45 protein-coding genes (1 of these 45 running past the window's edge) are annotated in these 57,671 nt (G+C 66.2%); 17 read left to right on the plus strand and 28 right to left on the minus strand.

The window, feature by feature from the left end; genetic code table 11:
- Positions 1-224: 224 nt before the first annotated feature.
- The 17 genes from ACNJ7E_RS26245 to ACNJ7E_RS26325 all read right to left on the minus strand — a co-directional run bounded on the left by ACNJ7E_RS26245 (position 225) and on the right by ACNJ7E_RS26325 (position 18,313).
- Positions 225-806 carry a DUF6262 family protein gene (locus tag ACNJ7E_RS26245; RefSeq protein WP_418340445.1) on the minus strand — a complete coding sequence of 194 codons (582 nt, stop codon included), beginning with the start codon at positions 804-806 and terminating at the stop codon, positions 225-227.
- A complete protein-coding gene (locus ACNJ7E_RS26250) occupies positions 803-3,409 on the minus strand; it encodes a site-specific integrase (RefSeq protein WP_241962424.1) in 2,607 nt (868 codons plus the stop codon). Before ACNJ7E_RS26250 ends, ACNJ7E_RS26245 begins: the two co-directional genes overlap by 4 nt.
- The gene (locus ACNJ7E_RS26255) at positions 3,406-3,993 is read right to left on the minus strand and encodes a tyrosine-type recombinase/integrase (RefSeq protein WP_418340444.1); all 588 of its coding nucleotides are present in this window, start codon (positions 3,991-3,993) and stop codon (positions 3,406-3,408) included. The genes ACNJ7E_RS26250 and ACNJ7E_RS26255 overlap by 4 nt, the downstream gene beginning before the upstream one ends.
- A complete protein-coding gene (locus ACNJ7E_RS26260; RefSeq protein ID WP_418341294.1) occupies positions 3,956-10,825 on the minus strand; it encodes a DUF3072 domain-containing protein in 6,870 nt (2,289 codons plus the stop codon). Before ACNJ7E_RS26260 ends, ACNJ7E_RS26255 begins: the two co-directional genes overlap by 38 nt.
- Before the next feature lie 119 nt (positions 10,826-10,944).
- Entirely contained in the window at positions 10,945-11,571 is a 627-nt protein-coding gene (locus ACNJ7E_RS26265; protein WP_418341295.1) for a hypothetical protein, read from the minus strand.
- A 197-nt stretch (positions 11,572-11,768) separates the two neighbouring features.
- Positions 11,769-12,131 (minus strand): type II toxin-antitoxin system HicB family antitoxin, encoded by a 363-nt coding sequence (locus ACNJ7E_RS26270; RefSeq protein ID WP_012691867.1) that lies wholly within the window; start codon positions 12,129-12,131, stop codon positions 11,769-11,771.
- A 2-nt stretch (positions 12,132-12,133) separates the two neighbouring features.
- Positions 12,134-12,382 (minus strand): toxin HicA, encoded by a 249-nt coding sequence (locus tag ACNJ7E_RS26275; protein ID WP_418341296.1) that lies wholly within the window; start codon positions 12,380-12,382, stop codon positions 12,134-12,136.
- Between the two features lie 113 nt (positions 12,383-12,495).
- A complete protein-coding gene (locus tag ACNJ7E_RS26280) occupies positions 12,496-12,942 on the minus strand; it encodes an HNH endonuclease (RefSeq protein WP_418341297.1) in 447 nt (148 codons plus the stop codon).
- 22 nt (positions 12,943-12,964) lie between these two features.
- Positions 12,965-13,285, minus strand: coding sequence for a hypothetical protein (locus tag ACNJ7E_RS26285; RefSeq protein ID WP_304710759.1), 321 nt, complete (start codon positions 13,283-13,285; stop codon positions 12,965-12,967).
- A gap of 235 nt (positions 13,286-13,520) precedes the next feature.
- Positions 13,521-13,850 (minus strand): hypothetical protein, encoded by a 330-nt coding sequence (locus ACNJ7E_RS26290; protein ID WP_418341298.1) that lies wholly within the window; start codon positions 13,848-13,850, stop codon positions 13,521-13,523.
- A gap of 71 nt (positions 13,851-13,921) precedes the next feature.
- Positions 13,922-14,113, minus strand: a complete 192-nt coding sequence (locus tag ACNJ7E_RS26295) for a hypothetical protein (RefSeq protein WP_185730297.1) — start codon at positions 14,111-14,113, stop codon at positions 13,922-13,924.
- Positions 14,110-14,664, minus strand: coding sequence for a DnaB-like helicase N-terminal domain-containing protein (locus ACNJ7E_RS26300; RefSeq protein ID WP_418341299.1), 555 nt, complete (start codon positions 14,662-14,664; stop codon positions 14,110-14,112). Before ACNJ7E_RS26300 ends, ACNJ7E_RS26295 begins: the two co-directional genes overlap by 4 nt.
- 51 nt (positions 14,665-14,715) lie before the next feature.
- Entirely contained in the window at positions 14,716-14,943 is a 228-nt protein-coding gene (gene nrdH, locus ACNJ7E_RS26305) for a glutaredoxin-like protein NrdH (RefSeq protein WP_418341300.1), read from the minus strand.
- An 898-nt stretch (positions 14,944-15,841) separates the two neighbouring features.
- Entirely contained in the window at positions 15,842-16,273 is a 432-nt protein-coding gene (locus tag ACNJ7E_RS26310; protein ID WP_418341301.1) for a hypothetical protein, read from the minus strand.
- A gap of 45 nt (positions 16,274-16,318) precedes the next feature.
- Positions 16,319-16,795, minus strand: coding sequence for a hypothetical protein (locus ACNJ7E_RS26315; RefSeq protein WP_418341302.1), 477 nt, complete (start codon positions 16,793-16,795; stop codon positions 16,319-16,321).
- Positions 16,796-17,183: 388 nt separating this feature from the next.
- Positions 17,184-17,516 (minus strand): hypothetical protein, encoded by a 333-nt coding sequence (locus ACNJ7E_RS26320; protein WP_418341303.1) that lies wholly within the window; start codon positions 17,514-17,516, stop codon positions 17,184-17,186.
- A complete protein-coding gene (locus ACNJ7E_RS26325) occupies positions 17,516-18,313 on the minus strand; it encodes a hypothetical protein (protein WP_418341304.1) in 798 nt (265 codons plus the stop codon). Before ACNJ7E_RS26325 ends, ACNJ7E_RS26320 begins: the two co-directional genes overlap by 1 nt.
- 1,653 nt (positions 18,314-19,966) lie before the next feature.
- Between ACNJ7E_RS26325 and ACNJ7E_RS26330 the strand changes: the two genes are divergently transcribed.
- Complete coding sequence (locus ACNJ7E_RS26330; RefSeq protein ID WP_418341305.1) at positions 19,967-20,938, plus strand: ATP-dependent DNA ligase; 972 nt, start codon at positions 19,967-19,969, stop codon at positions 20,936-20,938.
- Between the two features lie 269 nt (positions 20,939-21,207).
- On the opposite strand, the gene ACNJ7E_RS26335 is transcribed toward ACNJ7E_RS26330, so the two are convergent.
- The gene (locus ACNJ7E_RS26335) at positions 21,208-21,960 is read right to left on the minus strand and encodes an SOS response-associated peptidase (RefSeq protein WP_418341306.1); all 753 of its coding nucleotides are present in this window, start codon (positions 21,958-21,960) and stop codon (positions 21,208-21,210) included.
- Positions 21,961-22,162: 202 nt separating this feature from the next.
- Positions 22,163-22,510, minus strand: coding sequence for a histone-like nucleoid-structuring protein Lsr2 (locus ACNJ7E_RS26340; RefSeq protein ID WP_418341307.1), 348 nt, complete (start codon positions 22,508-22,510; stop codon positions 22,163-22,165).
- Positions 22,511-23,117: 607 nt separating this feature from the next.
- Here ACNJ7E_RS26340 and ACNJ7E_RS26345 point away from each other — a divergent pair.
- On the plus strand, positions 23,118-24,365 hold the full coding sequence (locus ACNJ7E_RS26345) for a zinc-ribbon domain-containing protein (protein WP_418341308.1): 1,248 nt from the start codon (positions 23,118-23,120) through the stop codon (positions 24,363-24,365).
- Positions 24,366-24,655: 290 nt separating this feature from the next.
- Here ACNJ7E_RS26345 and ACNJ7E_RS26350 read toward each other — a convergent pair whose 3' ends face one another.
- Entirely contained in the window at positions 24,656-24,844 is a 189-nt protein-coding gene (locus ACNJ7E_RS26350) for a hypothetical protein (RefSeq protein ID WP_418341309.1), read from the minus strand.
- 240 nt (positions 24,845-25,084) lie between these two features.
- On the opposite strand from ACNJ7E_RS26350, the gene ACNJ7E_RS26355 reads away from it, so the two are divergent.
- Positions 25,085-25,264: a YegP family protein gene (locus ACNJ7E_RS26355; protein ID WP_064079937.1), complete on the plus strand. Its 180-nt coding sequence runs from the start codon at positions 25,085-25,087 to the stop codon at positions 25,262-25,264.
- Positions 25,265-25,315: 51 nt separating this feature from the next.
- Positions 25,316-25,486 carry a hypothetical protein gene (locus ACNJ7E_RS26360; protein WP_418341310.1) on the plus strand — a complete coding sequence of 57 codons (171 nt, stop codon included), beginning with the start codon at positions 25,316-25,318 and terminating at the stop codon, positions 25,484-25,486.
- 11 nt (positions 25,487-25,497) lie between these two features.
- Here ACNJ7E_RS26360 and ACNJ7E_RS26365 read toward each other — a convergent pair whose 3' ends face one another.
- Positions 25,498-25,956, minus strand: a complete 459-nt coding sequence (locus ACNJ7E_RS26365) for a DUF4190 domain-containing protein (RefSeq protein WP_418341311.1) — start codon at positions 25,954-25,956, stop codon at positions 25,498-25,500.
- 918 nt (positions 25,957-26,874) lie between these two features.
- Between ACNJ7E_RS26365 and ACNJ7E_RS26370 the strand changes: the two genes are divergently transcribed.
- From ACNJ7E_RS26370 to ACNJ7E_RS26405, 8 genes are all read left to right on the plus strand, one after another.
- Complete coding sequence (locus ACNJ7E_RS26370) at positions 26,875-27,192, plus strand: hypothetical protein (RefSeq protein WP_418341312.1); 318 nt, start codon at positions 26,875-26,877, stop codon at positions 27,190-27,192.
- A 756-nt stretch (positions 27,193-27,948) separates the two neighbouring features.
- Positions 27,949-32,205: a BREX system serine/threonine kinase PglW gene (pglW, locus tag ACNJ7E_RS26375; RefSeq protein ID WP_418341313.1), complete on the plus strand. Its 4,257-nt coding sequence runs from the start codon at positions 27,949-27,951 to the stop codon at positions 32,203-32,205.
- Positions 32,205-35,765, plus strand: coding sequence for a BREX-2 system adenine-specific DNA-methyltransferase PglX (gene pglX, locus ACNJ7E_RS26380; RefSeq protein WP_418341314.1), 3,561 nt, complete (start codon positions 32,205-32,207; stop codon positions 35,763-35,765). Before pglW ends, pglX begins: the two co-directional genes overlap by 1 nt.
- Positions 35,762-37,633, plus strand: a complete 1,872-nt coding sequence (locus ACNJ7E_RS26385; protein ID WP_418341315.1) for a GmrSD restriction endonuclease domain-containing protein — start codon at positions 35,762-35,764, stop codon at positions 37,631-37,633. Before pglX ends, ACNJ7E_RS26385 begins: the two co-directional genes overlap by 4 nt.
- Positions 37,630-41,343: a DUF6079 family protein gene (locus ACNJ7E_RS26390; protein ID WP_418341316.1), complete on the plus strand. Its 3,714-nt coding sequence runs from the start codon at positions 37,630-37,632 to the stop codon at positions 41,341-41,343. Before ACNJ7E_RS26385 ends, ACNJ7E_RS26390 begins: the two co-directional genes overlap by 4 nt.
- Entirely contained in the window at positions 41,340-44,063 is a 2,724-nt protein-coding gene (gene pglZ / locus ACNJ7E_RS26395) for a BREX-2 system phosphatase PglZ (RefSeq protein ID WP_418341317.1), read from the plus strand. Before ACNJ7E_RS26390 ends, pglZ begins: the two co-directional genes overlap by 4 nt.
- Positions 44,060-45,337, plus strand: coding sequence for a BREX system ATP-binding protein BrxD (brxD, locus tag ACNJ7E_RS26400; RefSeq protein WP_418341318.1), 1,278 nt, complete (start codon positions 44,060-44,062; stop codon positions 45,335-45,337). The genes pglZ and brxD overlap by 4 nt, the downstream gene beginning before the upstream one ends.
- Positions 45,337-47,439 carry a DEAD/DEAH box helicase gene (locus ACNJ7E_RS26405; protein ID WP_418341319.1) on the plus strand — a complete coding sequence of 701 codons (2,103 nt, stop codon included), beginning with the start codon at positions 45,337-45,339 and terminating at the stop codon, positions 47,437-47,439. Before brxD ends, ACNJ7E_RS26405 begins: the two co-directional genes overlap by 1 nt.
- 543 nt (positions 47,440-47,982) lie before the next feature.
- Here the strand turns inward: ACNJ7E_RS26405 and ACNJ7E_RS26410 are convergent.
- The gene (locus tag ACNJ7E_RS26410) at positions 47,983-49,281 is read right to left on the minus strand and encodes a hypothetical protein (protein ID WP_418341320.1); all 1,299 of its coding nucleotides are present in this window, start codon (positions 49,279-49,281) and stop codon (positions 47,983-47,985) included.
- 231 nt (positions 49,282-49,512) lie between these two features.
- Between ACNJ7E_RS26410 and ACNJ7E_RS26415 the strand changes: the two genes are divergently transcribed.
- Together ACNJ7E_RS26415 and ACNJ7E_RS26420 are read left to right on the plus strand one after the other, a co-directional pair.
- Positions 49,513-50,142 (plus strand): HNH endonuclease, encoded by a 630-nt coding sequence (locus ACNJ7E_RS26415; protein ID WP_418341321.1) that lies wholly within the window; start codon positions 49,513-49,515, stop codon positions 50,140-50,142.
- Positions 50,143-50,219: 77 nt separating this feature from the next.
- Positions 50,220-50,996 (plus strand): LEM-3-like GIY-YIG domain-containing protein, encoded by a 777-nt coding sequence (locus ACNJ7E_RS26420; RefSeq protein ID WP_418341322.1) that lies wholly within the window; start codon positions 50,220-50,222, stop codon positions 50,994-50,996.
- Positions 50,997-51,023: 27 nt separating this feature from the next.
- On the opposite strand, the gene ACNJ7E_RS26425 is transcribed toward ACNJ7E_RS26420, so the two are convergent.
- Complete coding sequence (locus tag ACNJ7E_RS26425; protein WP_418341323.1) at positions 51,024-52,028, minus strand: DUF2510 domain-containing protein; 1,005 nt, start codon at positions 52,026-52,028, stop codon at positions 51,024-51,026.
- A gap of 209 nt (positions 52,029-52,237) precedes the next feature.
- On the opposite strand from ACNJ7E_RS26425, the gene ACNJ7E_RS26430 reads away from it, so the two are divergent.
- The gene (locus tag ACNJ7E_RS26430) at positions 52,238-52,486 is read left to right on the plus strand and encodes a hypothetical protein (RefSeq protein WP_418341324.1); all 249 of its coding nucleotides are present in this window, start codon (positions 52,238-52,240) and stop codon (positions 52,484-52,486) included.
- A 74-nt stretch (positions 52,487-52,560) separates the two neighbouring features.
- Here ACNJ7E_RS26430 and ACNJ7E_RS26435 read toward each other — a convergent pair whose 3' ends face one another.
- Both ACNJ7E_RS26435 and ACNJ7E_RS26440 read right to left on the minus strand, forming a co-directional pair.
- A complete protein-coding gene (locus ACNJ7E_RS26435; RefSeq protein WP_418341325.1) occupies positions 52,561-52,836 on the minus strand; it encodes a response regulator transcription factor in 276 nt (91 codons plus the stop codon).
- A 519-nt stretch (positions 52,837-53,355) separates the two neighbouring features.
- A complete protein-coding gene (locus tag ACNJ7E_RS26440; RefSeq protein WP_418341326.1) occupies positions 53,356-53,553 on the minus strand; it encodes a hypothetical protein in 198 nt (65 codons plus the stop codon).
- 72 nt (positions 53,554-53,625) lie between these two features.
- Here ACNJ7E_RS26440 and ACNJ7E_RS26445 point away from each other — a divergent pair, with 72 nt between their 5' ends.
- Positions 53,626-54,084: a hypothetical protein gene (locus ACNJ7E_RS26445; RefSeq protein ID WP_418341327.1), complete on the plus strand. Its 459-nt coding sequence runs from the start codon at positions 53,626-53,628 to the stop codon at positions 54,082-54,084.
- A gap of 51 nt (positions 54,085-54,135) precedes the next feature.
- Here ACNJ7E_RS26445 and ACNJ7E_RS26450 read toward each other — a convergent pair whose 3' ends face one another.
- The 3 genes from ACNJ7E_RS26450 to ACNJ7E_RS26460 all read right to left on the minus strand — a co-directional run bounded on the left by ACNJ7E_RS26450 (position 54,136) and on the right by ACNJ7E_RS26460 (position 56,630).
- The gene (locus tag ACNJ7E_RS26450) at positions 54,136-54,381 is read right to left on the minus strand and encodes a hypothetical protein (protein ID WP_418341328.1); all 246 of its coding nucleotides are present in this window, start codon (positions 54,379-54,381) and stop codon (positions 54,136-54,138) included.
- 78 nt (positions 54,382-54,459) lie between these two features.
- Positions 54,460-55,398: a hypothetical protein gene (locus tag ACNJ7E_RS26455; RefSeq protein ID WP_418341329.1), complete on the minus strand. Its 939-nt coding sequence runs from the start codon at positions 55,396-55,398 to the stop codon at positions 54,460-54,462.
- 65 nt (positions 55,399-55,463) lie between these two features.
- Positions 55,464-56,630 carry a site-specific integrase gene (locus ACNJ7E_RS26460; protein WP_418341330.1) on the minus strand — a complete coding sequence of 389 codons (1,167 nt, stop codon included), beginning with the start codon at positions 56,628-56,630 and terminating at the stop codon, positions 55,464-55,466.
- Between the two features lie 230 nt (positions 56,631-56,860).
- Between ACNJ7E_RS26460 and ACNJ7E_RS26465 the strand changes: the two genes are divergently transcribed.
- Positions 56,861-57,671 carry the 5' portion of a hypothetical protein gene (locus ACNJ7E_RS26465; protein ID WP_418341331.1) on the plus strand. Its footprint extends 194 nt past the window's final position, so 811 of the gene's 1,005 nt are visible here — the first part of the coding sequence; the start codon lies at positions 56,861-56,863; its stop codon lies beyond the right edge, outside the window.

Genomic DNA, 57,671 nt, shown 5'->3' on the forward strand with positions numbered 1-57,671 from the left:
TTTACCGACCGCGGACGCCCGGATACGCCTTTGACCTGCGAGTATGCGTAGTTTACATGTTCGCGATGATGGCTTGGGTTTGGCGGCGCGGCGTGTCGGATCGAGTTTTGCGCGTAGGGGGCCGGGTTGGTCGAATCCCGAATTCGTCCCGCGAAGATGGTTCGGGATTGCGGGGAGTTCGACGGTCTGGCAGGTGGGCGGATCAGAGCGTGCCGGAGTGGTGATCATGGGCGAGTCCGTGCATCGGCCAGTTGTGCTTCGAGGTCGGCGATTCGCCTGTCTTGGAACCGCAGGTTGGAACGCGCGGCTGTCAATCGCTCGTCGAGGCCGCGGTTGTCGCCGGCGAGTTGGTGGACGCGTTGTTTGAGCGTGGTGTTCTCGGTGGTGACGCGCTGGATGGATTCCTCGGTCCATTCGGCTTCCAGGTCACGGATGCGGCCGAGGAGTTCGCCGATGCGGGTGCGTTGAGTCAGGATTTCGGTGTTGGCGGACTTGAGTCCGTGCTCGGCGTTGAGGGCCCGCTCGCGCCAGGTCGCCTCCTGCCGATCGTCGGGTTCGTCGCGAGGTTGGTGATGTTGTTCGCCTGCTGCGGCTTTCGCTGCGTCGATCGCGGTTCTGGCCTCGGCGTTGGTGTAGAGAAACGTTCGAGAAACTCGTGCGTGGCGGGCGACGGCGGCCGTGCTGACGGGGGTTCGTTCGCGGCGGAGCCGGGCGATGGCGTCGTGGACGCGGTCCACGGCGGCTTGGGTGGCGCGTCGGCGGGAGGCCAGCGCCGCGGCGGTGCGTGGCTGAGCCGGGGTGCTCATGCGTCGGTTTCTCCTTCGCTGTGGTCGTTCTCGGCGTGCGCGGCATCGGTGAGGTCGGCGGCGCGGAAGGCGACCGTCCAGACGCGGTGGAAGTAGTCCTGGGGTTTGCGCAGGTCGACCGCGAGTGCCTGGTCGAGGAGGCCGAGCCCTGCCAGGGCTTTCTCGAGTCCGTCGATGGCGCGGGCGGTGGGTTCGAAATGTTGGTGCAGGTAGTCGGCGGTGGCGTCGTCGGGTGCACCCTCGGCGAGTTGCCGCCATTGCTCGCGTTTGCGCCGCCAATACAGCAGGTCCGCGCCGGACAGGACGAACTTGTCGCAGTTGTGGCAGTCCAGGTTCCAGGGGCAGCTGCCGCCGTCGACGACGGGCTGGAAGGTGCAGAACCCGCCCTCGGCGGGGGTGCTGCGCCGCGACAGGTCGACCGCCAACGCCTGCGCCTGCTCACGGGTCATGGGTGTAGCGTCTCCGGCGAGGAATTCGCCGGGGCTGACCGCGCCGGGACCGGCGACCCAGACGTGCGCCAGCACCTCCTCGAGGTCTGAATTCGACAGGTGCACATAGTGTTCGGCCATTCGGTCGCTGACCTGACCCAGGTAGGTGCGGATGTGGGTGAGGGACGCGCCGGCGCGCAGCAGATTGGTCGCCAGGGAGTGTCTCGCCTGGTGGGGAACGGCAGGGCCGATGTCGAGGGAGTCGACCCATTCTTTGAACCGGCGGTGGAACCATTGCCTGCTGATCGACATGCTGCCGTCGGGGTTGAGGCGGGTGGCCGGGAACAATGCCATGCGTGCGCTTTCGGTGTCGGTGGGCCGGCGGCCGTGTTCGGCGATGAACCGGTCCATGGTCTTGCGTTTCCGCTCGGCGAGCAGGTCGTGGAGTCGTTGGGGGATGCGGATGGCGGCGTCGTAGTTGCCGACCTTGGTCTGGTCGTGCCAGAACATCGGCAGTCCGCCGTAGCGGCCCAGGCAGTCCCATCGGACGCCGACCACCTCGCCGATGCGGCGGCCGGTGATGACGGTGGTCTCCCAGATGTCGCGTAGTCCGCGGTCGAGCGGATCATGGATGTCGGCGAGGCGACGCAGGTTGTCGGGGTCGGCCAGGGCCCGGGCGACCTCGTCGGGGAACGGGCGGCGTGGGGTTCGCCCGGTGGTCGCTCCGGCGGTGGGGACGGCGACGATGAATTCGCGGCGCAGCCCGATCCGGTCGGCGCTGCCGTCGTCGAGGGCTTCCCGCAGTATCTTGCGGACGGCGTTGAACACCAGTGACCGTGTCGTGGTGGTCACGGTGCTGGCCGACCCGTCGGGGCGTTTCACTGCCAGCGACGCCAGGCCGTCGCGTTCGCGGCGGCGTTGGTCGGCGACGAACCGGCGCATGTGCTCGGTGCCGAGCACTCGTGGGTCGTGGCCGCCGTCCGGGGCGTCGATCTCGAGAAACGCTCCCAGTTCCACTGCTGCCCTGCGGGTTGCGTCGAACACGCCGCCGGTGCGGGGGCAGCGCGCAGAGGCCAGCAGGCCGGCCAGGTGGTCCCAGGTGAGGTCGCGCAGCCAGCGTTGGCCGATGTCGGTCAGATCGAAGTGGCTGCCCCGATGCGGGAACCGGACCCCAAAGTGATCGGTTTCGAGGAACCCGGCGTCCTTGGTGTCGGCCGGGGTGAAGTAGACCAGCCGCAGCTCGCGTTGCACTTCCTTGATGATCGCCGCGGCCGGTACCGGGGCCTCACCCGCGCTGCGGTCGAAGTCGGTCAGGGTGTCCAGTTCCAGGGCGCGGCAGGTGGTTACCAGCGAGCGGATCCATCCGAGATCCCAGCGTTGGGGCCGGGCGCGCCGGGCGTGGATGAAAAGGCCCCACTTGAGCTCCGCGCGCACCAACGGCCGCAACCCGAGCAGGTTGATCTGCCCGCGGAACGGCGGCGCTGCCGCGGCGGCGCACCACCGTCGGAATTCCTGCTCGTCGTCGTAGCCGACCGGGACCCGCCGGCCGTTGTTCTCGTAGCGGTGCCACCAGCTGCGCGGCAGTGCCGCGCCGCCGGGCTTGCCGTCTCGGGTGTAGCGGGCGCCGTGGCGAGAACACAGTCCCAACGGTGAGTCCGCCCGGTTGCCACACACCACCACCTGGCATGGCCCGTATCCGGGCAGCGCCTGCTGCCCGGTCAGCCACGTCTCGAAGTCGCAGCCTGCGCCTTCCGCCTTGCGGTCGCGGAGCCAGCGCATCGAGTGCGCTCGGCACAATTGTTGATCGGTCTGGGCGACCGGGCGGTCCGGACAGAGCCGACACGCGGCGTCGGCGACCCGGACGTGACGTGCCAATCCCGTCGCCGCGCTCAGGAACGCGGCCTTCCCGACACCATGTGCCCGCTCACGCGCCCACTGCTCACGATGCTGACCACACAGATCCAGGCCAGCGCTGGCGGGCCGCTCACAGTCGGCGACAAGACATTCCCACCGATAAACCGGATGACCCGGCGGAACCTCGATCACGTCGGGACGGAAGATCGGGTCGAACGACGGGCCGTTGATCAGCGCGGTCAGGATCTCCAGTCGGTCACGGCCCTCCCGGTCGTCTGGCTGTGTGAGGGCGGCCGGCAACAGTCCGATCGGGGCGTTCACCGCTGCCCTCCCCAGACCTGCCGCAGCGCTGCGTCGAATGCCGGGTCGTGCACGTCGATATGCCCGTAGACCTCGCCGACCATCGCCGCCGATGCCCAGCCGCCCGCGTCGCGGGCGATCAACAGGTTGCCCTTCGAGGCGTCGAGCACGGCACTGGTGAAGGAGTGCCGGAATTGGTGTGGTCGCACCTTTCCCAGTCCCGCGCGGTCTCCGGCCCGCGCCAGCATCCGGCGAGCGGCCACCGGCGCCCACGGCCGCCCCGCCGCGGCGCCGTGCAATTGCACCAGCAGCATTCCGTGATCTGTTCCACCACAAGGGTATTCGCCGGTGATGTAGTCGAAGTAGGTGTGGATCATCGCCGGGCTGACCCGCTTGACCAGGCCGCCGGTGATCACGCCGTCGTCGACGCGCCACGGATGCTTCGTCTTGGCCTCGGCCCGGTTCGGATTGTCCGGCCGGTGACACACGTGCAGGTGCGGTGCCCGGCACTGCCCGCAGTCCGCATCCTCGCGCAGATGCAGGTCGACCAGATGCAGCCCGCACAACTCACCGATCCGCAAGCCGGCATCTCCAAGCCAGGTCACCACCATGGCGTCCCGCGCCGAATTCATCACCGGCAGAAGAGCGTCCCGCGCCCCGTCCGGCAGCATCTTCGGATGTCGCCGCCGCGGCCCGGTCGGCGCCAGCGGATTCGCCGGCAGCGATGTCGCAACATGCCCCAGAAACGAGCGCCGCCGGTCCGCCCGGGTCGGCAGTCGGCGTTTGTCCAGGCCCGCGCCCAACTCCGGATTCATCCCCAGCGCGGCCTGATGCAGGTAGAACCCCTTCACGCACGCCGCCGCGGTCGTCAGTGCGGCATGCCCGTACGGGCGTTTGCCGACCCGCCACGGCTCGCCCAACGGCATCGCCACCTCGGCGCCGACGATGCCCATGTACCGCTCCAGATCCCGCAGCACCACCTTGTCCAACGTCAGGCACTCGCGTTCCAGCCAGCGCAGATGATCCACCAACAAGTAGGCATACGTCCGCTGCGTGCCCGACCCGTCGAAACAGCGCAGGAACCGGTCCGCCTCCCGATGCTCGCGCCCGTCCGGCCAGACGATCGTCCACGATCGCCGCCCGCCGGCGCGGTCGATCCGCTGAACCCGGAGGTCCCCGACCACCATTCGCAACACCACACGCCCTCCAAATCTCGACCCGAACATGACGGACATCCCGATCCGTGGTCGGTAAACAACCACGGGATGTCGGTGAAGTCACGCAGGACGAACGGCGTGTACGGATATATCTGCGGTCGGTAATGTCGAGAAACAGGTAGTCACAGCCGGTTTGCTCGAACGAGAACCCGACGTCCTTGGAGTCGGCGTTGATCTTCTTCTCGAGCTTGTCCTGCCACCGCTTCTTGGCCTTCTCGATCTCCTTGATCGTGTTCTGTCCGGTAGCGGCCTCGCGGGCTTCCTCGAGCTTGGTGATCTCGTCGGCGATGTAGGCGGCCTGGGTGTCGACCGAGCACTGCATCTTGGTGAAGGCCGGCTCGGGGACGATCACCAGATCCCAGTCCTGGGAGGCCGATTGCGCCATGAACAGTTGCCGGTCGGCGCGAGATTTGAAGTCGTCGCCGACCAGCACCCGGGCACCGGGATAGGCGTCGGCGACCTCGCGGCCCCACTGGTCGATGAGGTGGTTCGGGACCACCACCCAGGGCTGTTTGATCTGCCCGAGGCGGCGCATCTCCATCGCGCACATCGTGATCGACCAGGTCTTGCCGGTGCCGACGGTGTGGTCGAGGAGCACCGACGGTTCGTTGATCTGCCGCACCGCGACGGCGGCCTGGTGCGGATGCGGTGCGATCCGCAGGCCGGGGAAGGTGCGGCCCTGCCCGTTGTAGGCGGGGTCGACGAAGGAGTTGAACCGGTCGTTGAACACTCGGGTCAACTCGGCGGTGCGGGCCGGGTCGTTGAACAGCCAGTCCCCGAACGCCGTTTCGAGCATCTCGGCCCGCTGTTGCAGTTCCTCGGTGAGCTCTTCGTGGAACCGCGGCTTGGGGGAGTGCTCGAGTTCGGCCTCGGTCTTCAGCACCCGGATGGGCTGGTTGTTGGCGATCTTCTCCAGCAACGACAACCCGTCGACGCCGCGCCGGTCCCCGGCGGTTTCGTACGGCAGCCCGTACGGGTCGGTGTACTGGTCGCCGGCGATCGTGAAGTCCCAGGAGGCGGTGATGGGGGAGTACTCGACCGCGATGCGGGTGTCCGGGTGCACCGAGAACGCTTCCCGGATGAACTGCGCGTACATCGGGGTCGGCACCCAGTTCGCGCCGGGGCGGACGGTGATGTTGGTCGGATCCAGATCCGCCGGGATCACCTGCCGCAGTGCGTCGACCGCGCCGGTGTAGAGCTGCGGGTCCTGTCTGGCGGCGGCTTCGGTGGCCGCCAACTTCTCCCGCACGTTTCCGGACAGGAACCTCGGGGCCGGGATCAGCTCGGTCGGGTCTTCCGGGTTGGGGAAGACCAGCCCGGCGAGTTGGTCACGGGCGGCGTCGATGTCGATGCCCACCAGCCCGGAGATCCGGTCCAGGTCGACCTGCCCGGTCTCGTCCAAGCTGACTGCCAGCGCTTCGGCGACGTCCTGGGCGGTTTCCGCTCGCTGCGGCGGGGTGATGACGTCCTCGGTGAAGATCTTCGACTTCCGCGCCTGCTGGGTGTCCTCGTCGAAGATTTCGATGCTGCGGACCAGCTGGATCGCCGGGTCGTAGCGGATGGCGCCCTCGAGGTGCCGCATCTTCTTCCACGGCGGGTTCGGCTCGGATGCCTCCGCTAGCAGCCGGGCGGCGACGTCCTCGGGCAGTGCCCCGGTGACCGGGCCGGTCTCGTCGCCGTTGTTGGTCCGCCACTTCTTCTCCAGGTCGGCGAAGCGTTTGTCGATGACCTTCTGCGTCGCCGGGCCCGGAGTGACCCAGGTGAACCGGTTGAGCGCTCCGTACTTGCGCGCATACCCGTCGTACTGGCGGTTCAGCTGCGCCCGCAGCCGGTTCTTGGTGTCCTCGTCGCCGCCGGTGCGCTGGGCGTCGACGAGGTCGGTGACCGTGCCGGCCATGGCGAGCGTGGACTTCCACTGGGCGGTGCGGGCCTTGTCGATCTTCGACGGCACCGGCATCCACCGGCCGCCGAGGGAGAGCTGCTCGAACATCAGGGTCTCGTCGTTGAACCGCACCGATCCCGGAACCTCGGTGATCGCGGCTTCTTCCGCAGTGACCAGCCCGGCCTGATCGAGCATCGGGTCGGCGGCCGGCTGTTCGGCGTCCTGCCCGAGCCCCGCCCTCTTCGCGGTGTCGACGATGGAGCTCAGCCGGTCACGGACCTGGGTGGCCAACGGGCGGGACGGGTCGGCGGTCACCTTCAAGGTGGCCGCCGAGTACATGCCCGACCCGACCCCGAGTTCGCCGAGCACGTTCTCCGGGTGGGCCAGGAAGTAGTCGTTGACCTGGATCTCACCGCCTGGCAGTTCAGCCTTCGAGGTGGTGATCCACTGCTCGGTCGCCGTTGCCGGTGCGCGGCCGGCCTCGCGGCGGCGGAAGATCAGCAGGTCGGTGACCACATCGGTACCGGCCTGCCGGTCGAATGCCTTGGTCGGCAACCGCAGTGCGCCGACCAGGTCACCGAGTTCGGCGATTTCCTCGCGGGCCTTGGTCCGCTGGGCGTCGGAGGTGAAAGCGCTGGTGATGACCGCGACGTAACCACCGGTTTCGGTCAGTGCCAGGGACTTGCGGAGGAAGTGGTTGTGAATGGTCAGCCCGGACGGGTTGTGCAGCGGGTCGCCGACCGCGAAGTTGCCGAACGGGACGTTGCCGATCACCGCGGTGAAGGCGCCCTCGTCGGGGGAGAACTTCTCGAATCCGTGGCCCCGGATCTGGTGCCCCGGATACAGGTGGTGTGCGATCCGGGCGGTCATCGGGTCCAGCTCCACCCCGACCATCCGGGTGCCCTTCGGGGCGTGACCGATGAAGTTGCCGGCCCCACAGCCCGGTTCGAGGACCCGGCCGCCGGTGAACCCGGCTCTGCCCAGCGCAGACCACATCTCGGCCGCGATCGCCGGATCGGTGTAGTGGGCGTTGAGGGTGGAGGCGCGGGCGGCGTCGATCTCCGGCGGGGTCAGCACGGCGGAGAGGTCGGTGCGGAGCTCGTCCCACTCCGGCTTGCGCTTGTCGAAGATGTCCGGGACCGCACCCCACCCGGACCAGGCGGCAAGGATCCGCTGTTCGGGCGGGGTCGCTGCCCGGTTTTCGTCGCCGAGCTGGTGCACCAGGCGGATCGCGTCGATGTTCGCCCGGGCGCGGGCCTTTGCCCCGGACGGGGCCAATACCTCGGCGCCGAGGACGAAGTTCGCGGCCGTCGCCTCCGACCGGTCCGGGACCGGCAGGGCGGCGACCGGCGACGCGTCGGCTGCGGGTTCGTTCTCGGTGTCCCGCACGGCGTGGTCTCGGGTGTCGTGCTCACCGGTGATGCTCGCGGTGACCTCGGTCGCCGCAGCCGACTCGGTGCGCCGTCCGGTGCGGGCGGCGGTGATCGCCTCGGCGAGGGTTGCCGTGATGACCGGTTCGGCGTCGCCGCGGCTGACCTGCCAGTCCTTGGTGCGCCACCGGTAATTGACCTGCGCCCGGTCCTGGCCGGGTTCGCCGACAAGGTATTCCGAGTCCCGCAGCGCCTCGAGATCTGCCGGTCCGGTCGCCGCGGTGAACAGGTCGTCGGGCTCACGGGCGCTGGTGTGCAGGGTGTCGAACGCCTGATGGGCGATGTCCAGGCGCAACAGCTCCGAGGTGTCGAGTCCGTGGGCGCGGCAGGCTGCCGCCAGGTCGCGGTGGTCGCGCTCGAACTCGGTGAGGACGCGGCCGCGCAGCTCCCGGCAGCCCTGCGAGGTCAAGAACCCGGTCCGGTTCAGGCTCGGGTGCAGCGATGTTGCGGCCGCGGCAAACACCTCGTCCTGGCTCAGTGCCCGCCCGGTGATCTCGGCGAACCGGCCGCGGGCCTGTTCGGCAGTAAGGCCTTCCCGGACCGGGCCCGCGCTGGTGTCGCGGCCTGAGGTCGTGGTGCGGCGCACCGCGGGCAGGTGATGCCCGCCCCACAACTCTCGGCTGTTACCGCCGTCGGTGGTGACCTCCCACACGGGGGTGCCGGTGTGCAGGGTGAACCGGTGCACCTGGGTGCGGGGACGGCCCGTCGCCACGAAGGTGTTGATGTCGCGGGCGAGCCAGTCGGTGGCCTTGTCGCGGTAAGTGTCCCCGAGTGCGCCCAGGAGCGGGCCCCGGACCTCGGCGGTGAGCCACTGGTGACCGCCGTGGTCGTCGATCACCGCTGCGAGGTCCGGGCGGCCGGTGAGGCGGTCGGCGAGGTCTGCGGCGGCGGCCTCGAGGACGACGCTGGTCCGTTTGCTCACCAGGGTGCTCGCCGCCAAGGCCACCACCAGCGGGTCCTGACGTAGCTCGCCCTGGGCCCAGTCCCGCCACTTCTCGACGTCGGCGGCGCGGTCGTCGATGCTCCCGGCCGCCTGCCACGCGCGCAGGCTGGCGTCCGGGATCAGAACCCGGGCGCCGGCGGCCGCCTGCTCGGCCTCGGCCACGACGGCGTCATCGGCGCCGTCGAGCATCAGGGCGGTGTGCACGCGCTGGGCATCGAGCCAGGCGTGGATCTTCTCCCGGTCCGGGATCTCGTCGCCGGCCTCCACGACAGCCTCAGGCGCGTCCGCCGCGGTGGCCGTGACCTCGGCGGCCGCCACGTCAGCCTCGACGGCCGGAGCGGCCTCCGGTGCGGGTGCGGCCAGCTCGGGGGAGGTCTTGACCGCCTCGTGGACCGTGTCGAGGGTGGCGGCGATGTTGTCGTGCAGCCAGTGCGCCGCCGCCTGGTACTGCGGGTCGGCGGAGTCGACGGACAGCAGCCAGTCGCTGACGGTGTGGTTGAGCAGCCGGTGTCGGCCGACGCTGAGGAAGTCCTCGGGTCGTCGCCGCAGCACCTGCAGGCGGGGGTGGGTGACCATCTCGGCCTGGAGGTCGGTGAGGACCTCGTCCTCACGTTCGCGCGCCCACTCGGTTCGGGCGCCGTTCCAGCCGCGGTTCCAGTCGGTGAAGATCTGCTCGGTGCGTGGGTCACCGACCGGGACGCCGTCGAGCGCGGCGCGGACTCGCGGGTCCGCCGCCGGAATGGGGGCTCCGCCGCTCAGGCCGTGTTCGGTCCAGGCGGCGCGGCCGATCTGCCGCCAGTCCACCGGATCGGTGCGGTGGCTGTTGGCGTGCACCCGGGTCAGGGTGTCCTCGACCAGTTGCTGCCGCTCGGTTTCGGTTTCGGGGCCGGCGGCGGCGGTGACGGTGTCGATCGCCTGCTGCACCGGCAGTGCGGCGGTGAACTGCTCGGCCGGGCCGATTGCGGCTTCGGCGACGGCCGGGTCGGCTTCGAGTGCGGTGACCGCGGCGTCGGCGGCGGTGCGGTCGCGATTGTGCTGCGCCCAGAGGCGGGCGGGCAGCTGTGCGGCGGCAGCCTGCCAGTGCGCCGGGTCGTCGAGAGCGGCGCGGGCGACGGCCGCGACCTGCGGGTCCTCGCTCACCACCTGCTCGACCAGACCGGCCTGCACCTCGTCATGGGCGCGGCGCATGGCCCAGGACGTGAACTGCTCAAAGGTGTTCGACTGCGCTCCGGCGGCCAGGTTGAGGTCCTCGTCCGCCATCACCTGCCCGGTGATCTCGTCGAGCAACGCGGTGACGTCCTCGGCGGGGGCGGTGGGTTCGCGCTGGGCGGTGAACTCGGCAACCAGCTCCCGCAGCGGCCGCCGACCCGCGAGGTTCTCCGTGTCCGGTGCCGGGGTGGGCGTTTGCGGTGGTCGGTGCTCCCGGTCCGCCTTCTGTGCCGCGAGGTGGTCGCGGATCAGCGCGGAGCGCTCACGTGCCTGCCCCGGCGACAGCGGCGGTCCGGTGTGCTCGGCGCGCTCGTCCCGCGCCCGTTGCGATTCCGCTTCGGCCAGGATGCGGGCGATCTCCGGATCAGAGGCGTCGGCGACCTTCCCGGACCGGGCGCGCAGCATCTTGATCTGCTCGTCGGCCCGGCCGATCGTCAGGTCGTCGGCCCGGCCGATCGTCAGGTCGTCGGGCAGTCGCACCGGCAACCCACGCCTACGCCGCAAGGTGCGCAGATACGACTGCTGGCGGTCGGTCGCGGGCCGATCCCGCCAGGTCCGGCGCGGCGGCCGTACTCGGCTGACCGCGGCGACATCCACCCCGTCGACGTCGTAGCCGGCATCAGTGCACACCTGCCGGGCACGCTCGGCCGCGTCGCGGGCCTCGTGAGCATCGGCCGACACCCGCTCGACCCGGGCCGCCATCCGGTCCGCGGTCGTGGTCAGGTCCTCGATCAGCTCCGGATCGGTGCCCAGCAACGCCGCCTCGGCGACCTGAGCCTGGACCTGTTTGGTGGCCTCGCGCAGGGTCCGGACCTTCTGCCGCAGCGCGTCGGCGTCCCGCTGGGCGCGGGCGTAGGCGATGAGCTCCGCCGGGACTACACCACTCGGTTCCCCACGGCCTTCGACGCCTTGATCTGCTCGTCGATCATCTGCGCCAGCTCGTCGGCCAGCGGGTCCGTTGCCGTCAGCGGTGTTGTCTCGTTGTCCTCCATCCGTTGCGCGATCAGCGCCGCCGCGTACCCCTGGAACGCGTCCGGTTCGCTCGGCCACACCCGGTCGACCACCTGCCACGCCAACGGCGGGATCTCCACCATCGACGTCCGCCACCGATCCGGGTCGCGGGCCTGGCGCTTCGCCGCGATCTCCGCCTCGATCCGCTGCTCGATCTTCAGCTCCCGGGCGATCTGCTCCTCGCTGATCTCCGGCACCTGCGAGTACAGCTCCTCGGTCAGCACTGCCTCCCTGCTGTCGTGCTCGGCCTGCGCGATCAGCTGATGGGTCGTCATCACGTCCGGATCCTGCCCCGGATGCTCGGCCTTCCAATTCCGCACCAGATACCCCTGGCCGCCCCCGACTCGCTGCACCACCAGCTCCGAGAGCCGCGCTGCCTCCTCGTCGAACTGCGCCGTCAACTGTGCCTCCGTCGCGCCCGGGTCCACGCCCAGATGCTCCCGCCAGATCCGCTCCACTTCCGCGCGAATCGTCGGATCGAACTCCGCCATCGTCGTTTCCTCCCTGGATGATGTGCTCGCTGCGTTCGCTCAACCGTCTGGCCCCTCTCATGCGCTGCCACGCGAAGCGTGACCTTCCCGTGCGCCCATTCGTTGGACACAAAGCACATGAAGCCTATGACGGATTTCGCGAAAGTACTTGCAGCACAAAGTTGTTAAAGTTCTACAACTTTGCCTGCGGCCTTCCCTCAGGCGGCGCCGGCGGCCGCCGACCGAGGCGCAGCCGGAGCCGTGATCTTCTGGTTGACCAGCATGTTGAGCGAGACACCCTGTTCCTCGGCTTCGATCGCCAAGGTCCGGTGCACCTGCGGGGAAGTACGCACCATGAACTTGCCGCTGTAGGGACGGTCCGCGATCGGGACCGGTGGTTGCTCGCCGGTCAACGTCATGTCCTCGAGCACTTCACGGACGACGCCGATGACACCGTCGAGTGCCTCGGCCTGCGTTTCCGCCAGCCAGGACAACGACGGGAATTCGGCGACGGCCCCGACGAACTCGCCGTCGTCTTCCGACCAGGTCACCCGATAGGTGTAGTGCGATGCGTCAGCCATTGTCAGCCTCCTTCGTGAGCTTGTCGTATGCGATGACGACTTGGCCGACCTGACTGGTCCGCCTTGCCGCCGCTGCCTTTTTGGATGTTCACTCGCGGGTCGCCCGCCCACGGCATCTTGAACACCGCGTGCGAGGTGCCGCGCTGCCGCGGTTCCCCGAAGATGTCGCAGCAGAAGTTGAACAGCTCGGTATACGTCACGCTCTGCGGACTCGCCCTCATCCTCGCGATCAGCTTCGCCTGCTTCGACATACCCGGATGGTATCACCCGCGATACTATAGAGATAGGCGTTGAGAGCTGTGAGAGAGAAGTCAGCGTCCTTCGACGTCGGGCAAACACACCGAAACTCCACTGGTCAGGAGTATCAGCGAGTGGTATCGCCGCTGTTACCCGCGCCGGAAGAGCGATCGGATGGTGGCGGCGAGCCGCTCGGTCGCGGGGCGCGGTGGTGGGGGAGGGTCGATGGCCCGCGCCGTGTCGGCGGCGGCGGATTTCTGTTGTCGCCATTCCTCGTGGAGACGACGTGGCCGGTGATCGGGGACCGTCGCGGGAAGTGGTCGCCGGGCCCGGCCTTCTCGTTGGTGGCGACCTTGTAGTGCAGTCGGGCCCAAGCGAGCTCGGGATCGAAACCGCTGGCCCACTGCGCATCGTTGTTGCAGAACTGATGGGTGAGGCGGCAGTTCGCCCGGGTGTGGGGGCCTTCGCGGTCGATGTGGTCGATCGACATGACTTCGGGGCCGTACAGGGCGTCGAAGTCCACTGGTTCCAGGCAGAATTGGCATATCCCGCCGTCGCGGGCATAGATGTCCATGCGGGTGAACCGCTCGGCGATATTACTTCCAGATCGACTTGGTACCGGCGTCCGTGTGATGGAGCGTGTGGCAGGTGAACGTCACGCCGTCATCGACGACCACGCAGAACGCCACCCAATCTGTATCCACGCCCTTCGGAAGAGGCGGGGTGATATCGGCTGCGCCATTGGCGACCATCTCCTTGGCCCACTGTTCGACGGCCTGCTTGGCGTCTCCCATCGACCGGTAGGCCACGACATCTTCCGAGAACACCATGCCTGCGAATGAGCACCGCGTGATCACGTCGACCCGGCGCCCCTTCACGTGCGGGTAAGCCTCATCGGTGGGAATGGTGGTGGGCATTGTTTCTCCTTCTTGAACGTCCCCGGCGAATCGATGTCCCATCGATTCACGGGGGCGTGAGCGCGCTCATCGGGCCGTATCCCTGACCGTCTCCATGCGGCCGGGGTCAGCCTCGGTGAGGGTTTTCAGAGCAAGCGCACGAACGAAGTTCTCGACAATCCAGTCTCGGCGTGTGTGAGAACGGAGGAGACATCATTACCGGTCGGCGGCTGTGGTCGCAGATGCTCCTGGCTGCTCATCTGCGGCTCGGTCGGTTGTGGGTGTCATCCTCGACAACTTTCGCGGCGAGACGATCGAGGTCGGGGCCGACTTTCCAGTTATCACCTGGTTCGATGTGCTTCTCGAGTTCGCCGTTCTTGCGCGTTACCAGCGTGGTGATCACGACGCCGGCGAGGACAACGCCGCCTGCGATCAGACCGGCAAGCCACGGGGGTCCGGGACTGACGGTGGGGTCGATCCCGTAGAGGCCATCCCAAATGAGTGACACGAGCACGCCGAAGATCGCCGCGAACGCGAGCGCGATCGTGAGTTGGATGAGCACGGTGTTGCGCATGAGGTGGGTCATGTTGAGTCCTCCTTCGGTGGGCGTACCGCCCGCCAGTGTGCAGGATGGGGCCGACATGGGCTTTGCCCGCATCAGAACAGGGCGCCTTGGTTCTCGCCCGCGGCTGCGTCGGTGCGCTGCTGGTAGGCGGAGGCGAATGCGCGGGCCGCGGACTCGGTACACCCGATCTCCCGTCCGACCTGCGTCCAGCTGAGTCCCGCTTCGTGGAGGTTCCAGGCGTCACGTTCGTCGTCGGTGTGTATGCCGTTGGCGTGGATGGTCACTGGCCTTCTCCTCTGAGGTGGTTGAGACGGTTGGTGGCGGCTCGCTGCTGGCGACCGAGAGCGACCATGTGCTCGAAGAGCTGGTCTTCGGGCAGCTGCTCGGCGGCCTGAGCGAGGGACTGGGCGGCGGCGCGGAAGCTGCGCCGGTACGCCTGGCTGACGACGGTCCGGGTGTAGTGGTCGACGGCGATGTGATCGGCTCCGCGGGTGGTGATGTTTGCCAGGTAGCGGGACCGTTCGGCGCCGTGGTGGCCGGCGAGGTTTCCGGTGCGTTCGAGTTCGGCGGCGACCATCGTGGTGTCGTGGGGTTTTCCGGCGCGCACGAGTCGGGCGATAACGGTGAACAGTTCGCGGTGGATGGGTCGTTCGAAATCTTCGGCCTCGAGGGCGGCGACAGCCCGGGCCGCGGCCTCATAGGGCGCCCACAAGAGAGCACACAGGCAGAGGGCCTCGACATCGGTATGAGTGTTGGTGTCGATGTCGCCGACCTGAATCTGGTCGGTGTCGACGACGGTGTCATCCGGGACGAGCGCGAGGGCGGCGGCGGTCATTGAGCGGTCCTTTCGTGATGGCATGTTCGGCGGCCCGGTGTCGGTGGGGACTCAGGCAGCTACGAGGGCTTTGATGCGGTCAGGCCGGAAGCCGCCCCAATGCTGGTCACCGGCAATGACGACCGGGGCCTGGCTGTAGCCGAGCGCCCGCAGATCGTTCACAGCGTGAGGGTCGCCCTCCAGATCAATCACGGAGTACTCGATCCCCTCTTTGTCGAGGGCCCGGTGGGTGGCAGTGCATTGCACGCACGAGCTTTTGCTGTACACCTGAACCGACATTTTGAATCCTCCCCGTTTGCGCTTTCTCTACCATTCTTATTGTAGTCGAAATTAGAGATATTTCCACATATAGCGGCCAGTTTTTCGAACAATTTAGAGCCTTTCTTTCGTCCGCCTCCAGTTCGCCACCACACTTCGCAATCAGGACGCTAGCTGGCCTTTCGTCGAACCGACGCGCGGTTAGCGCACGACGGGCGGTAGCGCATTTCACTCCAGGAAGAATCGACTTCCCGGAATACATTTCGCCTCGAGAGTGGGTGTATATAGCCGCTCGAATTATCGAATCCCAAGAATAGAAACAGTTAATTCCAACCTTTTTAGAAATGGCTCGAGAATAGAATTCGGAGCCACCCTGGGCCCGATGTTCGGAAATCCTCCTAGTTCCGTCCGGTGCGGTATTCTCATCGGCCGCACCGGACGGGCGGTCCAGCTATCCGCGGGTGCACCCTCGGCACTCCCAACGGCCACGCACCTTCGTGCAGGTCCGGCGTTCCTCGCACAACCAGCACCGCTGAGACCGCGTGAGCTCGTCAGCGCTGGAGGTCCGGCTCGTCCTGTTCTGCTCCGGGATGCCAGCGGAGTGCGCGGGATCGAGCTGCGGTGATACGCACGGTGCGGCGGGTCGGGCTCGCAGCATGTGGCCGAACACGTCCTGACATCCGGTGCACACGTCACCGGGTTCGACGACCGGGAAGTCGCAGGTGGGGACAGCACACGAGATGAACAGGTCGAGCTGAGGAAGTTGGTTTCCGGGCTCGGTCATGGTGGTCGCTCTCTCCTTCTGGGCGGAGCGCACCGGGCAGATAGTTACTGCCCGGTGCGCTCACTATTCAGCGGATCGGTACTCGATCGTCAGGATGTGCCTGCCGAGTACCGCGCTAAAACGACTGATCCTGCGTCAGACTTCGACCACCTGAGCGCTGGCCGTGGCTGCGACGAGGTCGATCGTCACCTTCTCCAGCGCGCTCCGCGGCACATTCCAGTACCGGCCGTCTTCGCCGCCCAACTCGGCGATCTTCACCTTGGCGCCGTTGGCGAGGACCACGAACAGCGTCGTCGGATCGATATTGCGGGCCCGCTTCACCCGGACGGTGGAGCCGGTCGACAAGGGCGCGACCACGACGATCGGCTTCGCCAACAGTTCCGCGGGGGCGGGTAACAGCACCTCCGGCTGCGCCCGCACCAAGGGGCCGACACCGTCGAGTGGCTTGACGTCGTAGTTCACCTTCAACCGGCGAACCACCTCGAAAACACGCCCCTTCATGTCCTTGTTCGCGACCACGGGGTCGATGATGACGCGGTCGCCAGCCTGGAAAATGTTCGTCGACATAGTTTTTCGTTCTCCTTCGGTGATGGGTGTGTGCGGTGTTGGTGGCTATGCGGGGATCCAGGTCACGCCCTGGTCTCCGATGAGAGCGACCTTCCCTGCCGGTGCACCGCCGGTGTACTGGTGCAGTGCCGTGCGGGCGCGGGTGACTGCGCAGCCGAGTGCATCGGGAGAGTCGCCGAGTGCATCGACGCTGGCCTCGCCCATTGCTAGGGCGACTGAGTCACCCTGTGTGTCGTACAGGCCGACAACCCAGCTCGTAATGGATTCACCGGTCGTCAGAGCGGGATCGCCGTTGGTGGTGGCGAGGAGGTAGATCGATCGGCCGTCGGGGGCGTAACCGGCGTCGCCGGTGAGGGCGTAGCAGTTGCCGCCGGTCGAGGTCACCTCGGGATCGGCGACGCCGACCGCCGCCAGTCGGATCAGTTCCCGGGCGTAGATCTCCTCGAGGGTTCCGTAGTGCCGGTAGTCGAGCACCTCTGACGTCTCCATGGCAGGAGCGACGGGTGCTGTCGGTGTGCCCATGTAGCGGGAACCTTTCGTCGGAACCGGACCACCTGCGGCGGCCCGATCATTTTTTGTGCCCTTCTGGCATGGGAGAGGGGCGCCGGTATGAGGGGGCCGGAGTGCAACTGTCGAGCCGAAAAATCTCGGGGGAGCTTGCGGAGGAGAGAATTTTCGGAGCCGAAGGCCGCCCCGCGTCGGCGGTTGCGCGCAGGTCACCGCCGGCGAAACTCGGAAGGCCAGAAGGGAACAACAAGAACGCTCTTCACCAGGGCGGAGCGCAGCGGAGCATCCGCTTGGAGGACACCGAAGGTGGCCAGGCCGCCGGGCAGGCGGATCCCCAGCTGATAGACGACAGCGTTCGGCCGCGTCACCGGTTCATCCGAGACGGCGGGCCCGCGTTCGGCAGCTAGGCGGAGGGCGGTTCGCTGATGGCGTCGGCGGTGACGACCATGTCGAGCTCGAGGCTGTTCATCCCCGCGGCGTCGGTGACGTACGCGGTGATCGCCGCACACCACTGTCCATCGTGGATTTGGAACCAGTGCGTTTGAAGCGCCGGCAGCAGACCCGACAGGTAGACCGACGAACTCTTCACCCGCATGCTGACGTAATCGGCGCGCGCCGCGCCCCCACGCCCAAGCGGCAACGCCTTGCCGATGTCCACCTGGACCGGGCGCGGCGGGTCGAATGTCCTGATGACCGGGTGCTCGGGCCAGCGTTCGGTCCAGCTTTCGGTGTTCATCACAGCGCAGCTCGCAAGGGGGCGTGGCCGGTGGCCTGGACCTCGGGGACCGTGCGCCAGGCCACCGAACCGGAGTCGCTGCGGATCTCTATACGCTGCGTGCGCCGTTGGAATCCTTTGCCGGCGGCCGCGACGTCGAGTTGTATCCCGGTGACGCGGCCGTGCCCCTCGCCGAGACCGGAGTATCCAGCGACTCGGGACTCGATGCGCAGATCCACCCCGTCCCAGTGCCCCTCGGTCACCAGTAAGACGGCGCCCTTCGACCGTGCCCGCGCCACCACCGCCCTCGCCCTCGACGGCGTCACGGCCGCGCCCGACAGCCCGAGAATGACGAGATCAACGCCATCGAGAAGAATCGCCGCGACCTCGACCGCGGAGTCCTTCGGTGCGGGCACGATCGCAATCTTGGAGAGGTCCGCACCCTGTTCGACCGCGGCCAGCAGACTCAAATCCGGCATTCCGATCACGGCCGCGTGCGAACCGGCCGCAGTGACCGAGGCAAGGAGCCCGACCAGCACCGACGACGTTCCAGCGACGCTGGCAACGGTGCCCCGGGCGAGTCCTCCACGCGGAAGAAGCCCCGCGATCGGAGAGGGCACAGGAAGCGTCCGCAGCGTGGTCTGAGCGGTGGCCACAATCGGTGTCGGTTCGTCGACGGACCGCAGCATCACCGCAGGCATGGCCGGTGCGGTGCCCTCGGACCGCGCGGGAATCGCCGCCATCTTCCGCCGCAGCTGGTCGAGCTTCTCCGCTTTGGTGAGCCCGTTCGAGGCAGGCGCAATGGGCAGTTCGCTCATACTCGCCGCCTTCACACATCCCTAACCCGATCCGATCCACCCATCAGTGTAGTCGAACATACTTTCGAAGAAGGTGTAACCTGGGTGACGCCTCAGCTCGGAGGGAACCCGCTGAGGTACGCCGATGACCTGCACTTTCGGCGACTTAAGCACTGGAGGAATGACCACATACCGGTTAATAAATTGTTCAGGCATAGGAATGGCCTAGGACTGTGGATTTCTTTAGCCCTAGGCCATATCAGACTCAGTATTCAGTTGCTACATAAAGAAGGTCTGCCAGACATTCATGAACCAGTTGGCGGCAAAGCCGATCATTCCTGAATGATCCCACTGATCCCACACGTTGCCACTCATGAATTGCTCCTTAGAACTGATTGAACCAGTCCACGAAGTTGTGCCACACTTCCATGCCGGGTGCGAACCACATTATGTAGGGCAGGTCAAACAAGTTGCCGATCATAATGGATTCCATAGTGCTGCGAATCCGTTCCACAGTGCGCTGAACCATGCCCATACGGGAGGCTGTAGCCAGAGGTCTGGCAAGTTGCCGATCATGATCCACCGCCAAAGAACGGCATAATCATCGTTCCTATCCAGGCGAACACGTTGTACGGGAAAATGTCCCAGGGTGAGTTAGGCATTGCAGACTCCTTAAAGTCGGACTTACCAGGGATAGCCGGTGAGAGGGTTGTAGCCGTTCCTCATCAGCCAGGCAAAGCCCCACGCGCCTGTGTACAGCGGGTACGCCCATGCTGGCAGCCAGTCCAACTGAGGTGGGTACAGGTCACCGTTCTTCATACGTGCTCCTTCGGCCTCCCGACCTGATACGTGTATCGAGCTAGGTTGACTGTCGTTACCTGAGCGCTGAACAACGTGGACTCGTCTCAGCCTGAGCTTTGGCCTGCTTGTACGTTCAGATCAGGTATCGAATAGAACAGGTGGGTAGCCCCCTACTGGACAGCCCAGGAAAATACGCCTTCAGCGCCGCGGTGAAGTTTCTCGTCCCGGCGCAGTCCTGATCTTCTCTGTCGGAGGGACGATCTACTCTGGCAACCGCGACGAGCAACAGGTCGCCACTCACTGCCCAGACCGGTGATCTGATCACGGTCCTGATCTGCGGTGTTCCGCGGATTGGCAGGTGCGTGGCGGCCTGTTTCTCTTTGCGATCTGGGGTGAATCCGCCATCACTCGGCCTGCACCTACTAGGGCCCACTCGATTGGGTAGCTGTACCGATCCGCCTCCGGCGGGCGATACACAGCGCAGGAGAGCCCGTTTCCGACCAAGGAGTTCGCCATATTAGACCTGGGATTTTTCTCTGCTTTCCCTGAGTTCACCGACGCCTGGGTGGCAATAAGCATGTGGTGGGATTCGCTTCCATTCAACTGAGCCCGGGGGTGATGACGGTGATTCCGATACCCCCGTACGGGTTGGGCGACAGCTGGATGGTGTGGACACCTTGGCTGGTGCCCATAGTTCTCTGGTGGAACTCCTGGCACTGACCCCAGTACCTACCGCGCGCTGCGCCGGCGACGGACGGGGCGGTGACGGCTGTGTGGTTGTCGCGATTCCGAAACCGGCGGCGGTTCGTTGCAATCGCTCTGTCCTGAGCCTTCTACCTGCGTAGCTCCCAGGTCACGGGCACAATCGGGCGTATGCGGCTGATCGCGCCCATGCTGGCCACGGCCGGCACCCTCCCTGACACCACGGACCGCCCGTGGAGTTTCGAGATGAAGTACGACGGGTGCCGGATGCTGGCCTCGGTCGGTGGCGGCCGCGAGCCGGTGCTGTGGACCCGCGCCATGAACGTGGTGACACCCTCATATCCCGAGATCGCCGAGGCATTGACGGCCGCATTCGGCGGCCGCGGCCGCATCGTTCTCGACGGCGAACTGGTAGCTCTCGATCAGGGCAAGCCATCCTTCGGGCTGCTCCAGCACCGACTGGGGGTCACCCATGCGACGAAGCCGTTGCAGCGGCGAATCCCTGTGACATTCTTACCCTTTGATGTCCTCGCGCTCGAAGGAGACGATCTCACGAAGGCGTCGTATCTGGAGCGGCGGGCGGAGCTGGCCGAGCTGGATGCGATCCTCCAGAAGGTCGGCGGCCTGCCCATCACCGTCCCTCCGTTCTGGGAGAATCAGAGCAGCAAGATCATGCTGAATGCCGCTAAAAGTGCTGGCATGGAAGGAATCTTGGCCAAAAGGTCGGCATCGATCTACCTTCCGGGCCAGCGGAGCCGATCCTGGGTCAAGCATGCAATCCGCACGCGCAGTTCGGTTTTGGTGATCGGATTCGTCGGCTCGAGCCGATCGATTGCGTCGCTGATCCTCGGAGCGTACGACGCCGAAGGACGGTTGGTTCAGGTCGGTTCTGTCTCCTCCGGGCTCACGGTGCCGATGCGCCGACAGCTCCGGGAGGACTTCCGTCCGCTGGAATGCCCTAGCAGCCCTCTCACGGACCCGTCAGCGGCCGCGGAGACCTTCCCTGGGGTTCAGTGGCTGACTCCTCGGCTGGTCGTGGACGTCGCCTACAGAGCGCACACGGCGGGTGGGCTGAGGCACCCCTCGCTGAAAGGCCGGCGCTTCGACGTCGATTTTCGCTCGGTTCGGGTGGAGGACCTGTAGGGAGGCCAGAGGAAAGCCGCCGACACCTTCCCCGGTGTCAGCGGCTCCTCATCCTGTCCGGGGAACGCTGCGCAGTGCAGGTCTTACCCCGTTCAGGGCGACGGGGGCGCCATATCGCCTCTCGGCAAGTGGTCGCTCGCAGCGACTTTTCTGGTGTGGTACCCGGGGTATGCGCGCCACCGTCAGCCTCTTCAACAGCGGGCGGTGTGGTCGTATTCCAACCCTCGATGGGGCGCCGAGCACGGGGCCCACGTGGGGTCACACCGTGGTCAGTGGGCTTCCTCGACCGTGATCGGCTTCAACAGGTCGGCGCCGTTGTTGCGGACGTTGTTCACGGCCTTGGACACCGGGTAGGTCTGCAGGCTGCCCGGTGCCGGTGGCGCCATCAGGGAGCGGGCGTAGTCGACGTCGGTGTTGGTCGGGTCGAGCCAGTCCGCCCAGTTCTCCGGTGACACGCTCATCGGCATCCGGTCGTGAATGTGCCCGACGTCGTCGGTGGCCTCGGTCGTGATCACCGAGAAGGTGACCAGCCAGGCGTCCGGGTCCTCGTCGGGGACGTCGGGGTTGCGCCAGAAGTCGAAGATGCCGGCCAGAGGCAGAATGTCACCCTCGGCCGGGTGGATGAAATACGGTTGTTTCAGCGGTTTCCCGGACTTTCCGACCTCGTCGGTCGGGAACCACTCGTAGAACCCCGTCACCGGCACAATCCCGCGTCTCGACTTGAAACACTGCCTGTACGCGGGCTTCTCATGCACGGTCTCGGCGCGGGCATTGATCATGCGGGAGCCGATCTTCGGATCCTTCGCCCAGAACGGTGTCAAACCCCATTTGAGGTTGCGCAACTGTCGTTGGGGCTGCTCGCCCTCGGTGTCCTTCGGCACGCGGGCGATCACGACCGGGGAGGTCTTCGTGGGCGCCACGTTGTAGTCCGGTGCCATCTCCGGGTCGGCCCGCTCGGGGTTGATCTCGAAGGTCTCGAGCAGTGTGTTCCGGCTCGTCGTCGATGCGTAGCGACCGCACATACCGTTAGCGTGCCACGGCGCACCGACGAGCCCCTGCCGGATGCCTGATAAGACCAGGTAAGCCGGCACACGGAGTCCGCCCACGACCCAAAGACGCCATGTTCGACCCTCGCCTCCTGGTTTCCCTGGCTCGCGCCATCGCGGGCCACAGACTCGTCGTGGTGGGACTCCTGGAGCTGACACCCGTGTCGGGTGAGACCGTTCAGTGGGCGTCGTGAAACCACCGCTCGATCTCGGTGGGGATACGTCCGCGGGACGAGAGCTCGTAGCCCTGCTCGATCGCCCAGGCGCGGATCTTCTGCGTTTCGGCCCGCGGCCGCTTCCCGCCAGTGGGGTTGCCCGGCCGGTCCGTGCGGTGCTTGCGGCCGCCGACCCGGGTGGAGTGCGCGATGTAGTACTCGAAGGTCTCTCGAAGTTCCTTGGCGTGCTCGTCCTTCAGGTCGATCACGTACTCGACGCCCTCGACGGCATAGTGGATGCTCTCGCCGTCCTCACCGAAGGCGGTGCCGTCGATGTCGTCGACCATCTCTACTACGACCTTGCGTGCCACAGATTTCACTCCTCGAGGTCTTCGGTACGGACCAGATGACAGTACTGATCTGCCGCCGGTGCCTGCGGCAGATGGAGGGCACCGGAAACACGCGGCGTCCGGACAGCCGATCGCATCAGCGACACTCCGTAGGACCGGCTGCGACACGCCCGACGTTTGGTGGTCTTGTTAGGCTCAGCGATGCCCGCTGGCATCGCTGCTGGTCAGGGCCGCCGCCATCCTCACCGGCGTCCTCGGGATCTGGTCTAACGTGCGCAGTCATGACGAACTTCCCCGCCCTGTATGGCGGCGCCCTGGAATCCGCCCCTGCTGATGCGGAGTTGAGGCTGCCGACGATGGAAGGGGTCGTCGAGTTCCTCGGCCCGGGGGGCCGACTTTCTGATGATGCTGGGCGGGATCGCCGCCCTGGTCGGGTCCATCTCGTCACCGGGCGTCGGATGAACATGAGCAACGAAGGCCTCGGTGCTCCTCGGCAGACCCGGGAACGTTCGTCACCGGATTCATGGCCTGGCCGGCGTAGCGGCCCCCGGGCACGCGATCCAGTGGCGACGGTGCCGGTGGTGCCCGAGAGTGTTGATACACCAAGAGTGAGCCTTGAGGGGGGCGTGTGCGTTTCAAAGAGAAGCACCCAGAACTGTTTCGCCAGCTACATCCGACCCGCAATACCGGGGTCGATCTCGACTCGACCACGAACTCGTCCCACGAGATGCTGTGGTGGCGCTGCCCTGCCGGGCACGAGTGGCGCGAAACCCCGCTGCAACGGCGCTCGCCCGCTGCGTGGAAGAACGGGGACCTGCACGCCTGCCTGTACTGCGTCGCTCCCGGCGCCATCGTGCACAGTTGCGGGCACCGGCGGTTCCAGCCCAGCGAATCGACCTTCCGGGTGCTTCCCGACCCGTGCCGCAAGTGCGAGGTCACCGAGCACGCCCGCCTGATCCTTGACGCTCACGACGACTCGGCGGCCGCCGCGGTCCCCATCCTCGACGACAGTCCCCTCTACGCCCTGTTCTGCGCCAGGGCGGCCGACACGGTCGAGTGGTGGGATCAGATCTTTCCCCTGGTGGAGGCGTACTTCGTGCGGATGGTCAGCGTGTACGTCGCCATCGCGGCCGTGGAGCATCGACCCGCGCCCAGCTACCCGACTTCGAGCCTGCTCGGTGCGTGCATGCTGCGCATCCTCGACGCGCTGCCGCCCCTCTGCCGGGAGGAGATGCACGCGGTTGTGCCGGACGACGCCGGCCATTTCCGTCACACGTATCTTCCCGGCGGGCATGACAGCGAGATCGGTTGGGCGCTGAAGAAGCTCGGCTTCGACATCCTCGACACGCCCCTGGACGGCGAGATCGAGCGGCGCCTGCAATTCTGCGAGCAACAACGCTTCACCGCGACCGGGGAGCTGCCCGCGGTCAACCTCGCGGACCGGCACTATCCCCCGTTCACCCATCTTCCCCGGGACCGCGAGAGCGGGGCGTTGTCCGAGCTGAGGGGATTCCGCCCGAAGCAGCCCCCACCGCGCATCACCGCAGTCCGGGTCACGCTCGCTGAATCCTGCCCCGCCGATCCCGACGACCCGCTGGGCCGGACACACCTCGGGTACGCCGAAGGTCTCACGCCGCAGGAGTTGTGGGAGCGCGGCCGCGGGGTGTGGAAGCTACGTGCCGATCACGTCGCTGCCTCGACGATCATCCTCATCGTGTTCGACAAGACCATCGTGTTGGTCGCGTCGATCACCGGACTGACCCTGCACCGCGGCGGTCTGGCCATTCTCGGTGAACCCGTTCCCGATCACCCTCTCATCGGCAGACCGGACCCGCTGCATACACCGAATCCCATTGCTCATGGCGTCATCGGATGAAGTCGAACGTGGTCGGAGGGAGTCGGAGCACCGCACCCGTACGTCACCGTGGCGACCCGCACCGATCCCACTGCCCCGAACCGCGTCATAGCGACGATGTCGTCAGGTCGCCGGATAGACGGGGGCGACCGGAACAACGGCCGTTGGGTTGATTTCCATACCGAGGACGTAGTCGCTCCGATAGGCAGACCCTGTCCACCATGACTCGTCTCGGTAGCGGGTGGGGCGGGACTACGGAGCAGAACAGTGATCGCGTTCAGGCACTTCTGTCGTCGAGTCGCTGTACGCCCTCATGAGCGGTACCACTGATCATCCCAGAGGATCGCAGCGGCGTCGTTGAGGTACCGGGGCACATCGGAAAGCGCATCGACAACGTCGGGCTTGCCCTGCTCGCTGGCCGCTTCCGTCACCGCAATCACCTGTCGGGACAGCGCGTTCAGCTGCTCGCGCAGTTCCGCTACCTGCTGATCGAGGGTCATGCAGACATCTTGCCCGACTCACTGCGAGCGTTGCCGACCGAGCCGCCCGGTCCGGGCCACAGCCGAAGCTCGGCGCGAATGCTATCGCATGGGCCTGCCGGGACGGGATGTGGACGCGAGGAGGACACCCCCTGGAGCGCCGTGCGAGCGAGAGTCGTTTCGTTCGCCTGCCGACGCGTGATCGGCGGGCTTACCGTGAGCGTTGTCCGCGACCACCGAATACCATCCCGAGGAGGGGCGATGACGGCGAAGTTTGAGCTGTTCAAGGACACCGCCGGACAGTTCCGGTTTCATCTCAAGGCCGCCAACGGTGAGATCATCGCGGCCAGTCAGGGCTACACCTCGAAGGCGGCGGCGCAGAATGGAATTGCGTCCATCAAAGCTAATGCGGCAACAGCCGCCACCGAGGACCTGACCTGACGCGACGCGCCGAAAGAGAGGACTCACCACCCACCCGAAGACGGTGATCGTATGACTACCCATGACTCCATCCGGCGCTGGGTTGCCGAACAAATGCACCTCGACCCCGCCACGGCCGGGCCGGCCGAACTCGGCCGCCTCGATGAAGTCACCGCGGCGGCAGAAGCCGGATACGTCCGCGCACTGCTCCACCTCCGCGAATACTGCCCGCTGGTCGGATGAGCCAGTCGACCTCACTGTCCGGGTTGCGGGACCTCGACGTTGTCGGGAAGTTTGTCGCGCATCTTGTCGACTTCCTGCTCAATCCGGTCGACCGCCTTGTCGTTGTTGAGGACGGTGACCATCCCGGCGGCGAAGGCAATCGACACAACGATCGCCACCGCGCTGAACGCGATGCCCGCGATCGCGACGCCCTTACCCGTTATCCCCACACGGCGGGCCGCCCGCAGACCAATGACCCCGAGAATCAACCCGACGACGCCCAAGATCAACCCGACCGGGGACAGAATCACGATCAGCACACACACGAAGGCCGCCACCCCGAACGCGAGGGCGAAGGCGGCGGCCGCGCTGGTGCGCGCCGGCTTGGTCACCACCCGCTGCTCCTCAACCGCCACCGGACGCCCGTCGGCCTCGGGCTCCACACCCCGCGGATCATCATTGGCACCGCGTCCGTTCAGTGGTCTACTCATCGCTACCTCCCATGTCCGTCCTCGAGCTGTCCCGCTGCGGTCACCGCGTCCGGGGGCAGGCAACAACCTGCTCGGTGCCCCACGCGACGCTTGCCCGGATCGCACCCGTTCCAACCCGATCACCGGACCGCGCTGTCGCACCCCGCAGGACAGCTGAAGTGCAGACCAGCACCGGCAGCGAGGATGCGCCCCGGCCAGCCTCCCGCGCCTCCACGCAAGGACCGCCGCGAATCGGCGCTGATAACCTGCACACCCGGGCACACCGCGACACGATCCCGCAGCTGGTGAGCCTTACCAGCAGGTACCGCCGACACCAGCGGAGCCTAAGGAGTGAAGCGATTTCTCGCGGGTATCCCTCAGGAACACTGCGCGCGGGGTCGACGGCCTCGCACACAGTGCAGACTCTCGCGCCGGCTCCCCCTCCCGACCCGAGAGCCGCTCGTCATCCGCGAGCCCCCGGTGACCGACCCTCACCCCGGGTTCCGCGGGTGGCCCCGGAACAGGAAGACCCGAGGGTGCCACCCCTCCCGTCCGCTCGGCAACGACTGGCTACGTGCCGCGGAGTCATTGATGTCGCCCGTCGCGCTACGGCACCGAAAAGGGAAGCAGTCGAAGCTATCTTCCCTTCCAAATAAAGCCCTCTCCCTACCTCAATCACGCCGGAATTCACTTCTTCTGATCAGATACACATTTTCTTCTTTTGATCAGTCGTCCAATTGAAATGAAATGGACTTTCGTTCAAATGGAGATCGAGTTCAATTCCAGCATTTATGAAACGTAAGGCGCTCCTCCGTGCGATACGTAGGTAAGCGGGATCGGTGATCTCGTGAATGAGCCGAACGGGTTCGTGACGGCGACCGCCTGTTCACCCTCCCGTTCGCTACAGGAGTCGGGACTCTCAAGGATGAGGTGAGCACGATGAAGAGGAAGATCGCAGTGCGCACGGCCATCGCGTCGGCCGTCATTGCTCCCGCGATCGCGCTCGGGACGGGTACCGCAACTGCGGTGCCGGCACTGAGCGTCGGAGCAACCGGTTCAGGTGAAGTCACTGTCACCGTGCCGCCCGGGGAAAGCTGGACCTGCTTCGGATTCGACTCAGGGTTCAATTTCAAGACCGGCGCCTTCGCCGCAGGTGTAGGCAAGCTGAGCGGCTTCACGAAAGCGTCCAACGTGACCGTCTTCTGCTTCGGTAACCAAGCACCGTTCTTCTTCAACGGGAGCGTGACCGTGAAATGACCCGACCAACGCAACCAGACTCGCCACCGTAGGGAAAGCGTTTCACCTCAACATCGACACCTGAAGACACCGCCCTCTGCTGGCCCTCAGCCATTCGGGTTTGCCCCCGGCCCGGATTTCCGTGTGCCGGGCTCGACGTGAGGTCAGCGGTATCGGCGAAAACCAGGCGGCCGTCATCGAGGGCGACAGCCCACCGGTGCACCGGCGCCCAGTCGTGCCCGCGTTCTTCCGTATCGGTCAGTTCGGCGTAGTCCGCGACGACTTCACCGGTCACCGCCGGTTCCGATCGCCGGCGAACCCGGTCCCGGGCACCCACGGCCACGGCGGGAAGCACCGACTTCTCCGTGCTCTTCCTCTCAGCCATTTCGTCCTCACCTTCCACTCGACGGCAGATCCGGAGCATAAGCATGACCGACGTCGTAGCCACTGGTTACCGACGAGCCACCGCGTCGACGCGCCCCGGGATGGGGGTCCAGAAGCCCGCAATGCGCAATGCGCATTCGACTTCGCTGACCGCTCGTGGCCAACCCCAGGGACGGCAGCAGCGCGACTCCCAGGGCAGTGCGAGTCGGGCCGCTCAGGCCCGAAAACTTCGCGAACGCGGATCACCTCGGACGCCAATCACCTCAGGGGCCGGCCCGGGTGGTGACCTATCCGGCCTCCTCCCACGCCGGGTAACGCGCGGGTGTGGCGTGGCGCTATAGGGAGGGATGGCAAAGTAATGGCAAAAGCAGTGTAGATCGGTGAGGAGCTCAGGTGCAGGACGGCCGGTGGGTCGAGGTCAGCCCCTCGCAGTTCGACCACGAGAAGGAAGGTCTCGACCTCGTCAAGGCGCTGCTTCCTGATGCTCCGCCATTCCGGGCCTGGTCCAACTTCGAGTTCCGGGACAGCCGCGGCCGCTGGCATGAGGTGGACCTGCTCGTCCTGGCCCGCGACACCCTGTACCTCATTGAGCTCAAGTACTACAGCGGTACGCTGCGCGGCAACGATCACGTGTGGACGCGCGGCGGGTATCGGTCCGAGGATTCGCCGCTGCTCTTGACGAGGCGGAAGGCGCAGTACTTTTCGTCGCTGCTCAAGGATCGTCTCGCGGAGCACGTGGGACAGAATCCGCGCGAGCTGAAGGGTGTCATCCCCTACGTGCAGGAACTGGTCTTTCTGCACCACCCCAGCCTGGTGTGCGAGCTGCCGGCCAGCTCCGCGCTCGGCCTGTACGGGCTCGACGGCAAGGAGGCGCACAGCCACCTGCCGGGCATTTCCGAACGACTGCTGGCTCCGCCGCAGCACGATCCTGTGACGGAACAGAAGTCCCTGCTGATCCGCGACCTGATGACCAAGATCGGGTTGGCGCCGCGGCGGCAGCGTGAGCTCGGCTCGTGGGTGATCGACGAGCAGCCGCTCGGCGACGGGGAAGGTTGGCAGGACTGGCCGGCGTTCCACCACGTGGACACCGAACGGCATGCCCGCATCCGCTTCTACCTGCCCAAGCCGGGGGCGAGCACCACCGAGGAACATGCCCGGGTGCGCGCGGTGGAGCATGAGTACCGGTTGCTTGCCCGCCTCCGGCACGACGGTCTCCAGGTGCCCGCCGATGTGGTGAAGGACAAGGAGATGGGCATCGGGCTGGTGTTCGACCAGCCGAAGGCGTTCACCCGACTGGACCTGTGGCTGGCCGACAATGCGACGACGCTGAGCCTGGACGGTCAGCTGGAGTTGCTCTCGCAGGTCGCCGAGACCGTGCAATATGCGCACCGGCACCGGGTGGTGCATCGGGTGCTCAATCCGCGAGCGGTCGCGGTGCGGGAGAAGGGCGGTGCGTTATTGCCGCTGGTCACCGACTGGGACTGCGCCGGGGTGCTGCCTGCGAACGCCGAGACCGGGGTGACCCGACTGTCGGCGGGACCGTTGAGTCTGATGGCGGGTGCGCTCACCGAGCAGGCCCGACTCTTCGCGGCCCCAGAGGGTGGGGCGGCGACGGACCCGGCCCGGGTGGACGTGTTCGGGCTGGGCGCGTTGGCGTTCTATCTGCTGACCGGTGGGACCATGCCGGCCACCGAGCGTGGTGAGCTGATGGACCGGTTGCGCCGCGACCGCGGCCTGGACCTGGCCGCAGATATGCCGCAGGTGCCGTCCGCGCTGCGGCAACTGGTGCTCGACGCGACCCATCCGAGCCCCGCGGAGCGGCTGGCGACGGTCACCGATTTTCTGGACCGTCTCGAGGACACCCGCACCATGTTGGTGTCCGCGGAGGAAGTCGCCGATCCGCTCGACGCCGGCCCGGGCGCCGAGCTGGGTGACGGCCGCTTCGTCTACCAGCGCCGACTGGGCGCCGGGTCCACGGCGGTCGGAATCCTGGTGACCGACCGGAAGGCGGGCGACGCGCAGCGGGTCCTCAAGGTCGCCAAGGACGACGAGGCGGCCCTCCGACTTCACGCGGAGGCGCAGGTGCTGGGCAAATTGAACGATCCGCGGATCGTTCAGCTCAGTTCTGAGGAGGTCGTCGCCGGGCGGGCCGCGCTGGTGCTGCAGTATGCGGGCCGCACGACCCTGTCGGAAGAGCTGGCCGCCAAGGGCGGACGGTTGTCGATCGACCAGCTCGAGCGGTGGGGTGAGGATCTCCTCGGCGCGGTGATGGCGCTTGAGCGGGCGGGTGTTACCCACCGCGACATCAAGCCGTCGAATCTGGGTGTGTGGTCGTCGAGCCAGCGGGCCGACACTCACCTGGTGATGTTCGACTTCTCGATGGCCGGGGTGGATCCGCGCAACATCGAGGCCGGCACCCCGCCGTATCTGGATCCGTTTCTAGGACAAGGCGGTCGAGCGCAGTACGACAGCGCCGCCGAACGATACGGCGCTGCGGTGGTGCTGTTCGAGATGGCCACCGGCGACGCGCCGCAGTACGGACCGGATCCGCAAGCCAACCCGGCCACGGTGGACGACGACGTGACGGTGGTGCCGGAACGGTTCGATCCGGCAGTCGCCGACGCGCTGACCCAGTTCTTCGTGGGCGCATTATCGCGGCGCGTGGAGCTGCGGTCGGATACCGCCGAAGACATGCTGCGCGCCTGGCGCGCGGTGTTCACCGAATTGGACGAGAAGCCGGTACCCGTCGATACCGCGGGCACCGCCGAGCAGGCCACCACGGCCACCAACCTGACCGCAGCGGGGTTGACGGCGCGCGCCGTGTCGGCACTCGGGACGCTCCAGGTGACCACGGTCGGGGAACTGCTGGCGCTGGATTCGACCAAGCTGAACCGCCTACTGGCGAAGGAGGCTCGCGGCACCCGCACCGAGATCCGCGACCGCTACCGCGAGTGGGCCAAACGACTCGGCCGTCAGCAACGCACCGCCCGCGGCCAAGCCCTGCTGGGACTGGACGAGGCGGTGGCCATCCTGCTCGCCGCGGTCGGCAAGGGCAGAGCCGGCACCAGGCGGGCGGCGGCCGCACTACTACTGGGCACCACGTCCGGATTGGACGCGTTCGCCAGTGGGCACGAGCTGGCCGATGTGCTGGGCAAGACCCACCAGCGCGGACATCAGTTGATCAAGGAGCTGCAGTCCGACTGGGCGGAGAACCCGGCCACTCGGGAGTTACTCGACGAGATCATCGAATCGGCGCAACAGGTGCTGGCCGATTCCGGGGGGGTGGCAGCGATTTCGACGTTGACCGCCGAGATCCGGGGGCGGTTGCCGCAGCCACCCGCCGACGATTCCGATGCCGCCGCGCCCGTGCTTGCGGAACGCGCCGCCGCCGGACTGCTCCGGGTCGCGTTCGACCGGCTCACCGAACACGAGGCCGTCGAGGGCGCGAAGCGGTTGCTGCGCCGACGCCACGACGGGCGCCTGGCCCTGGTCGCGACGGACGAGCTGCTCCTGGCCGCCGCAGAATCCGCGGCCCGCCGCGCCGACGAGCTGGTGACGACGGCCGACGTGGTGGTTGCGTCGCCGACTGCGGCCAGGGAAGTGCGGGCCGCGTTCACCGCCACCTACCGCAACGCGGCGGGCCCGCAGGCGCAGGTGCCGTTGCCCCCCGACGCACGGTTGGTGCGCCTGGCGGCGGCGGTGTCGCGTCGGGCGGCGGTGTCGGGCCGCGGGGAGCTGCACGCGCGCAGCCTCGGCCCCTCAGAGGCATTGCGCCTGGCGCTGGCCGGGCTGTCACAGGCCGAGTCACTCGCCGCAAGCGAGGTACGGGCCCGGGTGGCGGCCCGGTTCCCGGAACTGGATCGACTGCCTGGCCGGCCGGCGTTGGACACGATGATCGACCGGGCCGGCATTGGGCTCCGCTGGCTCGACGGTGCCTACCGTTACCCGGACGCCACCCCGCCGAGCGCGACGTCGCTCCACACCCGCGCGGTCACCCACACCGGGGGCGCCTCGCCCGGCCGCACAGGCGACGCGTCTTCGGTCGCCGCAGCCGCGCAATCGGGCTTCTTGCAGGAATCGTTGCGAGGGAATGGCTTCGTCACTGTAGGGGTGCCGGTGCGCCGGCCCGGCGATCACCTGCAGGTGGCACGCGGGCTGGCGGAGAGCTTCGACGGGCAACTCGTCGACGTCACCGGCCGGATCATCGACGCGATGCACGCCTTCACCCAGCAGCAGGGCATCGGGTGGGAGCGCGTCCGGAACGCCGACGCCGCCGCGGAGGGCACCAAGGATGCGCGCGGACTGCGGGCGGTACTCGATCGGGTGTTGCCGCAGGTGATCGCGGACCTCGAGGCCGAGGTATTCGTCAGCGCTGCGTCCGAGGCCACGCAGGCCGATAAACAGCCGCGTCCGTTGATTCTTACCGAGCTCTCGCCCCTGGCCCGCTACGGCTGCCTGGATGTGCTCGCCCGGCTCAGTGACCTGTCGGCCCCGCGCCTTCGGCCGGTGTGGGCGGTGGTGCCGCAGATGCGCGGGCAGACCGGGGCTCTGGTGGATGGCAAACCGATTCAGCTCGGAGTGCCGGGTGGACAGTTCGTGATGTGGACGGCGTCGGATCTTGCCGATGTCGATGTGGAGAGGGTGCGCTGATGGCGGGTATCGACGGTCTGGTGGCGGCGCTGCGACGGCAGGTGATCGCACTGGAGGATGACCTGCGGGCCCGTGTCGACGGCGCCGACCCCGACACCCGTCAGCCGGGTGTGGTCGATCGGTGGCAGGCCGAGCACACGCACGCGCTGAAGGCGCAGCGGACGTCGTCGTCGTGGCAGGCGTGGCGCGACGAGCGGGTGACGCAGGCGGCGGTGGCGTGGATGTTGGTGACGGTGTTCGCCCGGTACTGCGAGGATCACCGGTTGGTGTCGCGGCAGTGGATCGCCGGCCCTGATGCGGATGGCCGCCAACAGGCGCTCGATGCGCGGCGCGCCTACTTCATCGAGCATCCGGATCACACCGACCGCGAGTGGATCGAGCAGGTGGTCGACCACTTCGCCGGCTTGGATGCGACGAAGGGCCTGGTCGACGAGTATTCGCCGCTACATCAGGTGGCCCCGTCGGGTGACGCGGCGCGGGCGCTGCTCGAATTCTGGTGGGAGCAGGACGATTCCGGGGCGCTGCGCTGGATCTTCGACGGTGTAGACACCCGCTTCCTCGGTGACACCTATCAGGACATCTCCGAGTCCGCGAAGAAGACGTATGCACTGCTACAGACGCCGGAGTTCGTGGAGGAGTTCATTCTCGACCAGACACTCGAACCAGCCCTAGCCGAGCGTCCGCTTGAGGGTTTCACAGTGATCGACCCGACCTGCGGCAGTGGCCACTTCCTGCTGGGCGCCTTCCACCGACTGTTGGAACGCTGGCAGCGCGAGGCTCCTGCAATGGGACCGCGAATGCTGGTGCAGAAGGCACTCGAAGGCGTCTACGGGGTCGACATCAACCCCTTCGCGGTGGCAATAGCCCGATTCCGACTGATTGTGGCGGCGCTCGACGCGAGCGGTGACAAGTCAATTGAAAAGCTCATCAACATCGACCTGAACCTGGCGACCGGTGATTCATTGCTGTGGGGCGCTCAACAGCAAGCCATCGCTGACGACCTGCTTACCATCGGCGTTGGTGAGTTTGCGCTCTCCGTCGAGGATGCAGCTGCACTCAAAAGGATCCTGAGACGTGAACATGATGTGGTAGTCGGCAACCCGCCCTACATCCAGGTCAAAGATAAGGCCGCAAATGGAACTTACCGATTGCTGTACTCGACCTGCCACGGCAAGTACGCCCTCACGGTGCCGTTTATGGAACTGTTCTTCGATCTGGCTCGTTCGGTCGCGTCTGGAACCAGACCAGGGTGGGTCGGCCAGATCACGTCAAACTCTTTCATGAAGCGCGAATTCGGCTCGAAGCTTATCGAAGAGTTCTTGTGGACCAAGGACCTTCGGCGTGTGATCGACACGTCGGGTGCTTATATTCCAGGGCACGGAACGCCGACTGTAATCCTGGTAGGACGGAATTGTTCGCCGGTGGGTGACACGGTCCGCGCGGTGCTGGGGATCCGGGGCGAACCAGGTCGTCCGGAGCACGCGTCCAAGGGCATCGTCTGGTCGGCAATTACCGAGTACATCGACGAACCGGGTTTCGATAATGGCTGGATCAGCGTGGCCGAACTCGATCGCGCGGTTCTCCGAGGACACCCTTGGAGCTTGTCGGGCGGCGGCGCCGTTGAAGCACTTCAGCGAATTGAGACAGGGGCGACCTCGAAACTTAGCGACACAGCAGATTCGGGCGTTTGTGCCGTCGTTGGTGAAGAAGAGCCCTATGAACTGCCGAGTTGGTCATCGTTGCCGAAGCGCCAATTCGTCGACGGTGATCTAATTCGCGATTATTCACAATCGGGCTATTATAGGTACTGGCCGTATATCTCCACATCAGTTGGATTCAAAATCGATCGAGATTATTCAGCGCCGAATGAGCTATGGCCGTACAGGACCACGGTTCGCAACTACCTGTGGTTCGGGAAAACAAAGGACCAGCGGGGGCAGGTTTGGACTGAATACGGACACCTCCATAAGCAATTCTCGGTCGCAGATCACCTAATCACCTTCGCTTTCGTCGCTACGCACAACCATTTTGTGTTGGACCGTGGCGGGAAGGTGTTCAAGCAGTCGGCGCCGGTAATTAAGTTGCCGGAGGGGGCCAGTGAGGACGACCACCTGCAACTGCTCGGTGTGCTGAACAGTTCTGTAGCCTGCTTCTGGCTCAAACAGAACAGCCACAACAAGGGAGAGGGCGGCGGCGCCAGGGTCGATGCGGGATACGCCGCGCGGGGTGAGCCGTGGCGCGAAAGTTACGAGTTCACCGGAACCACCCTCAAAGACTTCCCGCTTGCATCCGCCTACCCGCTGACCCAAGCCCGTATCATCGACACCCTGGCACAGGAACTCGCCACCCACACCCCAGCGGCGGTCGCGGCCGAGACAGTGCCCACCGCTGAAGCACTGGAACTGGCGCGCAAAGAAACCGAGCGCGTCCGCGCGTTCATGGTCGCGCACCAAGAAGAGCTCGACTGGGAGTGCTACCGGCTTTACGGTCTCATCGACGATGATCTCACCTATCCCGGTGAACTCTCGGGACTCCGTTCCGAAGAACGTGCCTTCGCGATCGACCTGGCACGAGCGGTGGAGGACGGCGCGGACACCTCATGGTTCCGGCACCACAACCACAATTACACCCCCATCACTGAGATCCCCACCCACCTCCCCGCCGACTACCAGGCCCTCATGCAGCGGCGCCTCGATGCTATTGCCGCCAACCCGAGCCTGCGGTTGCTTGAGAAGCCGGAACACAAGCGGCGCTGGGCCGTCGAACCGTGGGATAAACGCGTCACCGAAGCCTTGCGTGACTGGCTCCTCGACCGCGTCGAAGACCGGACCTTGTGGTTCGACCGGGACGACCGCCCCACCCCGCAGAGCGTGTCCCAACTCGCTGACCGCCTCGACCGCGACCCCGATTTCCGGGCCGTCCTCCGACTCTGGGCGGGCAGCACCGAAACCTCCACGGGCGCCGCTCTCGCGAAACTCCTCGACGGCGAAGGCGTGCCCTACCTGGCCGCACTCCGCTACAAGCCCGTCGGGCTCGAGAAACGGGCGGCGTGGGAGCACACCTGGGCGCTGCAACGCCGCGAAGATGCCGGTGAGAAGCTCGATGCACCCATCCCCGTGCCGCCGAAATACAAGCCTGCAGATTTCCTGAAAACGTCGTATTGGTCGCGGCGCGGCAAGCTCGACGTGCCCAAGGAACGGTTCGTCGCCTACCCCGGCGCAGGCCGAATCTCCGACACCACCGCACTTCTCGGCTGGGCCGGCTGGGACCACGCCGAGCAGGCTTTGGCGTTGGCCGCGCTGATCAGCGACCGGATCGAAGAGGGCTGGGAAGCGGACAAACTCACCCCGATGTTCGCCGGCCTCGCGGAACTGCTCCCGTGGGTGGAGCAATGGCACGGCGAGATCGACCCCGACTTCGGTGAATCCGTCGCCGACACCATCGCCGAAGAACTGCGCTCGGGATGCGCGCAGATCGGCGTCACCGTCGACGAACTGAACGCGTGGCGCCCACCCGCAGCGACCCGCGGCCGCACCAAGAAGGAGAGCGCCCCGGCATGAGCAGCATCACGCCGTACTATCGGACCATTACTCAGCTGCTGCAGAGTCGCTCCTTCGCAATCGACGAGTACCAGCGTGAGTACAAGTGGGAACGCGAGAACATCGAGGAACTTGTCTCCGACCTGCTGGGAAAGTTCGAGACCTCTTACCGTGAGGGCGACTTACCTAAGAAGGCGAGCGAGTATGCGGACTATTTCCTCGGGTCCATCATCGTCACTAAACGCTCTAACAAGAGTTACCTTGTCGACGGTCAGCAGCGAGTTACCTCCCTCACCCTGTTGCTCATCTACCTGTACCGTGCGGCGAAAGAACGCGGACTCGGTGTTGCTTCAACCATCGAGCCGCTGATCTTTTCGGACAACTATGGTGAGCAGAGCTTCAACCTCGATATCACCGAACGTGTCCCGGTGATCCGCGCCTTGTTCAACGGCGAGACCTACAACGCCGACGGCAAGGAAGAGTCGATCCAGACCATCCTTGCGCGCTATGAAGACATCACCAATATCGATCTCGCGGGTCAACTTGGTGACGCGGTCGCGACCTTCGTCTACTGGCTGATCAACAACGTCGGCCTCATCGAGATCTCCACCGACACCGACGGACATGCCTATTCCATCTTCGAGACGATGAACGATCGTGGCAAGCCGCTCAGCCCGGTAGACATGCTCAAGGCGTACCTGTTGGGGCCGATCGACACGGAGGACGGTCGGACGACCGCCAATCGCGTCTGGAAGAAGACCGTTCTCGACCTCATCTCGTGGGCACCGGACCCCGACGCAGAACGAGACGCAGCCTGCATCAAAGCCTGGCTCCGCTCGCAATATGCGAACAGCACCCGTGATCGCAGGGCGGGAGCAATTGACAAGGACTGGGAACTAATCGGCACCACATTTCATCGTTGGCTCCGCGATAACGAAGGCCACGTCGGCGTCGGCGATTCACAGCACAACCTACGAATCATGACCGAAGAGTTTCCCTTCTTTGCGCGGGCGTACCAAACGATCCTGGCCGCCAGCCGCACCTACACGGCCGGCTTGGAGTCGGTCTTCTACAACGCGCACAACGAATTCACCTGGCAGAGCACCGTGCTTCTTGCGCCGCTCACAGTCGATGACGACGACGAGACCGTTCGGCGAAAGATCGAGGTGACAGCCGCCTATCTCGACATCTGGCTCATGCGCCGCACCGTCAACTACATCCGCGTCGGTTACTCGAGCGTCAGCTACGCAATGTGGTCACTGTGCAAGGACATTCGCCGCAAGCCCTTGCCCGACTTGATTGACCTTCTCGTCCAGAAACTGAACCAGGACGATGCGACGTTCGAAGGTAGCCCGAACCGAGGACGCGAAGGTATCGCGGATTGGCGATTGAACCAGTTCAGTCGACGGTACATCTACCACTTGCTGGCACGAGTTACCGCATTCGTCGATGTCGGCGCCGGCAAGGCCGATCAGTTCGATAAATATATCGACCGCAAACAGAAGAACCCGTACGACATCGAGCACATCTGGGCTGACAAGTTCGAGCGGTATCAAGAGGAGTTCGGAACCCGCCAGGACTTCGAGACGTGGCGTAATGAGGTGTCAGGATTGGTTCTGCTGCCTGCCGATGTCAATCGCAGCTACCAGGACAAGCCCTTCGAGCAGAAGGCGCCGCACTACGCAAAGCAGAACTTCTATGCCGCGAGCCTGACCCGCAGCGCCTACCAGCATCAACCGCAGTTCGCGCAGTTCTGCGCGGCCGAAAGCCTCGCGTTCACACCGTACGAACACTTCGGCAAAGTCGAGCAGAAGCAGCGGAGCGAACTCGTTCTGGCGCTGGCCAACAAGATCTGGTCTCCGAGTCGGATGGAGGAACTTCGTCCATGACCACACTGCTACGTGACGTCATCGACATCGCCGAACGGGCCGGCAGCGAAGACTATGTGCTGCGACTCACCGACAGCACCGACGACGACCAGCACATCCGCGACGCCCTCGACGCCTACGTGCTCACCGACTCGCTGCAGGAGAACTTCGAGCTGGCACTGAACCTGGTGGCAGACGGGTTGACCCACAACAAGTCCCGTGCGGCCTATCTCACCGGCTCCTTCGGTTCCGGTAAGAGCCACTTCATGGCCGTGCTGTACGCGCTACTCGGCAACCACCCGGCCGTCCGCGTCCCCAGGTACAAGAAGCTCACCGGCAGCTACGACGGCTCGCTCGCCGGGAAGAAGATCCTGCGGCTCACCTATCATTTGCTCGGCGCGAAATCCCTCGAAGAAGCGATCTTCAAGGGGTACGTGCAGCAGATCGCCCGGCTGCACCCGCAGGCGCCGCTGCCTTCCGTGCACATCTCCGACAGTCTCCTCGCGGACGCCGAGAACCTGCGGCGCAATATGGGCGACGAGAAGTTCTTCGAGGGGCTCGGTGGCGCTGGGGGCGACGACGAGTGGGGTGGGCTGATCGGCGCCTGGGACCTGGCCGGCTACCAGGATGCGCTCGCGTCGTCCCCGGAGGATCCGCGCCGCCGCGAATTGGTGTCCGCCCTGGTGGAGGCGTACTTCGGGTCGTTCACCGAGCAGGCCCGTTACGTGGACCTCGACCGTGGGCTGGTCGCGATCTCCGAGCACGCGAAGACCCTCGGCTACGACGCGGTGGTGCTCTTCCTCGACGAGCTGGTGCTGTGGCTGGCGTTCTCGGTGCGCGACACCGAGTTCTTCGCCCGCGAATCACAGAAGATCACCAAACTCGTCGAATCGTCCGGCACCCAGCGAGCGCTGCCGCTGATCTCGTTCGTCTCTCGGCAGATGGACCTGCGCAAATGGTTCGCCGACGCGGGCGCGTCCGGCGCCGAGCAGGAGGCGCTCGACCGTGCGTTCCACTACCAGCAGGGCCGCTTCCAGGAGATAGAACTCGGCGACGACAACCTCGCCGAGGTGGCGCACGCACGGTTGCTGCGCCCCAGGGACGAACCGGGCGCGGAGGTCCTCGACGAGGCGTTCCGCTCCGTCAGCCGCACCGCCGACGTGTGGGACGTGCTGCGCGACAGCATGAACACCACCGACGAGCACCGCGGCGCCTCCGAACGGGAGTTCCGGCTCACCTACCCGTTCTCACCCGCACTGATCGCCACCCTGCGGAGCCTGTCGAGCGTCATGCAGCGGGAACGCACCGCGCTGAAGGTGATGCAGCGGATGCTCGTCGACCGGCGCGACACCCTCACCGTCGACGATCTCATTCCCGTCGGCGACGCCTTCGACTACATCGTCGAGGGCAACCAGCCGATCGACACCCACGCGGGCACCATGTTCAAGGCCGCGCTCGAGCTGTACCACGGCAAGCTGCGCCCGCACCTGCTCGCCAAGCACGACCTGACCGAAGAGCAGATCGCGGACGACCCCGACGCCGCGCCGGCCGGATTCCGCGCGCACGAACGCGTGGCCAAGACGCTGCTGCTCTCGGCGATCGCCCCGAAGGTGCCCGCGCTGCGCGACATCACCGCCTCCCGCCTCGCCGCCCTCAACCACGGGTCGATCAAATCTCGGCTGCGCGGTGGCGAGGCCCGCGTGGTCCTCGGGGTGGTCCGCGAATGGGCCAAGGACGTCCCCGAGATCACCGTCTCCGACGGCGCGAACCCGATCATTCGCGTGCAGCTCGCCGACGTCGACTACCAGTCGGTGCTCGACCGGGTCCGCGGCGAGGACAATCCCGGCCGTCGCCGGGTGCTGCTGCGCAAGATCGTGCACCACGCGATCGGCATCACCACCGCGCAGGACGATCTCGGCGGCGCCGCCACCCGCAGCGTGTATTGGCGTGGGTCGCGACGGGAAGTGGACGTGGTGTTCGGCAACGTGCGCGACGCCGGCTCGGTTGCCGAGACCAGTTTCGACAACCGGCCCGGCACCTGGCGGTTCATCGTCGACTACCCGTTCGACGAACAGAACTTCTCCACCGCCGACGACATCGCCCGGATCGACCGGATCCTCGCCGGCAGCGGCGACCGGCACACGGTGGTGTGGCTGCCGAAGTTTTTCTCCGGCAAAGCTATCGACGATCTTGCGCTGCTGGTCAAGCTGGACTGGCTGTTCACCGGCAGCGGTGACCGCTGGCAGGAAAATTCCGATCACCTCTCCGTGACCGATCGGGCGCAGGCTCGCGGCATCCTGGAGAACCTGCACCGCGGCACCATGACGGGCTTCGAGATGCTGCTCAAACAGGCCTACGGCATCGAGGCGACCGATCCGAAGATGTTCGTCGACGACCCTGGGCACACCGAGGTGCTGGTGTCGCTGAGCAAGGACTTCCAGCCCAAGCTGCCCGCGGCGCTCACCCTGCAGGACGCGTTCGAGAAGATCACCGACCAGGCGTTCTCCGCCACCTACCCGTCGCATCCCGAGTTCACGCCGGCGATGGAGGAGATCACTCCCCGCCAGTTCGAGGTGGTCCGCGGCTATGTCGAACAGGCATGCACCCAGTCCGAGGGCCGCGTTCTCACCCAACCGGGCGGCGAACGCAAGACCGTTCAGCGCATCGCCGGACCGCTGCGCGTCGGCAAGGCCACCGAAGACCACTTCCTGTTCGGGGAGGAACAGTTCGCGTACTGGGCGGGCGAACTGGACCGCGTCGCCAACCAGGCCGGGCCGGGCACTGCCATCCACGTCGGTGTGCTGCAGCGGCACATCGACACCCTCACCCCCGCATGGGGCCTGCGGCCCGAGGCACGGGACCTGGTGATCGGCGCGTGGGCGCTACTGCGTAAACGCGCCTGGTTCGAGGCCGGAGCCCCGATTGCCGCACCCCCGCTCGGGCGGATGCGGGAGAACATCGAACTGCGCGCGGAGGAGCTGCCCGAGCAGCGCGCGTGGGAGGCGGCCAGGCTGGCGGCCACCCAGCTGTTCGGCTACACCCTCGCCCGCACCTACCTGACCGGCGCCAACGTGGCCGAATTCGCCCAGCAGGTGCGGGTTCGCGCCGACAGTCAGCGAGCCGCACTGGCCGAACTGATCGACCGGCTCGGCGCGGCCCACCACGTACTGGACCTCGACACCACCGACACCGACCGGATCACGGCAGCCCGTGCTCTGCTGGCAGCCCTCGACCGGTTGGCGCAGACCGGGGGCAATGTCGCCACCATCGACGCACTCGCCGACCTGGAACTCCCGGTCGGTGGTGAAACCGCGGGCCGGATGCTCGCCGAGGCGGGTCGCGATAGCCGCACCCTGCGCGGCTTCAAATGGCCCCTGCTGGACAAGGTCGCCGCGGGCGCGTCCCGCGGCGGCGAGCGGGCAGAAGCGGCACGAGCGATCCTGCGTCGACTGCGGGAAGCAGTGTCCATCCCTGGGCAGGCGCTCACCGAGGAACTCGCCCGCGGCGAGGACCAGGTGGTCGAGTGGGTGGTCGGGGAAGCTGAACCGTCCCCCACACCCACACCGACCCCCGAGCCCATACCGAAGCCGGAGCCCGCGACAAGGCCGGTCACCGATCCGGAGACCGTCGAACTCCGCGGTCGGGGCGACATCGACGACGTGTCCGCCCGGCTACGCGCCGCCTTCGACAAATACGGCTCGCGGGTGCGGGTCACCTGGTGGGTCGAGTGAGCACGCTCGCCGCCACCCGGCCGATCATCGACGCCAAGCTCGCCAAGGCCGCCGAGAAGCGGCACCGGCACGGGGTGCTCGGGCTGCGCGCCGTGCCCCGCTGGGACGGCGGCGAATTCAGCCACGACGGCACCCGAGTCACCGTCGTGCCGTGCCCGTCCACGCTCGCCGTGTGGGAGGCGCTGCACTCGCGTGCCGACGGGGAATGGCTGGTCATCCTCACCCCCATCGAAGAGGACGAGCTGGGCACAGGTGTGCTCGCCCACCTGCTGGAGGGGAAGCTGCTCACCCCTGACCCGTGGGATGCGCTGCGCAGTACCTTCTCCGCCACCACCATCGAGCCGGCGCTGTACCGGGTGGCGAACGACCGCGCGTTGGCCACCGGCCTGCTGGCCGTGCTGCCCACCTCCGCCTACACCCCGGCGCCGGGCGGGGTGCTCACCCGCACCCACGCGATGTCCGCCGTGGCGCGCGGGGTGCTGGGCGTCACCGACGATCCGGCCACCGAAATCGACACCCTCGCGGTGCTCGAGTGGAGCCGACAGCCGACAGCCGCCGACGCCTACGCGCGGCTGGCCGCCGAGGGTGGGCCGGAACTGGCGGCGTCGCTGACCGGTTGGCTCACCGGACGCGCCGGCCGTCTCGGTCCCGCCGTCGCCGCGTTGCTCGCCGCGGATAAGATCGCCGACCTGGTGCCGCTCGGTCTGCTCGCCGGTCTGCTCGACCCCGAGGTGCCCGGTGGGCAGTTGGCGCTCGGCAAGTTCCAGGGCACGTTCGGGCTGCACCGGCTCGGTGCGGACGATCTGCGTGGCTGGTACCAGGATGCGGCGGCACTGGTCACGGGACCGCTGACCTCCCAGCAGTGCCAGAACGTGCTCGACGCCGCGGACCGCCACGTGCGGGCGCTGGGCATCGAGCCGCTCGCCGGCCGCTCCGAGCTGCTCCCGCAGGGTCTGCACTCCCGGATCACGGTCCTGGCCGATCAGATCGACACGGCCCTACCCCCCGGCCCGGTCACCACGCTGCCCGCGATCCCCGCCGATCTGGCCGGCATCGAGTCCGCGTGGCAGGACGTTCAGCGGCATTTCCTGGCAGCAGAGGACCCCACCTGCCGCGCCTACGCCGCCGCGGTCCGGCTGCTGCGCTGGCTCGCCGGACCGGGCGACCATGGCGCCTCGCTCACCGCACTGACGCAGCGGCACGTCGACGTCGACGCGTGGGTGGACTCCGCCTTGGGTGCGGTGCGCCGGGGCGCCGACCTCCCCGCCAACGTCGCCACGCTGCGCCGGGTCATCGAGACCGTCACCGGGCTGCGCCGCACCCGCGACCGCGCCTTCGCCGCAGCCCTGGCCGACGCGCCGCACCCCGAACCGCTCGTGGTCGAGGATCTGCTCGCCCGCGTGGTGCTGCCGCTCGCCGGGGACCGGCCCACCCTGCTGCTGGTGCTCGACGGGCTGTCCCAGGCGGTGGCCACCGAGCTGATCGGCGTCGCCACCGACACCGGATGGACCGAGGCCGGTGTGCTCGGCTCCACCCGACGCACCGCGGCGCTGGCCGTGCTCCCGACACTCACCGGACGCAGCCGCTGCTCGCTGCTCTGCGGTGAACTGCGCGAGGGCACCGAACAGGCCGAGCGGGCGGGGTTCCTCGACAGCCTCCGCAAGGCCGGCCTGCAGGCGGCGTCCGGTGTCCCGGACCCGATCTTCCACAAGAAAGCGCTCGACTCGATGCCCGCCGGCGCCGCCCTCGCCACCGATGTCGCCAACGCCGTCGCCGACACGGAGGGCCGACCACTCGTCGCGGCGGTGCTCAACTACGTCGACGACACCCTGCACCACACCGACCCTGGCCGCACCGACTGGACCGTCGACACCATCACCCACTTGCGTCCGCTGCTGAAAGCGGCGAGGGCGGCCGGCCGGGCCGTGGTGATCGCGTCCGATCACGGGCACGTCATCGAGCGGCGCGAAAGCACCAAACGGGACCGCGACTCCGTGTACGGACTGCGCGCACACGGCGACCTGACCGCGGTCGCCGACGACGAGGTGCTGGTCCGTGGGCCGCGGGTGCTCACCGATTCCGGGGCGGTGGTGCTCGCCGTCGACGAGACGGTCCGCTACGGCCCCGTGCACGCCGGCTACCACGGTGGTGGTTCGCCCGCCGAGGTGGTGACCCCGGTGATCGTGCTGCACACCGGCGACCGCCCCTCCGGCCTGAGCGAACTCGATTCCGTGCAGCCGGACTGGTGGCACGCGCCGGTCGTCGACACCGCGACCGTGGCGGCCGCATCCTCGGGCTCGGGGTCCGCGTCGGCAACGGTCACCGTCCCCGTGCCCCGATCCCGCCGCAAGACGGCCACGCAGGAACCGAGCCTGTTCGACGAACCGGCCGCCACACGGCCCGTTGCTCCGGGGCGGTCGGTGGCCGACGAGGTGTTGGCCACCGCCGTGTTCCGCGACCAGTTGCGACTGGCCGGCCGGATCGCGGTGAGTGAGAACCAGATCCGCGGCCTGCTCGCCGCGTTGCTGGCCGAACCCTCGCGCGAGCTGACCCTGCTGCGGGCGTCGTCGCTGCTCGGGATCGGCACCGGTCGGGTCGGCGGCGCACTGCTGCAGATCAAACGGGTGCTCGACGTCGAGGGCTACGAGGTGTTGCTGCTCGACGGCGCGGTGCGAGTGGACGAGGCGGCGCTGCGCGAGCAGTTCGGGATCGGCTCGTGACCGCCGTGTCGCCGCGTCGGCGACGGGAGATCCTCGACGCCCTGCGCCGCGGCACCGTGCCGTCCAACGGCCTCGATCAGTTGGCCGTCGGGCTGGGCAGATTCGAGACCGAACTCGACGCCGAACTCGCCGCGGTAGCTGGCGGCGGCGCCATGTTCAAGGCGGTGCGCGGTGACTACGGCTCCGGCAAGACGTTCTTCGCCCGCTGGCTCGCTGACCGCGCCACCAAGCAGGGGTTCGCGATCGCCGAGGTCCAGGTCAATGAGATCGACACCCCGCTGCACAAGCTCGAGACCGTGTACCGGCGCAGTATCGAATCGCTGCGCACCGCGTCGATCCCCCCGAGCGCGCTGCGCCCGATCCTCGACGCTTGGCTGTTCACCATCGAGGACGACGCGCAGCAACAGGGCATCGAGGTCGATGCCCTGCTCGAACGACGCCTCGCCGACGTCGCCACCCGGGCGCCCGTGTTCCCGATGGCGATCCGCGCCTACCGGCGGATGATCGCCGAGGGCGACAACGACGGGGCCGACGGGCTGGTGGCCTGGCTGGGTGGGCAGCCGCATGTCGCCGCCGCCGTGAAGCGGCGCGCCGGCATCAAGGGCGACCTCGACCACTTCCTCACTCTCGGGTTCCTGCGCGGTCTGCTCGCCGTGCTGGCCGACGCCGGCAACGCCGGACTGCTACTGGTACTCGACGAGGTCGAAACCCTCCAGCGGGTGCGCAGCGATGCACGGGCGAAGGCGCTCAATGCGTTGCGACAGCTGGTCGACGAGGTGCACGACGGACACTTCCCCGGCCTGTACCTGCTCATCACCGGCACCCCGGCCTTCTTCGAGGGCCGACAGGGCGTGGCGCTCCTGCCGCCGCTGGCGGACCGGCTGCACACCGATTTCTCCCGCGATCCACGCTTCGACAACCCCCGCGCACCGCAACTGCGGCTCACCGGTTTCGACCTCGACAAGCTCGTCGAACTCGGCGGAAGGGTCCGCGAACTGTTCGTCAGCGGGATCGACGACGCCGACCGTGTTCGCGCCGTTGCCGACGACGCGTTCCTGCGACGCTTCGCCGGCGCGGTGGCAGGCAAACTCGGTGGACGGGTCGGCATCGCACCGCGGCTGTTCTTGCGCAAACTCGTCGACGTTCTCGACGTGATCGAACTGCACCCCGACTTCGACCCGTACACCGACTACGAAGTCTCCATCGCCCCCACCGACTTGCTCGACGGGGAACGCGAAGCCGTCTCGGCGAACGATGTCGACCTGGAATTGTGATGCCGACGGACGATGTGGGCGACGCCTTTTCCCGATTGCACCCTGGCGTGCAGTACCACCTTGTGAACACGCTCCGCTGGGACGGACTGCGTCCCACACAGGCCCAGGCGGTCGGACCGATCCTCGACGGACGTGATGCCCTGGTCATCGCGCCCACTGCTGGCGGCAAGACCGAGGCAACGATATTCCCGTTACTGTCAGCGATGGCCACCGAAGAGTGGCAGGGAGTGTCGGTCCTGTACGTGTGTCCACTCCGGGCGCTGCTGAACAACCTACAGCCGCGGTTGCACCAATACTGTCAGTGGCTCGGCCGCTCGGCCGCCGTGTGGCACGGCGACGTGGGGCAGTCCGCGCGGAAACGGATACTGCTGGATCGGCCGGACGTTCTGCTGACAACACCCGAGTCGCTCGAGGCGATGCTGGTGTCCACCAAGGTAGATCCGGGCGTGTTGTTCTCCGGTCTGCAGGCAGTGGTTGTCGACGAAGTCCACGCCTTCGCCGGGGACGACCGGGGCTGGCATCTGCTGGCCGTGCTGGAACGGCTGTCCCGAGTGGCGAGGCGTGAGGTGCAACGCATCGGGTTGTCCGCCACCGTCGGCAATCCAGAGGAATTGCTGAGGTGGCTGCAGGGCAGCTTCATCGAACGTAAGCGGTCGGTCGTGGCCCCGTCGGCGCCCGTTGCGGCGGCGACGCCCGACATCACCGTCGACCACGTCGGCTCGATCGACAACGCCGCCACCGTCATCGCCGCATTACATCAGGGTGAGAAACGTCTGGTGTTCGTCGACAGCCGTCGCCGCGCCGAGGAACTCGGGTCCGCGCTGCGTGAGCGGGGCGTGCAGACCTTTCTGTCTCACTCCTCGCTGTCGGCCGCCGAGCGTCGTCGTTCCGAGGAAGCATTCGCAGATTCGCGCGACACGGTGATCGTCGCGACCTCCACCCTCGAGTTGGGCATCGACGTCGGCGATCTGGACCGGGTCATCCAGATCGGTGCACCGCGCACCGTCGCGTCGTTCCTCCAACGGCTCGGACGAACCGGCCGGCGCTCCGGAACCCGACGGAACTGCCTATTCCTGTGCGTCGACGAGGACGCGGTGTTGTCGGCGTTGGGGATGCTGGAGTGTTGGTCGCGCGGGTGGGTGGAGCCGGTCACGCCGCCGCCCTCCCCGCGGCATATCGCGGCACAACAGCTAATGGCGCTGTGTCTGCAGGAGCACCGAATCGGGGTGAATCGCTGGCGGGAGTGGTGGGGCGCCCTGCCCGTATTCGACGAGGCGGCACCGGAGATACTCGACTTCCTCTGCGCTGAAGGGTATTTCGAGCGAGATGGCGACTTTCTACATATCGGGCCCGAGGCGGAACGCCGGTTCGGCCGGCGCTACTTCTCCGACCTGACGGCGGTGTTCAGCGCGCCCCCCGAATTTCTCGTGCTCGCCGGACGGGCCGAAGTCGGCACGGTCGGCACCGACCTGCTGATCGAGGAGGTTGAGGGCCCACGGGTGCTGCTGCTCGGCGGACGATCTTGGAAAGTGACGCACATCGACTGGCAGCGTCGGCGATGCTTCGTGGAACCGGTCGACTCGGGCGGCCGGGCGAAATGGTCGGGGCTCGGTGGTGGTGTGTCGTTCGAGATCGCGCGCGGAATGCGATCGGTGCTGTTGGGTGCCGACCCCGAGGGGGTGATGTTGACTCGAAGATCGGTAAACGTGCTGACGGACCTGCGGGCATCGTATGCCGACGCGGTGGACGCCAACCGGTTGGTGTTGGCACTGCCATCGGAGAGCGCGGGACGCTGGTGGACCTGGGCGGGAACTGCAGCCAACCGAAGTCTGCAGGCGTCTCTACCCGGTCTGGTGGACCCCCGGCAAAGGTTCGACGAGCAATCGCTCCGATTGCTGCCCGGCGTCACGGTGGCCGAGGTGTCGAATGCGCTGGCGTCACCGGAGTGGCGCCCACCTGAGGTGAATCGTAACGCCGTGACCGGTCTGAAGTTCTCCGCCGCTCTTCCGCCTGGGCTCGCGGAATCGACCCTCGCGGAACGGCTTGGCGACCTTGTCCATGCGAAAATCGTCAGCGCGGAGACCCGCATCATCCGGAGATAACGACAGTGCCTAGCTCGACGTCGAGTATGAACGCAAGCAGAAGCATCATCCGAGCCATGCTGATCGAGAAGCCCCGGCGCTCGGTCAAGTCCGTCAAGTTCACCAGGGAGATCTGAGCCATGAGCAGGAAACGAGGCAAGACCAAGCACAAGAGCAAGAGCCTTCGGCTCCAGGCTACTGGAGCGTCCAACGATCGAACCGTGCTCCCGATGCGGGGCGCCCTACAAATCGAGACTCTCACCGGACCGGGGGCTATTGGGACCGTGCAGCTCAGTTCGTTCCGGTCATGGGTTGGCTTTTCGGGACGTGCGGGTCATCGTTCGCCACTAGAAACATCGGCCAACTGGCGACCAAATCCGAAGTCTGATGATTGTGCAGTCTCTTCCCCAACATCGAGTACGTCAATGAGAATATTGCGAGCATGCCAGCGCCCAAGGCGACGTCCAACAACGTTCGAAGTCAAAGACGTATTCCGCTCACTCGACTGACCGCCCGTCTACTGAGGCTGACATCTCAGACGCGCGTGCCACAGCACTGTGTTCGTCACTCGTCCCGAGGCGCCGGAGCCGCTTCTGGGTCTGGGGTGCGCTTCGACGCCTCGCGTGCTTCCGCAACTTTGGTGAATCGCTTGCCGAGGAATCCGAGGCCGGCCGCCCCGGCGTCGAGACCGCGGCTACCCAGTGCCAGTGCGGTCTCGCCAACGGACTTGAAGCGGGTGCCGAGCTCCGCGAGTGCATCGCCGACGCTCGGATCTTCATGGTCCTGCCACCCTTGCACCTGGCTTCGGCGCGCGGTCGCGAACGAGTCGAGGTCTTGGCGCAGTTGGATGACATCCCGTTTGAGCTGCGCACTCGACATCCATCGCACGATCTCGAGGGGCTTGATCGCGGCGTACCGGGCGAGCTCGGCCCGCCCGCGCAGGAGTAGTTCGCCATCGGCGGCGAGATGTTCGGCGAGCATCTTGCGCGCAGTGGCTACGACGAGTTCGAGGTGTTCTGGCTCGGTTTGCTTCACACGCTCGATCCGGAGACGCTGCCACAGGTACAAGGAGTCTTCCGCGATCACCAAGAGCTCGAGACTCTCACCGAGCCGATTGTCTTCGACCACCTTCTGCAGATAGCTGGCGCGGTCCTGGACCGGTTTGCTGGCATCGAACCCGTCGACCGACTTGCGGATATGTGCCCTCAAACGCTCGACGACAACTTCGAGGCCGGGGCCGAGCGGTGCGAGCGAGTCCCAGTCGGCTGACGGCAGCTGCCCCGACTCGTCCAGTGTCCGCACAGCCCGGTGCAGTGCCTGGTGGTGCCCGAGCACGTCACCGGTCATCGAGGCTTTGGCGAGGTTGAGGACCTGGTCGACCTTGCCCTCGACCCGCTCGACGGCAGTGGTGGTCTCGGCGATCGCAGTTTGGAGGGCGAGAGTCGCCATGGCGAGTTGAATGGACAGCGCACGCGTGCCCGCGAGGGAAGCCTTCTGCCATTGCATCTGCCCGCGGAACTTGCCGGCGGTATCGACGACGGTCATCCTGTTGAATCCGGGCTGACCGGGCAGAACGTGGAACTTCCTCATGAGTTCGACGCTGTCCGGTGCAAGACGCACGAAGGTACCGTGCTGGGCGCCGATGGCGGCGAGACCGGATGCCAACGCCGCGGTCCCGGCGACAGCCTGAGAGTCGATCCCGGCCACCTCGACCGCGCTGACTGCGTTGAATCGCAGTTTGGCGAGATACCCCTCGACTGCGGTGGGATCGCCGGCCACGAGGACGCCCTCGGGTTCGACGACCACCGTCAAGTCGGATTGCCCCTCAGCGCGCATACCGTCTGCCGTCGTCAATTCACCCATGGGGATGCCTCTCGTTTTCTTCGAGCGTTCCTTCTTCATTACTCGAGTGATGCGCAGCGTACAGGGCGTCCTGGCACCCCTTTTCACCTTCCTGCCCTCGGTACGGCCAGCTAGCTTGACTGCATGTACCTGGATCGGGCGCCCCTGCCCGGACATGTCTCTGCGACGGTCTGGCAGAGTGGTTCGCGTCATCACCGCGGGGGATCCTCGGTGCGTCCTACGATCGGTGACGTGATCCCTGCAGACAGCCCCGGCCCGTTCGCGGGAGACCCTGCCGCCCTGCCGGGTGAGAAAGCAGACATCCTCGCCCGCGTCTCGGCGGCGGTCGGCGAGGGTGAGCTCGATCGGGGGCGACAAATCCTGCGCACCGAGTATCCCTTCACGCCCATCGCAAAGACGCCGCGGAAATACACCGCCCGGCAGTGCTTGCGAATCTTCTATCGGGACGGATTCCTCGATCGATACTCCGGCCTGAAGCTGGTGCATCCGGGGGCGCTGCGGGCGTTGTCGGTGATCATGCCGGAGGAGTTGCCTGCTCATCCGAACTGGGCCATAGATCAGGCCCACTTCGCGTACTGGGAGTTAGTCCCCACACTTGATCACCTGATGCCGGTCGCCCGCGGTGGCGCCGACGATGAGTCGAACTGGATGAGCACGTCGATGTTGCGCAACTCCGCGAAGGCGCATTGGACCCTCGACGAGCTCGGCTGGACCCTCTTTCCGGCAGGCGACTACAAGAAGTGGGACGGATTGGCCGGCTGGTTCGTCGAATACCTACACGCACATCCTGAACTGGTAACCGACAAGTACCTCGCCCGATGGTTCCGCGCCACCGTCGACGTCCGCGCCGAGCTGCCCTGACGTTTCCGATCCTCCAGGCATACAAATCCGACTCCGACACAGCTCCGATCCCTCCACCGACTGGCACAATCGTCGCTATGGCTGCTGGTTTCGATACCCACGAGATCGACGAGCTCGCCTTTTATGTCTACGTGTACACAGATCCGCGCAGCGACCAAGCCTTCTATGTCGGTAAAGGACAAGGTAATCGGGCGTTCGCACACCTGTCAGCAACCGGCGAGCACGAGAAGGTTCAACGGATCGCGGAAATCCGCGGCGCGGGATACGAGCCGCGCATCGAAATCCTGGCCTTCGGACTCGACGAAATGACTGCGTACAAGGTGGAGGCGGCGGCGATCGACCTGATCGGATTCGAGAACCTGACGAACAAGGTGGTCGGGCGCGGTGCTCGTCGGTTCGGTCGAATGTCCATCGATGCAGTGCACGCACGACTGTCGGCCCGAAAGCTCGAACGGTTCGAGCACCGCTGCATCGCCATCACTGTCACGAACAGTCTCGAAATGGCCCGCGAGCGCCTCGGATCTCGCTTCGAAGACTCGTCCGATGACGCGATCGCCGCACTCTACGATGCGACCCGAGGAACCTGGCGTGTCGACTTGAATCGCGCCGAGAGCTGCGAGTTCGCCCTCGCGGTCAACGGCGGCGTCGTGCGTGAGGTCTATCGCATCGCCCAATGGTTGCCCGGCGGATCCACCCACTACGTCGATTCCGCCTTGACTCCGCTGGAAGGTCGCTACGAATTCGTCGGCAAGATCGCCGAGGACGCGGTACGCGAAAGGTACCGCTTCAAGCAGATCGGTCCGTCGACGCAGAACCCCATCCGGTATTTCGAACCCGGTGACACACCAACTTGATCAGCAGCAGCACACTGCCACGCAAGTTCATTCCAACGAGACGAATACTTCGTCCTCACCGCTGAAGGACGCTTCGACGATCCAGTTGGCACCGGTGAGCTGCTCAGCGGGCACGGAGATACAGATGTTTCCGCGTGATGTACCGCGCGGATACAACTCGCCGGTGTCGCTGAGGGCGTTCGGAATAACGCCGCAGGAATCGGCCGATGCGCTACCGAAGACGTTGTTCGACGAACCAAGGATCCGGAAGCTCAGATCAATCCACGGGGTGCCGGTGTCGGCACCGGTGTAGGTGGCCGACACATCCGCCATGACGAACTGACGGCCGGCGGCCGGGGGGTCGTTGAACTGGTTCTCTGCGAGGACAGCGTCCGTCGCGTCCTGGGTGGTGGAATGGATCGTGATGTCCCATTCCGGCAGGGTCAGCGCCTGGCCCGGGTGTAGCGGGTTCTCCCGGCTACCGGGAGCCGCTTCGGCGTCGGGTGCGGGTGCTTCCCCGGTGACGGTTGATGCCGAACCCCCGAGGTTGTCCAGCTTCTGATCCAACTCGTCGACGGCACCGAAGAAGATCGTCATCCCCCAGATTCCGAGTGCCACTGCCACGACTCCGAATCCTGTGCCTGCGAGGGTCATGATCTTGTTCGTGGCGAGCCCTTTTCGGACTCGACCAAATCCCAGCAGCCCAAACAGAACAGACAACAGACCCAAGATGAGCGCGATGAACCCGGTCAGTGGAACCAGTCCGAAGACCACTCCGACAATGGCCAGAACGAGGGCGGTGACCCCGAAACCGTTGCGAGCTGATGTGGAGGACGTATTGCGGGCGGGATCGGGGTACGGCCCTGCAGAGAAGGTGGGGTTGCTGCCCTCGTTGGTCCTCGGGTCGAATCCATTCGGTGGCTGGGTAACCGGCCCCGGATGCGCAGGAAGCGGCTGCGTTGCTGCAGTCCATTGCTGCCCGTCCCACCAGCGAAGCTGGGGTTTGCCCTCCGGATCGGGATGCCAGCCCGGCTGGGGCGTCGGTGTCGTCATGCCGGTATCAAACCAGACGGCCCGGGCATGCCCTGTATCAGGATTTCAGGTAGCCGCACTTGACCTCACGAACCCGCGCAGCTGACCAGATACCGCGTCAACGAACTCACCCGGCGGCCTATATCACTATTCAAGTTCGACCGTTAGAGTCTTTTGGATGCAAAACCCAACCCGCGTACATCGAGCACGCCAGAGCCGGAAGCCTTCGCGTGGACGCTGACAGCGCCGATGCCGTCTCCGGTGGCGTCCAGACCGAAGATCTCCTCACCCGAGCGGTGATCGAGGCTCTTGCTGCGGGCAGGTCGTGGGCGCACATCGCCACGCAACTCGGGGTTCCACCTCCAGTTACCCGCGATGACCTCGCCGTGACCGATCGGGACTGGCAGGAGGCAATCGTCGCTCACGAGAATGCCCGAGCAGCACGACTTAATGACCAGACCTGGACCCCGCGGTCGTAGACGAGGCACCGGGAGAGCCGTCGAATACCGTCCAATCGCCGAATGCCGGTTGAGAACTGCAGATGACCTGGGCGTCAGAGCTCGTCGAGCGACACCAGCCCATCCTGCAGCGCCCGGACCAACAACCCGGACTTGTCGGCAACAGGGCGCCCGACGGCGGCGTATTTCGCCCGGATCCGGGCCAGGTGGGTGTTGATCGTGCCCAAACTGATTCCCAGTTCGGAGGCGGCCACGTTCTTCGATTCGCTGCGCAGCCACAGGCGAAGAATTTCCAGCTCGCGCGGCGACAGCGCGGGCCGCCGCTGCAGCCCCACGACGGAGTCAGGCAGGGGCCCAGGACCGGAACTCATAGCGATCTCACCTTCTCGAGCTGCAATGACTACTGCCGGTCGATCACTGCTCGCCCGGAGCAGCACACCATCCATTTGGGGAAATACGATCGGTCCGCGACTTTTCCGCGGTAAGCAAACCGTAGCTAAAGCCTGTTTTTATGGACGTGTCGCCGCGGACACAGCTGACGGAGATTGGTCGTCGGAAGCCTGCAGAACCAAAGTGGTTCTTCGGTGCGATGGTCCATCCGACCGAGGTTTAGGGTTAGTGCTTTCAGCACTCGGCGACCTCGTTTGACCACCGACTCGGACACGCCGCCACCATCACTCATCAGTGCCGCCAGATGCCAGGAAGCGCACCCGGCTTGATGAGCCGTTGACGTGGAATCCTGATCACTTCCGGGCTTGGGGTACTGCCTCCAACCCCAGACGGTCACGGCGTAGTGAGCGAACGAGACCGGCCAGAAAGTTGCCCACCAGTACAAGTGCGTTTCAGTTCCCCGCGAGTCGGCTGCCGATCGGCAGTCACGAAATGTCAAGTCATTCAGGCGAATGATTTTTCGATACCGCTTCTCGATACCTGCTTCCCCACTGAGGAATTCGGCGATTGATGCCGTACATTGCATCGCGTGATCTCTCATTACTTGGCAGCGGCGAGCACACTTTGCGCACCTTGATGTCTTGGTCCTGCTCGTCGACCTTCAATGCCAGGCCGATGTTCTCGACGGTTGGTGCCAACAGTCACATTTTCGGATTGCCGAATGTGGCGGCCGGATGTGCGCGCGAATCGTTTGCCGATGGCGAGGCCACGTGCCAGCGCTGATCGCTGCAATCCTCGTCTTCGCGATCGTCATTTTCGCGATCTCGGTCGTTCTTCACATTTTGTTTTGGCCATTTATCTTCGCTCAGGACTACTTCCTGTTTGAGCATGGCATTGACCGATACTCGACTCCGGCGATCATTGTCGGCGTGGTCGCGCAGCTCATCTACATCGCTGCCGCTATCGGTGGAGTGTGGATCTCGACCAGTTGGAAGCCACCTACGGATCGAACAACGGGCAAGGTCGTTGGAGGAGGCGTGTTCCTTGTGGTGTGCGCCTTGATGTTCGCATTCTTTTACCCCACTAACATGTCGCCACAACAACGTCTAGACATGTTCACGGAAAAGTGCACCGAGGAGGTCGAAGCCCAGTATCCGCCAGGGGACGGCCAGCCCCTCCGAGCCGATCTGATTGATCGGTGTGTCGGAAGCAAAGTCGACGACATGTGACCGGCGCGAATGCCCCGTGCCACTGTGCAGACTCGCGATCGCCCGTTCGCCTCATGGTTGCGGGTCCTTCCCTCCGTCGACGAGGTCGCCGAAGCCACGACGGCGGAGGCTCCGGACGAGACCGGCCGACGGCGTGTGTTCTCGGAGCCACTCGGCGATGGCGGCGGATTGCGTCGTGCGGTCGGCTCTTCCCAGTTTCAGCTGGTTGAGTAGTACACCGGTGGTGCTGGGGGCTGGCATGGGCGATCCGATCGGCAGAAAGTTGCTGTCGTCGTGGAACCGCTCATTGATGTCCATGCGGATCGTCCGTTCGGGTCAGGGTTCCTCTGGTCCGTCGACCACAGATATCGATCGGGTTGAGCGGCAGCGGGGTGCTCAGGTGCCGTCGCCAAGGATGGAAGTCAGCTCGGCCAACAGTTGGTCGGCGCGGTCTTCGATGTCGTCCAGAAGATCGGTGACGTCGGTCAAGTCTCGGTGGGCGCTGCGGCGGGCCTCGATCCCTCGTTCGTAGTAGTGCGGATCGAGGACACGGCCGTCGTCGATCGAGTGCATGTCGGGTGCCGTGTCCGGCCGCGTCTTTCGTGGCGGAAGAGTGTGTGCGGGTGCTTTTCCGGACAGGTGGGCCTGGGTAATGGCGGTGATCGCGCGTGCGGTCAACGGCGTCGGGTCGAGCGGAGTGTGGCCCCAGCGGTTGATCGGGGTCAGCAGCGGTCTGTCGTCGGTGCGGTAGGCGGCGTCGAAGCCGGCGAGGTCGCGGCCGGCTTCGAAGTGCCTGGCGACTGTGCTGGTGCCGTGGTTCTGGTCGAGAAATCCTAGGACCTCGGTCCATTCCCGGTAGATCGAGACTATGGGTATCTCGGGTGATTCGGGCAGGCCGATTGGTTCGCGGTCGACGCTCAGCAGTAGGGGTGCACTGTGATCGCCTGGGGCGGTGATGTCCCGGCGGCGGATCCGGGCGATTTGCTCGAAACCCATGCCCGCCGCGGCCAGGGCAAGGATGAGGGCATCACGGCGGCCGAATAGTCCGGCCGGCCACCCGGCGATAGGAATCTGCGTAAGCCGTTCGGCGACGAGAGCTGATCTGCGTTGCAGCCGGGCGGCTCTCGTGGCGTTGAGGGCACGGCGGATCGCTTCATCGGTGCCGGGTGCCGGGTGTCCCAGCCGGCGGTGGGCGGCGTTGATGACGCTGACCCGTCGTCGTTGGGTGGCCGGGGCGGCGGGGTTGTCGTGTAGGAAGCGGGCCAGCTGCTGCGAGGTGGCGGGGATCGGTGGTTGGTCGGTCGCGGCGCACCAGTCGGTGAACAGCGCCCACACGTGCCGATCCCGAGCAGAAAGGCGCAGTGATGCATTACTGGCGCCGGGTGTGGTGGCGTACACGGCTACAGCCCGAGGACGGTGACGGCGTTCCCGACCAGCGGGGTACGTTCGCGGGCATACACTTCGAGCATTTCCGGCGTCCGGTGCCCGGTCTGACGCATGATCGCGTGTGCGTCCGCGCCGTTGCGGAAGGCTTGGGTGACGAAACCGGCCCGCAGCGAGTGTCCGCCGAGCTGGCTCACCAGGTCGGCGTCGTACCCGGCCTGTTCGGCGCGGCGACGGATCGCCTTGTGCACCGCCGCCCCGGACAGCGCGGTCTCGGACAGGTTGCCGTTCTTGCGGATCGACCGGAACAGCGGCGCCCGCGCTGTGGTGCGTGGGACCGTGCCCCGGCAGACGTGCGCATCGAACGGTTCGGCGGTGGTGAGGAGCCGGATCACCCCGGGGCGGCCGCGGGTGTCGAAGGCTGCCACGATCTGCGCCCACCGGGCGTACGCGCACGGCGGGCAACTGTCGTGGCGGTCGGTGAACGGCAGCGCCAGCACAGTCCCTTTGCCTTCCTGATCGGTTTTCGACCGGCGAAGGCGCACGTGCACGCCGTCGTGCCGGTGCACACTCACGTCGGCGCCGTCCAGGCCGACCAGTTCGCTGCGCCGGAACGCCCCCGCGAACCCCATCAGGATCAGCGCACTGTCGCGGCGTTCGAGCACCGCCTGCGCCCACCCATCCACCGTGTTCCTCGCGGCGGCGGTGATGGTGACGATGTCCGTCGTCAGCAGGGCGGCGCGCGGGTTGCGGGGCCGGTCCCCCACGGCGGCGTAGTCACGGCGGATCCCGGACAGGGTGGCGCGCACAATCTCCTGCCCGGCCGGGGACTCATGTCCGGCCCGGTGGTGATGATGGGCGATCGCGGCCACCCATTTGGTCAAGGTGGCCGGCGCATATACCCGGATACCGTCCGTGCCGATGGTGTCGGCGGCATCGACGAGGTACGCGGCCACCGTCGCCGGATGCGCCGGCAATGGGGTGTGCCCATGGGTGCGGCACCACTGGTCGAACCTTCGCCACGCCGACGCATAGGTACGGCGAGTGCCCTCGGAACGGGACTCAGCCACCGACCGGCCGATCCGCGCCGCCACTCCCTCCGGCAGATCCGGAAACACCACAGCGTCGCCGGTAACAGCAGCCGACGGCACCTCGCGGGGGCGCAGGCCTTGGTCGATCGTCATGCCGGGACGATAGCGGTATCCCCCGACACAACAGCGTTTGTGGGGCCCGTCGACCGACAGTGCGTTCACATGAGCTGCCGATTCCCACAAAAGGCCGACTGACCTGATAGTAGGGAAATTTGAGGGCACTACGCTCGGCGGGTTGATGTGTGTACCCGCCGTGCCCCTCCATCGGGTCCCGGCCGTCGTGAGAAAGCGTGTGTTACCAGATAGTGGCGAAGAAGGGCTCGATGAGTAAGAAGTGGACGATCGCAGGCGGGGCGGTTGTTGTCCTGCTGTTGCTCGGGGTGGCGGGGTCGTGCGGCGCCGATGAGGAGACCGAACTCGGGCGGCCCCAGGCCGACCCCTTGAAACCGGAATGGGTCGGGACGGTCGTCTCCACCGACGTCGACAGCAATCGGCTCCCGACCGCCGACATCGACTTCGGCACCTCGACGAGGAGGATCACCCTCGCCCGGGTGAAGGCCCCGTCCTGCGGCGGGGACGGCGATAGAGCTGCGCAGGCTCTGCGCACCCGGCTCGCGGATCTCCTGCCGGCCGGGACTGCTGTGCGGGTAGCGAGGGCAAGTTCCCGCTCGTTCAGCACCACCATGTTGGACAGCTCGTCCGGGTACGTCTTCACTTCCGCGCCGCTCGCCGCGACTACGACGGCCACGCTGACGACAACGGCGGCGCCCACCTCTATCTCCTCTCCCGCGCCGTCACCCTCGACCACCACGGCCTCGGCCGAGGGGACGAGTACAGCGCCGGCTGTCGGTGGATCCGCCAACGAGCTGCTGCTCGCCGAAGGCCACGGCTCGATCACCAAACCGGACCTCGATTTCTCGATCGCGGCGAGCAAGCCGCTCAACGAGCAGATCACCGCGGCGACTCGCGACACCGCCGATGACACCGCTCAGTTCGCGCTCCTGGTCTCGGCCGCGCAGAGCGCCTGGGATTCGTCGGCGGGCTCCCAAGCGGCGTGCCGCATCACTGACCAGCCTCGGGCGGACGAGAAGTTGCGGCGCGACGAGGAGGAACGCATCCGCCGCGAGCAGCAAG

The organism is Rhodococcus mengyinensis (assembly GCF_048381435.1).
GTDB lineage: Bacteria > Actinomycetota > Actinomycetes > Mycobacteriales > Mycobacteriaceae > Rhodococcus_F > Rhodococcus_F opacus_D.

What these genes read in the sequence shown, in the direction of transcription:
- ACNJ7E_RS26325 (WP_418341304.1), bottom strand. Translation starts at nt 18,313, where the DNA reads ATGAGCGAACTGCCCATTGCGCCTGCCTCGAACGGGCTCACCAAAGCG.
- ACNJ7E_RS26355 (WP_064079937.1), top strand. Translation starts at nt 25,085, where the DNA reads ATGACGGCGAAGTTTGAGCTGTTCAAGGACACCGCCGGACAGTTCCGG.
- ACNJ7E_RS26460 (WP_418341330.1), bottom strand. Translation starts at nt 56,630, where the DNA reads ATGACGATCGACCAAGGCCTGCGCCCCCGCGAGGTGCCGTCGGCTGCT.
- ACNJ7E_RS26360 (WP_418341310.1), top strand. Translation starts at nt 25,316, where the DNA reads ATGACTACCCATGACTCCATCCGGCGCTGGGTTGCCGAACAAATGCAC.
- ACNJ7E_RS26310 (WP_418341301.1), bottom strand. Translation starts at nt 16,273, where the DNA reads ATGTCGACGAACATTTTCCAGGCTGGCGACCGCGTCATCATCGACCCC.
- ACNJ7E_RS26435 (WP_418341325.1), bottom strand. Translation starts at nt 52,836, where the DNA reads ATGAGTTCCGGTCCTGGGCCCCTGCCTGACTCCGTCGTGGGGCTGCAG.
- ACNJ7E_RS26275 (WP_418341296.1), bottom strand. Translation starts at nt 12,382, where the DNA reads ATGTCGAAGCAGGCGAAGCTGATCGCGAGGATGAGGGCGAGTCCGCAG.
- ACNJ7E_RS26425 (WP_418341323.1), bottom strand. Translation starts at nt 52,028, where the DNA reads ATGACGACACCGACGCCCCAGCCGGGCTGGCATCCCGATCCGGAGGGC.
- ACNJ7E_RS26320 (WP_418341303.1), bottom strand. Translation starts at nt 17,516, where the DNA reads ATGAACACCGAAAGCTGGACCGAACGCTGGCCCGAGCACCCGGTCATC.
- pglX (WP_418341314.1), top strand. Translation starts at nt 32,205, where the DNA reads ATGGCGGGTATCGACGGTCTGGTGGCGGCGCTGCGACGGCAGGTGATC.
- ACNJ7E_RS26390 (WP_418341316.1), top strand. Translation starts at nt 37,630, where the DNA reads ATGACCACACTGCTACGTGACGTCATCGACATCGCCGAACGGGCCGGC.
- ACNJ7E_RS26410 (WP_418341320.1), bottom strand. Translation starts at nt 49,281, where the DNA reads ATGGGTGAATTGACGACGGCAGACGGTATGCGCGCTGAGGGGCAATCC.
- ACNJ7E_RS26330 (WP_418341305.1), top strand. Translation starts at nt 19,967, where the DNA reads ATGCGGCTGATCGCGCCCATGCTGGCCACGGCCGGCACCCTCCCTGAC.
- ACNJ7E_RS26300 (WP_418341299.1), bottom strand. Translation starts at nt 14,664, where the DNA reads ATGACCGCCGCCGCCCTCGCGCTCGTCCCGGATGACACCGTCGTCGAC.
- ACNJ7E_RS26335 (WP_418341306.1), bottom strand. Translation starts at nt 21,960, where the DNA reads ATGTGCGGTCGCTACGCATCGACGACGAGCCGGAACACACTGCTCGAG.
- ACNJ7E_RS26245 (WP_418340445.1), bottom strand. Translation starts at nt 806, where the DNA reads ATGAGCACCCCGGCTCAGCCACGCACCGCCGCGGCGCTGGCCTCCCGC.
- ACNJ7E_RS26285 (WP_304710759.1), bottom strand. Translation starts at nt 13,285, where the DNA reads ATGCCCACCACCATTCCCACCGATGAGGCTTACCCGCACGTGAAGGGG.
- ACNJ7E_RS26385 (WP_418341315.1), top strand. Translation starts at nt 35,762, where the DNA reads ATGAGCAGCATCACGCCGTACTATCGGACCATTACTCAGCTGCTGCAG.
- ACNJ7E_RS26265 (WP_418341295.1), bottom strand. Translation starts at nt 11,571, where the DNA reads ATGGCGGAGTTCGATCCGACGATTCGCGCGGAAGTGGAGCGGATCTGG.
- ACNJ7E_RS26290 (WP_418341298.1), bottom strand. Translation starts at nt 13,850, where the DNA reads ATGACCCACCTCATGCGCAACACCGTGCTCATCCAACTCACGATCGCG.
- ACNJ7E_RS26280 (WP_418341297.1), bottom strand. Translation starts at nt 12,942, where the DNA reads ATGGACATCTATGCCCGCGACGGCGGGATATGCCAATTCTGCCTGGAA.
- ACNJ7E_RS26350 (WP_418341309.1), bottom strand. Translation starts at nt 24,844, where the DNA reads ATGACCCTCGATCAGCAGGTAGCGGAACTGCGCGAGCAGCTGAACGCG.
- ACNJ7E_RS26450 (WP_418341328.1), bottom strand. Translation starts at nt 54,381, where the DNA reads ATGGACATCAATGAGCGGTTCCACGACGACAGCAACTTTCTGCCGATC.
- ACNJ7E_RS26270 (WP_012691867.1), bottom strand. Translation starts at nt 12,131, where the DNA reads ATGGCTGACGCATCGCACTACACCTATCGGGTGACCTGGTCGGAAGAC.
- ACNJ7E_RS26315 (WP_418341302.1), bottom strand. Translation starts at nt 16,795, where the DNA reads ATGGGCACACCGACAGCACCCGTCGCTCCTGCCATGGAGACGTCAGAG.
- ACNJ7E_RS26365 (WP_418341311.1), bottom strand. Translation starts at nt 25,956, where the DNA reads ATGAGTAGACCACTGAACGGACGCGGTGCCAATGATGATCCGCGGGGT.
- nrdH (WP_418341300.1), bottom strand. Translation starts at nt 14,943, where the DNA reads ATGTCGGTTCAGGTGTACAGCAAAAGCTCGTGCGTGCAATGCACTGCC.
- ACNJ7E_RS26420 (WP_418341322.1), top strand. Translation starts at nt 50,220, where the DNA reads ATGGCTGCTGGTTTCGATACCCACGAGATCGACGAGCTCGCCTTTTAT.
- ACNJ7E_RS26405 (WP_418341319.1), top strand. Translation starts at nt 45,337, where the DNA reads ATGCCGACGGACGATGTGGGCGACGCCTTTTCCCGATTGCACCCTGGC.
- ACNJ7E_RS26370 (WP_418341312.1), top strand. Translation starts at nt 26,875, where the DNA reads ATGAAGAGGAAGATCGCAGTGCGCACGGCCATCGCGTCGGCCGTCATT.